The organism is Rheinheimera sp. WS51 (assembly GCF_050936095.1).
Taxonomy (GTDB): domain Bacteria; phylum Pseudomonadota; class Gammaproteobacteria; order Enterobacterales; family Alteromonadaceae; genus Alishewanella.
Genome location: NZ_JBOTRC010000002.1, coordinates 230,686 through 288,356 on the forward strand (window position 1 = coordinate 230,686; position 57,671 = coordinate 288,356).

Sequence of the window (57,671 nt, forward strand, 5' to 3'; positions counted from 1 at the left end):
GAAATTATAATGTCTAAGCGAGGCTTAGTGTTATTTGTTGGTGGTACAGGTACAGGTAAGTCTACGTCATTAGCGGCGCTGTTAGGCTATAGAAATAGAAATACTAAGGGCCACATTTTAACCATTGAAGATCCGATAGAATTTGTTCACGATCATCAAAAAAGCTTAGTGACGCAACGTGAAGTTGGTATTGATACTGAATCTTTTGAAGCTGCCCTTAAAAGCTCATTACGCCAAGCGCCTGATGTTATTTTAATTGGTGAAATTCGTAGCCAAGATACAATGGAATATGCGCTATCTTTTGCTGAAACAGGCCATTTATGTATTGCCACATTGCATGCTAATAATGCCAACCAAGCCATTGATAGGATAATGCACTTAGTGCCCAAAGATATGCACCAAAAGTTGCTGTTTGATTTGTCGTTGAACCTGCGAGCTATTGTTGCTCAGCAGCTAGTTCCAACTGCAGATGGCATTGGCCGAAAAGCGGCAATAGAAGTGTTACTTAACTCACCTTTAGTTGCCGATCTTGTATCGCGTGGTGAGATAGGCGAAATAAAAGCAGTAATGACCAAATCGCGTGAGCTTGGAATGCAAACCTTTGACCAAGCCTTATTCGATCTATATCAAAGTGGCATTATTAGTTACACCGATGCCATTCACCATGCTGACTCGCCAAATGATTTACGCTTAATGATTAAGCTGCGCAGTGGCGATACTAAAGGTGCTGGCTTTTTATCTGGAGTGACTATTGATGGTTTTGAAAAAGAAGATGATTAATTAACCAGCTAGCCACCTGTTTGATAACGCTTATGTAAAATGTTTACCCGTTTTACATAAGCTTCAGTTTCCGCAAAAGGGGGGATACCCTTATACTTTTTAACGTTAGAACTTCCTGCGTTATATGCCGCTAAAGCTAATTCTTTGTCACCATTAAACTGTTGTAATAAAGACGCTAAATACTGTGTGCCAGCGCTGATATTTTGTGCTGGAATGCTGGCATCGGTTACACCTAGTTCTTCAGCTGTTTTTGGCATTAATTGCATTAAACCAACAGCGCCTTTCTTAGAGATAATCGCCGGTCTAAATGCTGATTCTGCATGAATAACTGCCCGAATAAGAGCAGGATCGAGTTTATGGGTCGCAGCTGCAGTTGTAATGAGTTGATTGTATGGCCGAGTAAAAAGTGGTGTTGTAAACCAATTAATACTTGAGCTTGGATCACAAGCAAAGCAGCTATAGCGAAGCACTTTATAACGCATATTAAGAGGCTGTCTATCTGAAAAAAAACCGGTACCGTCAGGTTTTTCTGCACTAAATACCGCGTAATGAGGGCCTTTACTATCTCTTTGTCTTGGTGTTGCAGGTATTGCTGTTGTAGGTATTGTTGATTGCGAAGTCGGTGATAGCTTATGTATAGGTTTTTCTGCTGGATCTGCCTGGAGCAACAGTGGCACAGCACTAAATATAAACCCAGTTAAACAAACAATAGATATATTAGTAAATCGGTAATTTTTCATGGAGTTTAACTTTTAAAATCAACGACTATAGTAAACCACTAACAAAGTTAGAACTCAAGCTAGCTGCGATACAATGAATATCCTTTTTTAATTGTCTAAGCTAAGATTAACACTATCTCCCTGATGCTCTTCTGTAAGTGACTGTGTTATGACCTTAAGAATTAATCGCACTGTTGTTATTGCCTTTGCTGGTGTGTTATTAGCAATGGCGACAATTCAATCTGGTGCTTCGATAGCTAAACAACTTTTTCCCATTGTTGGACCAGAAGGAACAACTGCATTACGGCTTGGTTTTTCCGCTATAGTGCTTTGGCTGGTATTTCGGCCATGGCGCGCTATGCCAGAAGGATCTGACTTACGGGCTATTATATTTTATGGTGTCTGTTTAGGTGGCATGAATATTTTATTTTATTTAGCGATTGAACGTATACCATTAGGCATAGGTGTTGCACTTGAGTTTACTGGCCCATTAGCTGTGGCTTTAATTGGCTCTAGGCGTAAAACCGATCTTATTTGGGTAGGCTTAGCTATAGCGGGTATTTTATTATTACTGCCCGATATGCAAGGTGAAGAATCTTTAGATCCGGTAGGTGTAGCTTTAGCACTAGCAGCTGGCGCCTGTTGGGCCGGTTATATTTTGTTTGGTAAAAAAACGGGTACTCAAGCGTCAGGAGGCATCACTGTAGCCTTAGGCATGACTGTTGCGGCTATTTTTTTAGTTCCTCTAGGCTTTGTAAGCCAAGGCATGGCAATTCTTAGTTGGGAAGTAATTCCACTTGGGCTTGCTGTAGGCATTTTATCGAGTGCTTTGCCTTACTCGTTAGAAATGATTTCTCTGCGTAATATGACACCACAAAGTTTCAGTGTGCTAATGAGCATGGAGCCAGCGGTGGCGGCGCTAGCCGGTTTTTTAATTTTAAGCGAACAACTAACATTATGGCAGTGGCTTGCCATACTGTTAGTGATTTGTGCCTCTTTAGGTAGTGCATTAACAGCAGAGAAACGGCAATAGTATAAGCTAAATTTATTACAAGATAGATTAAGGTAAAAGTTTTGGCTAGCTTTGATCTACATTAATCTAGATAAAGACAAGTTATGGAATAATGATTATCAACCTATTGAAATGGAGACAGTGAATGAAATATGTTGCTGATTTAATGACTGCAGATCCTTTTTGTTTAGAAAGAGGGGCTAACTTAAAAGATGCCCATGACTTAATGCGGGCTAAAAATGTCAGGCATATTCCCGTTATCGACGCTAACGGAGAGCTAGTGGGCATGCTAACGCAAAAAGTGTTAGTGGCTAAAGTTATGTCACTTGTTGCTCAGTTTGGTACGCCTGAATTAGAACGAAAAGAGAAACAACAGCTAGTGACGGATATGATGCTAACAGATTTTGCGAGTGTACAACCTAGTACGACCTTACTTGAGGTTGCGCAATATTTTGTTACTAACAGGCACGGCTGCCTGCCTATAGTTGATGACAATAATAAAATTAAAGGTATTTTAACCTCGTCAGATTTTGTCCGCCTTGCAGCATCATTACTTAAAACCTCATCTTAAGGGTTAGCCTTGTAATTTATATATCAGCTAACATGATAAAGCAGCATAAAAAAGCCCTCATATTTAGTTTGAGGGCTTTTCAACTTAACACTAACGAGTGATAAATTTAATTTTGTTGAATATTTAATTCTTTAAGTAAGTTTGTTGCTTCATCAACTAGCTGCATTTGCCATAGCATAAAGCGCGAGTCCACTTGGATAGAGCGAGTATTAGCGTCACTGTAGTCCCAGTCAGAGATGATTGAGTCTAAGGTGCCGTCGAATGCTAAACCAACCAGCTCACCTTTGCTATTTAGTACTGCTGAACCTGAGTTACCGCCAGTAATATCTAAAGTTGCTAAAAAGTTAACAGGCACAGAATTTAAGTCATCTACTTTATAGTTAGCAAATTGCTTAGCTGCGATGGTGTCTAGCTGTTTTTGTGGCGCATTAAACTCACCTTCACCTGTTGCTTTAGCACTAATACCGCGCAGCGTAGTGAAAGGTGCCCAAGCATTACCATCTTCATTACCATGAGCTCGGCCTTTAACATTACCGTAAGTGACACGAAGGGTACTGTTTGCATCTGGATAAACGGCTTCACCTTTAGATTGCATAAAGGCAATTTTAGCACGCATATAGTTTGCATAGGCTTGTTGAATTTTACCTGCTAGCTCTTCGTCTGCCGCTTCTTGCTTTAAATCTGTTTTGTATAAAGCAATAGCCGCTTTTACAAAAAAGTCATTACTGGCTTTAAAGTCAGCAATTGAACCCCCTAATAGCGCTTGACGATTTTCTAAAGCAGTTAAACCGGTAGCATTATACCAAGAGTCAATTAAGCTTATTAATTGCTGCTGGCTCATATTATCTTTTATGCCCATGACCTTATCAAATTCAGCATTACGCTGCTTTTTGTTTTGGTTGGCATATTTAGTTAAATTATGCAGATCAAAGGCTTTTTCTACATTAACATCAAAGTTACGCTCCATGCCTGCAATATTAGCTTTAAAACGAGGCAGATCACGCTCTTGGAATCCCGCTTTACGATCAGCATTGGCTTTAGTGTTTTCGTGGGTTAAGCGGTGTAAAGCGCGGGCTAAGGTTAGTAAGCGTGGCGTTGCATTATTAAGTAAATACTCGGCTCTATTTTGCTCTTGGCGTTGTTTTAATAGCGTTTCAATTTCGGCTAAATCTTTCGCATAGGCTTTTTTATTGCTACGGCTGCTATTAACCCATTGCGTTAATGCTTGGTGCTCTGCAGTTTTACGCTGTAAAAAATCACTATCAGCAAAGCTATCTAGCATGCCTTGGCGATTTTTCATGTAGTTATTTAAACCAGCTTTTCGGCTGGCATATTTTAACTCAGCATCTTTATTATTAGCGGTTTCGCGGGCAATAATATCTAGCGTGTCTTTAAAGTGCTGTACCGTATTTGGATATGCCCAGGTGAATGTTTCACTCACTTCGCTAGGCAAGCGGTGACGGTTAGTGCGGCCAGGATAGCCTAAGGCCATAACGAAATCGCCATCATTTAATGCGTCGGTGGCAATTTTTAAATGGTAATCAGGTTTGTAGGGCACGTTATCTACACTATAGTCAGCTGACTTGCCTTCAGGACTAACATAAGCACGATAGAAGCTATAATCACCTGTATGACGTGGCCACATCCAGTTATCGGTATCACCACCAAACTTACCTACACCAGAGGGAGGGGCATGGACTAAACGTACGTCTTTAATTTCTAATTGTTTAATTAAATAATATTCTAAACCACCATAATATGACGCCACAGTGCAACGATGACCAGCATCTTGCTCACAGTCGGCAACTAAGCTTTTCTCATTAGCTTCAATAGCATCTAAGCGCTTTTTACCGCTTAGTTTAGCTGTTTTAGCATCAACAACCTTGTCAGTGACATTATCGACTGCTTTTGTAACAAAAATTCTGCTACCAGGTGCTGCAGAGACTTCTTCGTTAAAGCTTTTAGCTAAAAAACCATTAGTTAATAAGTCATTCTCTGGCGTTGAGTTATGGGCAATGCTACCATAAACACAGTGATGGTTAGTCACCACTAAACCCTGATCTGAAACAAAAGATGCAGAGCAACCGCCTAAACTTACGATAGCGCCCATAGGGAACTCGGTTAATTTGGTTAAACTAGCAGGATCTAGCGCTAAACCTGCAGTTTTTAATTTATCAGCAATTTCAGGTAACTGCTGTGGCATCCACATGCCTTCATCGGCAATGGCAAAGCTGCTGGCTAGGGCTAGCATAAGAAGTGTTTTTTTCATGGTTGCTCTTCTAGTTATAATGTTAACGGAATAAAACCTGTAATCAGGCCTATAGTCGATGCCAGAGTAGGGGCTTGTCAATATGCAGACAAACCCTGTTACATTTAATTTAGCCAGATGAGCAATTTTTAACGAGGAACAGCAGGATAAGACAAGGTTTTGCTATGCTTAAGCTGATTTATGCCGCTGCTGTAGTACCTGTATTACCTCATTTAAAGCTAAATCTTGGCTGCGCAGTAACACCAATAAATGGAAAACTAAGTCTGCAGCTTCATTTTTTAATTCTTCTTTATCACCCACAGTAGCTGCTAGTGCGGCTTCTACACCTTCTTCACCCACTTTTTGCGCTATTCTTTTTACGCCACTGGCAAATAAACTGGCGGTATAACTGCTGGTTGCATCAGAGCCTTGAAGAGCTTTAATTACTTGCTCTAATTGGTATAAAAAGCTTAGCTGAGGACTGTTTTGGCTGTTATTAGCCCAGCAGCTTTCATTACCTAAATGACAAGTTGGCCCTTCAGGTAAGGCGAGCACTAATAAGCTATCGGCATCACAATCTGCGGTTACACTAACTAAGTGTAAAAAGTTGCCTGAGCTTTCGCCTTTACACCATAAGCGTTGTTTGCTGCGACTATAAAAGGTGACCTTTTTACTGCTTAAGCTTTGCGTGAGCGCCTCAGGGTTCATATAAGCCTGCATCAACACCTTACCTGAAACAGCGTGCTGAACTATGGCAGGGAGTAGTTGATTTTCAGGCCAGTTAAGCTGACTTATTTGCTGTTGATTCATGCTAAACCTTTATTTTTTAGATTGGACGTATGCTAATGCCATCGGCAATTAACTTGGCTTTTAATTCTGCAATGCTAATTATGCCTTTATGAAAAACGCTAGCCGCAAGGGCAGCATCGACATCGGCTTGCTTAAATACATCTGTAAAGTGCTGCAAGGTGCCGGCACCGCCACTGGCAATTAGGGGCACTTTACAAAGCAGACGTAAACGTTGTAATTGTGCGATATCGTAGCCTTGGCGCACACCATCTTGGTTCATGCAATTTAAAACAATTTCACCAGCGCCGCGTTGCTGTACTTCCAGTAACCAATCGCGAGTAAGCCATTGGGTTTTTTGAGTCCGGCTTTCATCACCGGTAAATTGAAATACCTGATATTGACCAGAGCTTTGATCAAAAAAGCTATCTATACCAATAACAATACATTGGCGGCCAAAGGCTTGGCTTAATTCATTTATTAATTCGGGGTTAGCTAAAGCAGGGCTATTAATTGAAATTTTATCTGCGCCCATTTCTAATATTTTAGCGGCGTCGGCGACGGTTTTAATGCCACCAGCAACACAAAACGGAATATCTATTACCTTAGCAATACGTTGCACCCAGCTTTTATCAACAGTACGGTTATCGCTTGATGCGGTAATATCATAAAACACTAGCTCATCGGCACCGGCTGCTGCATAACGTTCGGCCAGTGGTACTATATCGCCAATAATTTCATGATTACGAAACTGCACGCCTTTTACGACTTTGCCATCGCGAACATCTAAACAAGGGACTATCCGTTTTGCCAGCATTGTATTGCCTCCGTTAGGCTAAATTTGCCCTCTAACAAAGAGCGACCCAAAATAACACCGGCTACGCCACTGCCTATTAAGGCTTTAATATCATCAAGTTGACCAATGCCGCCTGAAGCTTGCCACTGTATTTGTGGATAAACCGCGCTGAGTTCTTTGTATAAGCTAACATTGGAACCGGTTAAGGTGCCGTCTTTACTGATATCAGTGCATAACACATGCTTAGCACCAGCGGTAATATAGTCAGTTAAAACTTGCTCTAAAGTGACAGAAGACTGTTCAATCCAGCCGTGTGATGGCAAGGTTTTCTCGCCTTGCTCATTAATAGCCACATCCAGTGCGAGCACTATTTTGTCCCCGCCGTACTTTTGTAACCATTGCTGAACTAAAGCGGGTTCACGAATAGCTAAACTGCCAATGACCACTCGGCTTGCACCGGCTTGTAATAAGTCGATGACATCTTGCTCAGAGCGAATACCACCGCCCGCTTGAATATAAATAGGCGAAGCGGTCATTAGCTGCTGAAGTAAATTTAGTTGCCGTTGCTGTGCATCTTTAGCGCCAGATAAATCGACTAAGTGCAGCCAAGTGGCGCCTTGCTCTGCATACTGATTGCGCAGGTTTAACGCACTAACATTATATTCAGTGCTATTGTCATAACGGCCTTGGTACAGCCTAACTACATTGCCGTCTATTAAATCTATTGCTGGAATAATCATAATTGCCACTTTAAAAAGTTATCTAATAATTTTGCGCCGGCTTTGCCAGAGCGCTCAGGGTGAAATTGTGCACCTGTAATATTGTCTTTAGCGATTAATGCCGAAAAATCCTCGCCATAATGGCAGCGAGCGATAGTGTGCTCGCTCGGTGCTACAGCAAAACTATGAACAAAATAAAAATAATCTTGCTTAGTTATACCGTTAAGCAAGGGGTGAGGCGCAATATGGCTTAAAGTATTCCAGCCCATATGCGGTAAACGAACCATTTGGCTTGGCATTGCGGCTACTTTGCCGGGAATTAATTTTAAGCAATCAACATTACCTTCATCACTGTACTGAGTGAGTAACTGCATGCCTAAGCAGATCCCTAATACTGGCTGCTGTAATTGTTGCAAACAAGTTATAAGATCCGCTTGTTGCAGTTTTGCCATAGCATTATTGGCCGTGCCGACACCGGGTAAAATAATCCGCTTAGCTTGTTTTATTAACTTAAGATCCCGGCTAACCCTGACTTTAGCCCCTAAACGTTGACAAGCAAAATAGACCGAACTGATATTGGCACAGCCGGTATCAACAATAACTAAATCTGTAGCTAAGCCAGTCATTACAATACACCTTTAGTGCTGGGCAGGGCGTCACCTGATACCTTAATAGCTTGGCCTAAAGCCCGACCAAAAACCTTAAATAAGCCCTCTACCATGTGGTGCTTATTGCCTGGGCTAATGGATAAGTGTAACGACATCATCATGGCGTCACTTAATGAACGAAAAAAGTGCGGCACCATTTCTAAATTTAATCCGCCAACATTGCCTTGACCTAAGTCTGCATTAAATTTAAATAATGGTCGGCCAGATAAATCTAATACACATTCGGCGCGGCATTCATCCATAGGCAGCACAAAGCCAAAACGGTTAATACCGCGCTTATTGCCCAGTGCTTGTTTTAATGCTTGGCCTAATGCTAAAGCAGTATCTTCAACGCTGTGGTGATCATCTATATGTAAGTCGCCAGCGACATTAACCTGCAACGAAAACTCGCCGTGGGCAGCAATTTGCTCAAGCATATGATCAAAAAAGCCAATACCGGTATTAAAAGCGCTGTCACCGGTTTTATCTAAATCAACACTAATTTTGATATCGGTTTCACGGGTAGTGCGACTGATTACGGCTTGGCGCTTACGGCTTAAAATAGCTTGGCTTATTTCAAGCCAGCCTAAGGTTTCGCGCTGATATTGAAATGACTTTAGCCCCATATTGTCAGCAAGTTGAATATCAGTGGCGCGATCACCAATAACATAAGAGTTAGTAAAATCAATTTTGCCTTGCTGTAAGTAGTCTTTAACTAAACCCAAATTAGGCTTACGACAACTGCAATTATCTGACTCAAAGTGAGGGCAAATAAGCACATCGGCAAATTCAATACCTTGTGAATTTAATAGCTGCATCATTTTAGCTTGCGGGGCGTCAAAGTTGGCTTGTGGAAAACTATCAGTGCCCAGGCCATCTTGGTTAGTCACCATCACTAAAAGATACCCTGCAGCTTGTAGCTTTAATAATGCAGGCACTAAATTAGGCTCGTAAACCAGCTTTTCTAAGCTATCAAGTTGTTTATCTAACGCCGGCTCTTCAACCATAGTGCCGTCGCGGTCAATAAATAAAATAGGTTGGCTAGGCATTTATATACTCTCTTGTAAATTAAAATAATTCTGTAACGCTTGTTGTAAGTTTTGCATTTGTTCAGCATTACCCATTGAAACTCTAACTACTTCTGTAAGCCCTAATTGGTTAGACTGGTTACGCACTAAGATCCCTTGCTGATGCAGTGCCTTAATCAAATGTGCGGCATCAGTTACTTGCAATAACACAAAGTTGGCATCACTTGGCCAGACTTTGTTTATACCACTGAGTCCTTTAGCAAAATCAATAAAGCTATTTCGTAGCTGATTAATCACTACAATCTTTTGCTGCATTTCATTAATCGCGTCTGGCTGTAAGGCTTGACAGGCTATTTGAACAACAGGCTCAGCCAGCGGATAAGGCGCAATAATTTGTTTAAGGGCATTGATGACGTCAGCATTGGCCAGGGTAAAACCACAACGTAAACCGGCTAAGGCAAAGGCTTTAGATAAAGTGCGCAGCACTACTAAATTGGGGTGTTGGTTAAGTAAAGAGGCGACCGAGCTTTGGCTGATAAACTCAATGTAAGCTTCATCTACCACCACTAAGGCGTTATTTTTAAAGTGCTCTACCACGGTAATTATTTGCGCTTGGGGAATAATATTACCTGTGGGATTATTGGGGCTACAGATAAAAACCAGCTTTGGTTTAGTTGCCAATATAGCGGGTAAATCTAGCTGGCAATCAGCGGTTAACGGCACAATGTTGGTGTTAACTTGTTGGCTTTGCGCACTAATGGCATACATGCCATAGGTCGGCGGGCAAAGAGTAATGCTATCTTGCTTTGGCTCGCAGAAACTTCGTATTAGTAGCTCTATTGCCTCATCAGCGCCACGGCTAACTAGCACTTGGTTGCTGGTAACACCGGCATAGTTTGCATAGGCTTGAAGCAAAGTTGCAGGTTGGCAATCTGGGTAGCGGTTAAATTCACCCGTGACTTGATACTCAGTAGCAAGCGCATTTTCATTGGCATTAAGCCAAGTAGCCGCCGTAGTACTGCTTATGCTGCGCCTTGCTGAAGCATAAGGCGTGATCGCCTTAACACTGCTGCGTGCTAATTCGCTTATTGCATCGTTAATTACGCCAGTCATTTTTTACTCCTTGGTTGCTCACTAAGTGCTAACACATCTAAACGCTTAATTACCGCTGCGGCATGGCCATCAAGTCTTTCTGCTTGAGCTAGGGTCACTATGGCCGGTCCAATATGTTTAAGGCCAAGCTTGCTGATGGTTTGCACCGTATAACGACGATAAAAATCCACTAGCGATAAACTGGATAAGGTTTTGCTAAAACCATAAGTTGGTAACACATGGTTAGTGCCACTGGCATAGTCACCAGCAGACTCCGGTGACCAAGGGCCAACAAAAATACTGGCTGCGCTGCTAAATTGGCTAACTAGTTGCTCTGGGTTTTCGGTTTGAATAATTAAGTGCTCAGGGGCATAAGCATTAGTGACCGCAACCGCTTGCGCTAAGCTTGGTGTTAAAATGTATCGGCTATGGGCTAAGGCTTGGCTGGCAATAGCTTTGCGCGGTAAAACCGCTAGTTGCTTATCAACTTCAGTTTGCACTTGTTTAATGAGCGCTAGGCTATCGCTGACTAATAGCGCTTGCGAGTCAACGCCGTGCTCGGCTTGAGACAATAAATCGGCTGCAACAAAACAAGCATTAGCTTGGCTGTCGGCAATGACTAACACTTCTGATGGGCCTGCTGGCATATCTATTTGTGCACCTTGCGGATCTTGGCTAACTTGCTGCTTAGCTTCGGTTACATAGCGATTACCAGGACCAAATATTTTATCGACTTTACTTATGCTATTGGTACCATAAGCAAGGGCTGCTATAGCTTGAGCGCCGCCTAGAGTATAAATTTCAGTTATGCCACAGAGTGTTGCTGCATAAACAATTTCTGGTGCAATATTTTCGGCTAGTTTTTTTCCAGGCGGTGTTACTAAAACAATGCGTTTACAACCGGCAAGCTGCGCTGGCACACCCAACATTAAAACCGTTGAGGGCAGAGGCGCTGTGCCACCTGGAATATATAAACCAACGGCATTAATGGCGCTATTTTTTAATTGGCAAAGCACACCTGGGCTAGTTTCAACCTCGATATCTTGAGGTAACTGAGCCGCATGAAAACGACGAATATTAGTATAAGCTAAGTCGATAGCTGCTTTTCTCTCAGCAGCTAAAGCGCTAACTAATTTTTGTTGCTGTTGCGTTGTTAGCACTAGGCTGTTGTTGGCTAAACCATCAAATTGCTGGCTATAAGCCACTAAAGCCGCATCACCTTGCTGGCGCACTTTTTGGATAATTTGCGTCACTGCTTGTTTAATATCTGAACTGTCGGCTAATTTTGGTCGTGCTAATACCTCAGCTTGTTGCTGGGCCGATAAGGTTGACCAGTTAGCAATAGCCATTTTTGGTTTAGCTGTTTTTGCTAGTTCGCTTGTCATGGCTACTCCATCATTTTTTCAATAGGTAGCACTAAAATAGAGCTGGCGCCTAAGGCTTTTAATTGCTCCATCGTTTCCCAAAACAGGGTTTCACTACTAACAACGTGAATAGCAACAACATCATCGTTACTTGCTAATGGCAAAATGGTTGGATTTTCAGCACCGGGTAATAAATCGATAATGGCATCAAGTTGCTTTCGCGGTGCGTGTAACATGATGTACTTACTTTCATGAGCACGCATAACGCCTGAAATTCTTGGCATTAACTTATTAATTAAACTTAACTGGCGTGGCTCGGATAAATTTTTACGCTGAATAAGTACCGCTTTACTGCGATAGATAACTTCGACTTCTTTTAAGCCATTAGCTTCAAGAGTGGCACCTGTTGAAACTAAATCACAAATGGCATCGGCTAAACCGGCTCTTGGTGCAACTTCTACCGAGCCTTTTAAATTAACCACCCGAGCATTAATACCTTGTTGTTTTAAATATCTACCCAACAGTCTAGGGTAGGTAGTCGCAATGGTTTTACCTTGTAAAGAAGTCACTCCGCTGTAGTTTTCTTCTTGTTGAACGGCAATAGATAGCCGACATCCGCCAAAATCTAAACGAGCTAACACGGTATAATCAAAGCTGTCGTCATCTAATTTGCGTTGTAATGACTCTTCTTCTAAAACGTTTTCACCAATAATGCCTAAATCACAAACGCCGTCCATCACTAAGCCTGGAATATCGTCATCACGCACCCGCAAAATATCGATAGGCATATTTTCTACATGCGCAATTAAGCGCTGCTCACGCAAGTTAATTTTCAAACCACAACTGGTTAGTAGTTGTTGTGAGTCAACTGATAAGCGACCAGATTTCTGCATAGCAATGCGTAAACGACTTGGTTCTGCTACTAAATTCATAATCTTTCCTAATATATTTTGCTCAATAAAAAACCCCGAGACTGGGCTCGGGGTTTAATTAACTGTTCCACCGGAGCGCCAGAAATAGCCCTCCGAAAAAGACGGCAGGCTAGTCGCTATGATGATGGTGATGGAATACAGTTTTCATTTTATCTACCTAGATTTGTTTTGATGTATACAAGTTAAAGGTTGTTAGCTTAGTGTGCAAGTTTTATTTTAGTATGAAATTCAACCTTGTATTTATTAAGTCATTGATTTTATTTGAGTGTGTATTTTGTTATGAAATTTAATTTGTAAGTAATTAAATATGAATTATGAAAAATGCTCAATTTTAGTGTATAAATTAATCAGGTTGTATAGTCATTGCTACTATTGGCTAGGTGATAGATAATTTGTTAGCTGTTACTATAGGCTAATGTAAAGAGCTAAGGTTTCGGCTTAGCGATATATTTAATTAGGAGTAATAATGGCGGTCAAAAATAGCGGTATAGGTGGTGTGACTAAACAACAAGCTTTAGCGTCGTTATCAGATATGACAGCAGGGTTGCCTGCGGTTGATGAAAAAGAATATCAGCATCGAATAGCTCGCGCTTGCGGCTTAATGCAGTTGCATAATATTGATGCAGTTTTATTAAATGCGGGTACTAATTTAAGTTATTTTACTGGATTAAATTGGTATGCCAGCGAACGCTTAGTCTGTGCATTATTGCTCGCTAATGGCGATGTTTTATATGTTTTGCCTGAATTTGAAATTGGCTCTATACAGCCTTTAGTTAAAATGTCAGGTTCATTGCATGGTTGGCAAGAGCATGAAAACCCGTATCAACTCTGTGTGCAATTAATTCAACAGAATTTACAGCAACCCAATCACTCAGCGGTAATTGGTATTGATGAAAGTGCAGCTTTCTTTATTGCCGATGGAATTAAAATAGCGTTAGCCGGTAAAGGTGATATTGTTAATGCCCAACCGGTTACTGCCGGTTGTCGAATGCAAAAAAGTGCAACGGAAATTGCTATAATGCAGCGGGCTATGGATATGACCTTAAAAGTACACCAAGCAACGGCCAGTATTTTATATCCGGGCATAACAACCGCTGAAGTAACTGACTTTATTGATCAAGCACACCGTAAGGTTGGGGCTAAGCAGGGCTCTTATTTCTGTATTGTGCTATTTGGGACAGATACAGCCTTTCCGCATGGAGTTGATAAACCAAAAGTATTAGAAGAAAACGAGATGGTATTAATAGATACCGGCTGTAAATTAAATGGCTATTTATCTGATATTACTCGTAGCTATATTTTTGGCGAAGCAACAGAAAAACAGCGTGCTGTTTGGCAGCATGAGAAGCAAGCACAAATTATTGCTTTTAACGCTGCAAAAATAGGTGTGGCTGGGCAAGATGTAGATAAAGCTGCTCGCGATTATTTAACCGAACAAGGCTATGGGCCAGACTATAAACTACCCGGTTTACCGCATCGTACCGGCCACGGTATCGGTATGGATATTCACGAATGGCCCTATTTAGTACAGGGCAATACACTAGCTTTAGCAACGGGTATGTGTTTTAGTAATGAGCCTATGTTAGTGCTACCAGGTGAATTTGGTATTCGCTTAGAAGATCATTTTTATATAACAGAAAATGGGCCACGTTGGTTCACCCAGCCTAGTTATGCAATAGATGCTCCTTTTGCTGATATAGCAGAGTAGCTTTTAGCAGGACTGCTAGGCTAGAAGGTCGAGTGTTAGCTTAAATTTAACGTTAAGCTAAAGTTTAAGCTACACTCGCCGATATAAAGTATTCAAACAATATAAGCTTAAAGCTTAGGAGGCCATTCATGGATGCTTTTATGCCATTTGTGCAACGTGTAGTCGGTGGTCCTGTTGAGCAAGACGCTAAATTAGTCGTGCCAGTGTTCAGAGATGCCCGACTTACATTATTAAAACCCCATGAACAAAAATTTTTAATTTTACGCCGGCCAAGATACGGTAAGGCTATTGAAGATGTACCAGAGGCACCTTATACCACACCCGAAGATGAACAGAAGGTAGGGGATGATGGCCGCTTAGATATTTTTGTCTGATTTCTGCTAGCAAAACAGGCATAATAGCGACTTTATATTTAGCTAAGATGGTATTTGCTGTGCAGCTTATTGTTTTTTCACATTTATCTTCACTTTTTATTGCTCGCCATGCATAACCAAGTTAATGCTGCATTTTCTGCGACCGGTGCCTTAGCTAAGCATATTGACGGCTTTAATGCCCGAGAAGCCCAGCTAGATATGGCCAAAGCCGTGACTGATATTATTGAACAGTCAGGTGCTTTAGTTGTAGAGGCCGGTACGGGTACAGGTAAAACCTATGCTTATTTAGTGCCTGCGTTACTTAGTGGCAAAAAGGTAGTGTTATCTACCGGCACAAAAAACCTACAAGAACAATTGTATTATCGTGATTTACCCACAGTAGTTAAAGCGCTCGCTAGTCCATTACAATTAGCGCTACTAAAAGGGCGCAGTAACTACCTTTGTTTATTTCGTTTAGAGCAGCACTATAATCATGTGCCACTGCAAGATGACAAGCTGATCCAAGATTTAAGCTTAATTAAAAAATGGTCTGCTGAAACCCAAACCGGCGATATAGGCGAACTAGGTTATATTGCTGAAGATTCTAAAGCCTTGCCTTACGTCACTAGTACGACAGATAACTGTTTAGGCAAAGACTGTCCGGTTTATGAAGACTGCCATCTATTAAACGCGCGTAAAAAAGCCCAAGCATCCGACTTAGTGGTTGTTAACCATCATTTATTCTTTGCTGATCTCGCACTTAAAGACACCGGTTTTGGTGAGTTATTACCCGATATGGATGTAATAATATTTGATGAAGCCCACCAGCTGCCGGATATTGCTAGTGACTATTTTGGCGAACATGTTTCCAGTCGGCTATTGCTCGATTTATGCCGTGATATAGATGTCGCCTGTAAAACAGAATTACGCGATCATCCACAGCTAGCTAAAGTTGCAGAAAAACTGGCCTTATTGGTAAAAGATTGGCGGCTACAGTTTTCTGATGATTCAACCCGGGGTAATTGGCGTGAAGCTTATCAGCAACTGCCGATGCAAACGGCCTTAAACCGGGTCAGCGAAAGTATTGAAATGCTGTATTTAGTACTTAAATCCAGCTTAGGCCGTAGTGAGCAAATTGATAATGTGTTTGAGCGCTTAGTGCAAATTAAACTGCGTTTAACCAAACTGACGGATATGCAGCAAGATGGCGTGAGTTTATGGTATGAAACGACTCGTTTGCACGTTAGCTTGCACTTAACGCCGCTTAGCATAGCTGATAAGTTTAACGCTATAGTGGCTGCGGATGAACGTAGTTGGGTTTTTACCTCTGCTACTTTGTCGGTAAATAATGGTTTTAGTCATTACACTGCGCAAATGGGTTTACAACAAGCAAAAACCTTGCTGTTAGAAAGCCCATTTAATTATGCTGAGCAATCTTTATTGTGTGTGCCTCGCTTTATGCCAGAGCCGCATCAGCCAACAATGACTAAAACATTAATCGACATTGCCTGTCAATTAATAGCCGCTAACAATGGCCGCTGTTTCTTTCTCTTTACTAGCCACCGTATGTTACAAATGGTGGCTAAGCAGCTACCCGATTTAATACGTCAGCCGGTGCTAGTGCAAGGCACAACTGGAAAACGTTTGTTGTTAGAACAATTCGTGAAATTAAAAAATGCAGTGCTATTAGGAACAGGCAGTTTTTGGGAAGGCGTCGATGTGCGTGGTGATACTTTAAGCTGTGTTATTATCGACAAGTTGCCTTTTGCTTCACCAGATGAGCCTTTATTACAAGCGCGCAGCGAAAACTGTGTTCGCCAAGGCAAGGATCCTTTTTTCGAAGTACAATTGCCCCAAGCTGTTATCACCCTAAAACAAGGCGTTGGCCGTTTAATTCGTGATGTGACAGATCGCGGGGTTATGGTTATTTGTGACAATAGATTAGTAACAAAACCTTACGGCGAAATATTTTTAACCAGCTTACCAGCAATGAGCCGAACGCGGTCGCTGGATGATGCTATTACATTTTTAAAACAAATAGAGCAGGAAAACGAATCTTGAAACAGCAAGATAATGTAAAACTATTAGCTTTAGATACCTCAACCGAAGCTTGTTCGGTTGCACTTTCTATTAATAATCAGCTGTTAACCTTAGACGAAGTTTGCCCACAGCAGCATAGCAAGCGCATTTTGCCGATGATCCAACAATTGCTTAGTCAGGCCCAATTAAGTCTATCGCAGTTAGATGGCATTGTTTTTGGTAAAGGCCCAGGTAGTTTTACAGGGGTACGAATTGGCGCTGGGGTCTGTCAGGGGCTAGGTTTTGGTGCTAATTTGCCAGTATATGGTGTCTCTACGTTAGCGGCTATGGCACAAGCGGCTTATCGCTTAAAAGGCGCCAAGCAAGTGGTTGCTGCTATTGATGCTCGCATGGCTGAAGTCTATATAGCGGCTTATAAGCTTGATGCTACAACTGAACTTATGCAGCCAATATTGGCAGAAACTGCGGTAAAACCGGGTGTTTTATCTACCCTAGGCTTAGCAGGCGAAGTAGCGGGTGTCGGAACCGGTTGGCAAACTTATGCTCAAGAGCTGCAACTAAAACAGGCTGCAACTTATTATGATGATATTTTGTACCCATCAGCTCAAGATATGCTAGCGCTAGCGCTACCTGCATTGTTAGCCGGTGATTTTATTGCTGCAGAATTAGCAGAGCCCAGTTATGTGCGAGATGAAGTCACATGGCAGAAGTTACCGGGTAAGTGAGTAGAAGCTAAATAATACTTGGTTAAATTTTACCATTGGTTATAATTAAACCAAGTTTGCCAAGCTAGGTTTAAATTGAAGTTGCTAAATCTAGCTGTATCTCAGCGTTTTACTTATAAAGTCTGAACAAGAGCACTGCCATGACGTTAACCGTAAATCAAAGTCTTAATGCACCTGCAAATGTTGCTCCGGTATACACTAACACCGAAGCGCGTAGGCAGTCTGCTGAGCAAAAGATAGCTCCGGTTACACCTCAAGGAACCGGAGTACGCAGCAACGCCAAGGTATTATCTGCCTTAGATGCCGAGCAAGATAAACCTTCTTTTCGTTCTAAACATAATGATGCCCAAGCAGAGCGCGCCTTGTTAGCCTATAAAAGCCTACAAAACCAAGAGCGTCGTAGCGAAATTCAATCTATGCTGGGTGTTGATCTTTACGCTTAATTATTACTTTAAACGTTGAAGTGCCCTTCTTAAGGTAATCGCAAAGAAGGGCAGGCGAGTTAATAACAAACTGCTTTATTTAGTTTGCTCAATATAATGCATAATTTTTTTGGCAATATCAGTGTTGTCTTGAAAACCAATAAAATCATCTTTCCATTTGCCATAGGCTAAAACCGGTATATCAATTGCCGTATGGCCGCTGCTAGTCCAGCCGGTATGGGTTTTTTCATTAATAATTGCTTTAATCTGTTTGGTTAATGCCTTACTGCTTGTGGCTTTAGCCGCTAGCAGTAAAGAGGACTCTTCTTCAGATAATGCCATGCTGGTTAATGTGTGCCATAGTTGCAATGCTTGCTTATCCGTTTCTGCTTTTGACATTTTATCTGCAATAACTAAAGCCGTATTACGAATTTGTTTAATTTTATCAGTGCGCCACTCATAGACACCATTAGCACCTAAAGACAAACCGCCTGTTTCATGATCAGCCGTAATAATGAGTAACGTATCTGGGTTGGCATCAACATAATCTTTAGCAACTTGAATGGCTTTGGCAAAGTCATCCATTTCTGCCATGGCACAAGCGATATCGTTGCTATGACCACACCAATCAATTTGACTGCCTTCTACCATAAGCACAAAGCCTTTTTCCGCGGGTGATAATAACTGTAATGCCTTAGTGGTTAATTGAGCTAACGGTTGTTGCACAGGGTTATCAAGTGCCGAAGGTAGGGCGACATCCGCTAATAGAGCAATAGCAGGTGTGCGTGTTAGCTTGTCTAATTGTTGCCAGTTATCAGCATATTGGTAATCAAGCTGTTTTAACTCATTAATTAAATTGCGATCATCACGGATAAAATACTTTTGGCCGCCACCTAGCATAAGGTCAGCAACAGGCTTACCGTCAATTTTGTAATCAACATACATATCAGCAATTTCAGTGTAATTGCTGCGGCTTTTATTGTGGGCTAAAAAAGAAGCGGGAGTAGCATGGTTAATTTGTGAGCTAGCTACAATACCATTCATTTTGCCACGCTTTTTGGCTTGCATCATCATAGTGCTTAATGGCATATGATTATGATCGACCGAAATAGCACCATTATAGCTTTTAACGCCTGTAGCTAACGCTGTTGCACCTGCTGCAGAGTCGGTAACATAGGTATCATCATCAGGGTAAGAGCTTGCCATACCTAACCAAAGTTGATCATAAATGGTGCTCTGCACTTTCTTAGTATTAGTATCGTTACTAAAGTAGCGGTAGCCTGATAAGTAAGCCGGCCCCATACCATCACCGATCATATAGATGATATTTTTTGGGGCTGCTGCTAATGCAACATTAGAGAATACACTTATAGTTAATAAAGCTACGGGTAAAACGGCGAAAGATAAAAAGGGATGTTGTTTCTGTTTTTTCAGCATAATAAAAATCTCAGCTAAACCTTACTTGATGTTATTGCGTGATAGTGTACGTTATAGAACATAAATGACAAAAATAAGTCGACAAAGCACCGTTAGTATAAGCTGATTGTTTATCTTTACATCGGGCTGCAGCTAGTGCTTAATTAGTAGCAAAGTGTTTTTTAACATAAACGGTTAAAATTTCGATTAAATAATCTATATTAGATTATAAAATAGATTAATCGGTGTTTATCTTTTAGAGGTTGTTAAGATATTAATGATTATAAAAATTAAAAAATTAATCCATACCGTAATTATTCCTCTAGCGATAGTTGTTGCTATGCCAAGTATTGCTGAGGTTTCACAGCAGCAATACTTTAGCCAATTAGATAGCATTGCCAAAGATCCTGCTCGTAGTGAGGAAGATATACAACGCAATACTTATCGTCATCCTACCCAAACGTTAACATTTTTTGGTATTGAGCCACAGATGTCGGTATTAGAGGTTTGGCCAAGTAAAGGCTGGTATACCGAAATTTTAGCTCCGTTTTTACGGGATAAAGGCCAGTTAACTTTAGCCCAGTTTACTCAAGAACCGGAGTACTTTCGTTATGACAGAAATGTATTCTGGGCTAAAATTAGCGCTAAATTAGAGCAACATATAGCAGAAAATGAAGCCAGGTTTGGCCAGGTTGCTACACTAGAGTTAGTGCCGCCGCAATTAATACCTGAAGCCAAAGAGCAATTTGATATGGTATTAAGCTTTCGCAATGCCCACATTTGGAATGAAGATGGTCATTTAAAGGCGACATTAGAAACCTTGTTTAACTCACTTAAACCAGGTGGCATTTTAGGCATGGTTGAGCATCGAGCGTCTAAATTATCAGAAATCTCTAGCTCAGCTAGTGAAGGCTATTTAGATGAGTCTTATGTTATTGAGGCAGCTGAATCAGTGGGTTTTGAGTTAGTCGCTAGTAGTGAAATCAATGCTAATCCATTAGATAGTAAAAATTACCCTAAAGGTGTTTATACCTTACCGCCAACTTTAGCAATGGGTGGACAAGATAAAGAGTACTACTTAGCGATTGGCGAAAGCGATCGCATGACATTAAAGTTTATCAGGCCTAAGCAGTAGAGTATTTGTACCTTGTTGTTAATTGTGGGATGATTATCGGCTAGAGTAAAAACTCGAATCATTAATAGTAGTATCAGCCAGAGCGATTTGTATTTTAAAAGTAATTGCATTAAATGCCGGCTTGATAAAAAAATAATAACCCTAGGAAGGAGAAGGCGGTGGATAGAGTTTGGTTAAAACGTTACCCGTCAGGTGTGCCAGAGCAAATAGATGCGGATCATTACCCATCGTTATTAGATATTTTTAGCCAAAGTATTGAGCTGTATTCAGATAAAGATGCGTTTATTAATATGGGCAAAGCCATTACTTATGCTGAGCTTGATCAAAAAAGTAATGCTTTTGCCGCTTATCTACAAAGTGTAGGCTTAAAAAAAGGCGATGCTGTCGCTATTATGATGCCTAACTTACTGCAATACCCCGTAGTGTTAATGGGCATTTTGCGCGCAGGTTGTGTCGTTGTTAATGTTAACCCGCTTTATACCCCTCGAGAACTAGAGCACCAACTAACCGACTCAAAAGCTAAAGCGATTATTATTGTTGAAAACTTTGCGCATACTTTGAGTGAAATACAAGATAACATTCAACTTGAGCATGTTATTTTAACCAAAATGGGTGACATGTTAGGTTGTGTAAAAGGTAGTATCGTTAACCTAGTAGTTAAGCACGTTAAAAAACTGGTTCCTAGCCATAATTTAAAAGCTGCTGTTCGCTTTAACGACACCCTAAAGCAAGGTGCTAACTTACCCTTAGCAAAGCCTAATTTATCGGGCAGTGACATTGCCTTTTTACAGTACACAGGCGGAACTACCGGTGTGTCTAAAGGCGCTATGTTAACGCATCGCAATATGGTGGGTAACTTAGAGCAAGTAACCGGCTGTTTAGATACCTTTTTTGTTAAAGGCAAAGAAAATGTGGTTACTGCTTTACCGCTCTATCATATCTTCGCTTTAACCGCCAACTTCTTTACCTTCTTTAAATACGGTGGCACTAACTTATTAATTACTAACCCACGCGATATGCCCGGCTTTGTTAAAGAATTAAAAGGCTTTAAATTTACGGCTATCACAGGGGTAAACACCTTATTTAATGGCTTATTAAATACCCCAGGCTTTGCTGATGTTGACTTTAGCACTCTTAAACTGTCTTTAGGTGGTGGTATGGCGGTACAGCGTCCTGTAGCTGAACGCTGGCAAAAAATAACAGGCACACGTTTACTTGAAGGTTATGGTTTAACCGAGTGTTGTCCATTAGTTACCGTAAGTCCGTATGATTTAGACGGCTTTAATGGCAGTATTGGCTTGCCTGCTCCCTCTACCGATATTCGTTTAGTTGATGATGAAGGTAATGATGTGCCTAAAGGTGAAGCGGGTGAGATGCTAGTTAGCGGACCGCAAGTGATGCTAGGTTACCTTAATAGACCTGAAGAAACGGCTAAAGTACTAAAAGATGGCTGGTTATATACCGGCGATGTTGCTCGTATGGACGATGAAGGCTTCTTTTATATTGTTGATCGCAAAAAAGATATGATTTTGGTATCAGGCTTTAATGTCTACCCAAATGAAATTGAAGAAGTGGCAGCAATGAATGAAAAAGTGCTAGAAGTTGCTGCCGTTGGCGTGCCACATGAAGTTTCAGGTGAAGTTGTTAAGCTGTTTGTGGTTAAAAAAGATCAATCATTAACAGAGCAAGAAATGATTGATCACTGTCGCGAGTATTTAACTGGCTATAAAGCACCGAAGCAGGTTGAGTTTAGAAAAGAGCTGCCAAAAACTAACGTAGGTAAAATTCTACGTCGAGAGTTACGTGATGAAGAGCTAAAAAAAGCAAAAACATCATAAAATAAGCGACGTAATATTAGGTTGTAAATGATCCCTTTAATCTTTGATAACGCAGCGCTGGCAAATTATTGCCAGCGTATTGCTGCTAGTACTTTACTTGCTGTTGATACAGAGTTTATTCGTCAAAGCACACTTTTGCCTAAATTAGGTTTAATTCAATTATTTGACGGTGAACATTTAGCCCTAGTCGATCCTTTGACTATTACTGATTGGCAGCCGCTAATAGACGTCTTTGCCAATGAAAATATGGTTAAGATGCTGCACTCATGTCACGAAGATATTGAAGCTTTTGCCACTATTGGCATCACTGACATTACGCCTTTATTTGACAGTCAGTTAGCGGCTCATTTACTGGGTTGGGGCAGCAGTGTAGGTTTTGCTAGCCTGGTTGAGCGTATAACTAATAAGGTGGTTGATAAAAGCGAAACGCGTACCGACTGGCTAGCGCGACCGTTAGCGGATAAGCAGCTTACTTATGCAGCTAATGATGTATTATTTTTATATCCTTTATATCAAACGTTAAAGCAAGAGCTTAACTCTGAGCAATCTGCCCTTTTATTGCAAGAAGGCCAGCAATTAATGCAGCGAAAACATCAAAAGCTGCCGTTTGAGTTTAAGTATTTAGAGATTAAAAATAGCTGGCTACTAACGTCACGTGAACTTGCCGTTTTACGGGAATTAGTTCGTTGGCGCGCTGAATATGCGCAGCAAAAAGACTTAGCTTTAGGCCTAGTGTTTAAAGATGCTCAACTGTTCGAACTTGCTAAGCGTCGTCCTAGCACGCTAGAAAGCTTAATGAATATACCTGATATGCCGCATAGAGAATTACGCCGTCATGGTAAAATGGTGATTGAGTTGATTGAGCGCGCTAAAGCATTGCCTGCTGACGCTTGCCCGCAACGGTTTCACCATCAAGAGCATTTTATTGGCTACAAGCAAGAGGTGGCTGCGGTTAGTGCGGCGGTTAAAAAAGCAGCCACAGAGCAGGGTATTTCAGCTGAGTTTCTGTCTGTAAAACGTCAGCTTAATGAATATATTAACTGGTGTTGGCGGGTGTCAGATCAGCAGCGCTCTACTTTACCTGTGCCTGAATACCTTAAAGGTTGGCGTAGGCAAGTATTGCTGCCTTATTTACCTGTACCTGAGCATATTGCAGTTTAAGCTCAAAGTGACAAATAAAGAAACAAAGCAAAATAAAAAACCTCGCAATGTGCGAGGTTTTTTTAATTAAAATTGAGGTTTTAATTGTTTTTTTCATCAGGGAAAGTAACGTTTAGCTCTAATACGGATAGTTCATTATCGCGTTGCTCTAAAGAAACAGCAATTTGCTCTGGTGAAATATCAACATATTTACGAATAACCTCTAAAATATCGCGCTCAAGCTGCGGTAAATAGTCTGGGCTATTTCGTTTTCTACGCTCGTGGGCAACAATAATTTGTAGTCGCTCTTTTGCTGTACTGGCTGTACGCTTTTTTGATGAACGAAAGTAATCCAGTAATGACATTAATTAGCCTCCAAAAATCCGTTTAAACAAGCCTTTTTTCTCAACATTGATAAAGCGAAAAGGCACGTCTTCACCTAGCAGGCGATTAACCGTATCTAAATAAGCTTGGCCAGCATCGCTTTCTGTATCCAAAATAACGGGTTGGCCAGAGTTAGAAGCATTCAGTACAGCTTGAGACTCAGGTATAACACCTAGTAGTTTAATAGACAGTATATCGGTTACATCTTCAACGCCAAGCATTTCACCTTTCTCAACTCGCTCAGGGTTATAGCGGGTTAATAGCAAATGCTCTTTTATAGAGTCTTGGTTGTTTTCAGCTCGACGAGATTTACTAGAAAGCATACCTAAAATGCGATCTGAGTCACGCACAGATGATACCTCAGGGTTAGTGACAACAATAGCTTCATCAGCAAAATATAACGCCATCATAGCACCAGCCTCAATACCCGCCGGAGAGTCACAAATAATAAAGTCGAAATCTTTGCCTAATTCATCTAAAACACGCTCAACACCCTCTTTTGTTAATGCGTCTTTATCGCGGGTTTGTGATGCGGGTAAAATAAACAAATTATCGCAGCGTTTATCTTTAATCAGTGTTTGCTTTAAATTTGAGTCGCCATTAATTACGTTAACAAAGTCGTAAACAACGCGACGCTCGCAGCCCATAATTAAATCTAAATTACGTAAACCAATGTCAAAATCAACAATGACGGTTTTTTTGCCCTTAAGTGCTAAGCCTGTTCCAATAGCTGCACTAGAGGTTGTTTTGCCAACACCGCCTTTACCTGACGTTACGACTATGATTTTTGCCATAGTTTATTCCTTATCCTAATTCTGCTAATACTAGTTGGTCGTCTTGTAATTTAATACAAGATGCCTTGCCCCAAAACTCGCCTTGCAAACTGTCACTTAACCAATAATTACCTGCTATAGAAATAAGCTCAGCCTGTAAGTTGTAACAAAAAATTCGTTTACTACTATCACCAGAAGCGCCGGCGATAGCTTTACCACGTAAAGTACCATAGATATGAATATTGCCATCAGCTATTACTTCAGCACCAGCACCTACCGTACCTTTAATAATAAGATCGGTGCCTTTAGCGTAAATTTGTTGCCCAGAGCGAACTGTCTGTTCAATTATTTTACTATCCAAAGCGATAGGGGTGATCTCTGACTCTTTTGCCGGTTCAGCCGGTGCTTTTACAGTGGTTTTAGCATCTTTTCCTAATTGTAATGAGGCTAAACCAGCTTGTTGTGCAGCTTGTTTTAACTCTGGATTCGCCCCGCACACACCAACTAATACTAAGTTTAATTCTGTAAAAAGTTGTTTAATGGCATCAAAATCAGGTAACTGCTGACAGTCAGTCAGATTAAGAATAATAGGAGCTTGATAAAAAAAAGCAGGTGCTTGAGCCAGCTTTTGGCTTAACTGTTGTTGTAAAAAAGTAACTGAAAGCTCTTTACACGAGAGTACTGTTAAAGGGAACAAGCTCCCTTTTAATTCCAACAATTGATCTGACATAACTTTTCTTAGCGCACTTTTTATTTAAAAGTATTATTTAAAGGTTTTATTCGCTAAAACCTTAACAATTATTTGTTTTGCCACCGCGTTGCGGCTACGCAATAATGAGGCTTCATGTTATAGTTTAGGCCTTCGTTAAGCAAGGTTCGAACGTGGTTTTATTCTATGTTATGTACGGTATATAAAAGTCCTAGAAAAGAGCAAACTTATCTTTATGTAGAACGGCGTGATGACTTCTCTGCTGTACCAGAAGCTTTATTAAAAAGCTTTGGTACGCCGCAGTTAGTAACGGTGATTAACTTGGCTTCGCGTCAGCATTTAGCCTTGGCAGATTTAGCAAAAGTTAAACAGCAATTAAAAGACCAAGGTTTTTATTTACAAGTACCGCCACCGGTTGAAAACTTACTTGCTGAACATAAAGCCCAGCAGTTAAAACAGAATTAGTTAATAAGGATGGATATGTTTAAAACATTATCAGGAACAGCTACCACTATAGTTAAAACTGTAATTAAAGTTGCCAGCATAACTGCTTTTTTAACCTTACCCGCTTTAGCCGATGAAACAAAAGCCAGTTTTAGTGATTATACGGCAACGTTAAAAGCTGAAGCTCTAGAGAAAGGCTATGATACAGAATTACTTGACCAAGTTTTTAGCTCTCTGACCTTTCATGAACGGGTAGTTTCTGCAGATAAAAGCCAGCCTGAATTTGTAGAAACACTCGACACCTATTTACCGAAGCGAGTAAGCGAAGTACGAATTTCAATGGCGCGTGAGCGTTATAATAAATATTTGCCTGAATTAACAAAGATTGGTAAGAAATACGGTGTTCATCCTCGTTTTATCGTGGCGTTGTGGGGATTAGAAAGTAGCTTTGGCCGCTTAATGGGCAACTATTCAGTGCCATCGGCATTAGCGACTTTGGCTTATGAAGGGCGTCGAGAGACTTTTTTTAAAAAAGAATTTTTTCATGCTTTAGATATTTTAGCCGCAGGCCATATTAGTTTTGCCGACATGAAAGGTTCATGGGCCGGTGCTATGGGACAAAGTCAGTTTATGCCTAGTTCATTTATGGCTTATGCCCAAGATGGTGATGGTGACGGTAAAATGGACATTTGGACTAACCAATTAGATGTGTTTGCCTCTATTGCGAATTATTTAAAGCAACAAGGTTGGGATGATGACAAAACCTGGGGCCGCGAAGTAGTATTACCTGCGGATTTTGATGCTAGCCATGCTATTGCTAGAGGCAGCTTAAAACGCAGTGAATGGTTAGGCCGCTGGCAGCAGTCTGAGCGCAGTTTAGCGCAATGGCAAGCCTTAGGTGTTAGACGATTAAATGGTGCAGATCTACCACAGCGTGATATTAGCGCAGCATTAATATTTCCAGATGGTGAAACAGGCCGTGCTTATTTAGCCTATGACAATTATAAAGTGCTAATGCACTGGAATAAGTCGTATTATTTTGTCACTAGTGTTGGTTATTTAGCTGACTTAATTGTTGCTAAGGTTGAAAACTAATGACAACGGCGGCTGTGTATTATCAGCATGTTGAACATGGGGGTAAAGTTATAGACTTGCCAGTAGGCAAGGTGGTCTGTATTGGCCAGAACTATCAAGATCATATTGCTGAAATGAACAGCCTAACTGCCCCAGAAGCGCCGTTTTTTATAAAGCCAAATACCGCATTATGTGCAATGGCGTCGGCTATTGAGATCCCTAAAAATCAAGGGGCCGTGCATAATGAGCTTGAGATTGCAGTTTTGATTAAGCAACCATTAAAGCAGGCTAACCCAAGCCAGGTTGGCGCTGCCATTTGGGGTTATAGTTTAGCCTTAGACTTAACCCTGCGCGAACAACAAGCGCGGTTAAAACAACTAGGTAGGCCGTGGGAAATTGCTAAAGGTTTCGATAATGCCTGCCCCGTTGCAAGCTTTATTGCTAGCGATAAAATAGCCGATCCGCAGCAGCTTAAATTCTCATTACAGGTTAACGGTATTGCTAGGCAAGCCGGAGATGCCCGCCATATGATCCGTGATATAAACGCATTAATTAGCGAAATGTCGCATCATTTTACCTTGCTGCCAGGGGATATCGTGTTAACTGGCACGCCAGCAGGGGTAGGGCCGTTACAGGCAGCTGATCAACTCCAAGTTCAATTAGCTGATTATTTCACATTACAAACACAGGTAAGTTAAAGATGGCCTTAGCCGAGAAGTATTGGGAACATAAATCGTTGGCAGAAATGAACCGCGAGGAATGGGAAGCCTTATGTGATGGTTGCGGTAAATGTTGTCTTAATAAGTTTATTGAAGATGACGAAGATACGGGCCCAACAGATGTACTGCACCCAGAAGAACAAGTTCATTATACTAATATAGCCTGTCGCTACTTAAACAGCCATGCTTGCGAATGCACCGAGTATGCGCAGCGTACACAATTAGTGCCAGACTGCATTGAGTTAACAAAAGATAATTTGCAAGATATTTTCTTTATGCCAACTAGCTGTGCTTATCGTCGTTTACATGAAGGCAGAGGGTTGCCACATTGGCATCCTTTACTTAATAACGGTAAAAAAAGCTTAATGCATAAAAAACAAATGTCAGTGCGCAATAAAAGTATTAGTGAGTTACAAGTCAATATGGATGACTTTGAAGACTATATAGTACGTTGGCCACTAAACGATTTAGATTAGTCTTACAGCTGAGGTATCCGTGTCTTTTATTGAGTCGTTACAGCAATTTATACAGCAATTTAGTCCGACAACGGTTCAGTTTTTATTTACGCTGTTGTCTATTGGCCTTTATTTTGTGTTTAGCCGTCGCTTATTGCCCGTGTTATATCAGCTGATAGCTCATAGTCGGCTAAAAGATGATATGAATAAACGGGCTGTAGTTGTAATGCATATCTTATTAATGCTAGTGCTTATTGTTGTGCTAAGTATTATTTGGGGCCTTGATATCCGAGGGTTATTGGTACTGGCTTCCTCTGTTATTGCTATTGCAGGTGTTGCTCTATTTGCAAGTTGGTCATTACTTAGCAATATAACGGCTTTCTTTATTTTATTAGGCCATAAAGCCTACTCGCAAGGGGCTGAAATACGTGTTGTCGATGGTGCCAATTATCTTGATGGTCGCATTGTTGAAATTAATTTATTTAGTACCGTATTAAAAACAGTCGAGAATGAATTAGTCGTTTATCCCAACAATTTAATTGTTTCGCGGCCAGTTATTGTGCTGCCGACTAAAAGTCGTAAAATATCTACACAGCATAAAGTGGTAGAAAAAGCGCAGAAATGGCGGCGTAAAGTATTGATAAACCAAAAAAGTGATTAGTTTTACTTATGGTAGTACATTTCGCTATCTGCTACATTCAGCTCTAATGGCAAAATAATAATAAATATAGCTTAAATGCGCTTAAAACATATCAAGCTTTCAGGCTTTAAGTCATTTGTAGACTTAACCACAATCCCTTTTATGCAGCAAATGACCGCTGTAGTTGGGCCCAATGGCTGCGGCAAATCAAATGTTATTGATGCCGTGCGCTGGGTGCTGGGTGAAAGTTCAGCTAAAAACTTACGTGGTGATGCCATGACTGACGTCATATTTAACGGCTCATCGCATCGTAAGCCTGTTTCTCAAGCTTCAGTAGAATTATTATTTGAAAACACCCAAGGCCATATTAGCGGTAATTTAGCTGATCGCAGTGAAATAGCGGTTAAGCGTTTGGTTACTCGGGATGCCCAGTCGACTTACTTTTTAAATGGCACTAAATGCCGTCGTCGCGATATCACCGATATCTTTTTAGGAACAGGGCTTGGTCCGCGCAGCTATGCCATTATTGAACAGGGCATGATCTCGCGTTTAATTGAATCTAAACCCCAAGAACTACGAGTTTTTATTGAAGAAGCCGCAGGCATATCTAAATATAAAGAACGCCGCCGTGATACCGAAAATAGAATTAAACGCACTAGAGAAAACCTAGAGCGCTTAAATGATGTTCGCGAAGAGCTAGGTAAAAATATTGATAAGCTTAAGCGTCAAGCCGCTTCTGCGCAGCGCTATAAAGAGTTAAAAGCGCAAGAGCGTAAGCTAAAAGCGGAGTTAACTAGCATTAAATGGTTAAATTATCATAACCAATTACAGCTACTTGAACAGCAACTGGCTCAGAAAACAACAGAGCTAGAAAAGTATCATGCCGATCAAACGGGTGAGCAACGCCAGCTTGAGGCGTTAAAACAACAAGCTCAAGACGCCAGACAAAAGTTTGATCAGTTACAAGCGAATTTTTATCAGTTAGGTAGTGTTATAACTCGCTTGGAGCAGCAAATACTGCATCATCGACAACAACAGCAGCAGCTTAATCAACAGCTAGCTCAAGCTAAACAAAGCTTAGAGCAAAGTGATAGCTTTATTGCCAGTGAACAGCAGCAATACCAGCAAGTATCAGAGCAGCTTGAACACGATAAGCCAGAAATAGCAATGCTCGATGAGCAACTTGAATTACTCGCACAGCAGCTAGCAGAGTTAGAGCTACAGCAAACCGATGCCCAGCAGGCTTATCAGCAATGGCAACAACAGCAGTTCCAGCTACAAAAGCAGCAACAACAGCTAAGCTTGCAGTTAGAAAACGCGCTGGTGCAGCAACAGCAATTAGAGAACCAGCTACAGCAAATACAACAAGAATTAGCGCAGTTAGCGATAAAACCTCTATCCCAGCAGTGCCAGCAACATCAACAACACATTTCAGTTTTTCAGCAACAATATCAGCAACAACAATTAGCCACAGCAGACACACAGCAACAACATGCACAGCAAGCGCAAAGTTTAGAACAAGCTAAGCAGCAGCTCCAGCGTGAATCAACCGTGCTACATAGCTTAGAGCTAGAGCAGCAACGCTTAACTCAGCGTCAAAAACAGCAACAAGCCCAGCAACAACAATTATTGCAACAATTAAAGGTAAAACCAGGCTGGGCCTTAGCCGTAACGATGGCGCTTGGCAAGTTACAGCATGCCAAGATTGTCGCTAAGTCAGAGCTAGAGGCTAGCCTAGAAAAGAACACAGCGCTTAGCCAAGCCAGTTTTGTTTGGGCCCATTCTGGTCATCGTGGCCAATCTGACAACGGCGATAAGTTCGCTAATCTTGGTGTTAGCAATGCAGCTTGTTTAAGTAGTGTTATTTTAAGTGGTGTCTACCCAAGTAACTTTGATCAGATTTTATTAGCTGAAAATGCAGCACAAGCGTATAAGCTTCAGCCATCGTTAAGCATAGGTCAGTCTATTATAACGGCCGACGGTGTTTGGCTTGGTGCAAACTGGGGGCTTTATGCTGCTGAAGAGCAAGATGGCTACTTACAACTAGTCGAGCGTTTAGCACAGTTGAGCCAACTAATAGCTGCGGCTGAAGATAAAGTAACTCAGCACAATACCCTAGTGGCTGCACAACAGCAGCAGCTAGAAAAGTTAACGGGTGAATTACAGCAGCATCAGCAGCAATTAAGTGGCATAGAACAACAAATACAGCAAGAAAATACGCAATTACTATTAGCTAAGCAAACTTTACAGCAAGCTGAAAAGCTGCAGGCTAAGTTGCAGCAAGACAGTGAAAACCACTCGTTAAGCCAAGCGGTGTTGGCGGAAAAAATAGCAAGCCTGCAAGCAGAATTAGAGCAGTGCGAGCAGCAACTGCGTTTACATGAGCAACAGCAGCAACAGCTCATAGCGCAACAGCAAACAGAACAACAACAGTTTGTGCAGCATAAAGCGCATTACGAACAAAAACGTCATCAGCTGCAACAGTTTGTTATGCAATATAAAATGAGCCAACAGCAGCAAAAAACCTTGGCTTTGAGCATTGAGCGGGCAAAGCAGCAACAGACGCAATTGCATGAGCAAGTTGCAGAGCTTACACTTAAATTACAACAAGATGATGAACCAGAGTTATTACTGCAAGAGCAGCTGCAGCACAGTCTAGTTGAATTAGAACAGGCTGAGCTAAGTATGCAGCAACAGCAAAATAATCTTTCTGAACTTGAACAGCGTATTCGCCAATTAGAACAAGGTCAGTATGGTACTGAGCAGTTATTAACTGAAAAGCGCGCAGCAATAGAAACTATTCGCCTAGAGGCTGAAGGTTATAGAGTTCGAGCGAATAATATGTTAGAACAATTAACGCAACAGCAGGCTAGTATAAAGCAAATTTTACCAGAGTTAGCTGCTGATGCAGATGAAAAACAATGGCAGCGTCAACTAGACTTAACTACTGAGTCTATTCAACGTTTAGGTGCGATAAACTTAGCCGCCATTGAAGAGTATGAACAACAAGCCGAGCGTAAGCATTATCTCGATGTGCAAAACGAAGACTTGCATGCCGCTATGGCAACGTTAGAAACGGCTATTCGCAAAATCGATAAAGAAACTAGGCAAAAATTCAAACATACCTTTGAACAAGTTAATGAGGGTTTAAAAAGTCTGTTTCCTAAGGTGTTTGGCGGTGGTAGCGCCTACTTGGCATTAACAGAAGATGATTTATTGGAGACAGGAGTCAGCATAATGGCTCGGCCTCCGGGCAAAAAAAACAGTACAATACACTTATTATCGGGTGGTGAAAAAGCGCTAACCGCTTTATCATTAGTGTTTTCTATTTTTCGGCTTAATCCCGCGCCGTTTTGTATGTTAGATGAGGTTGATGCCCCATTAGATGATGCTAACGTTGGTCGGTTTTGTAATTTAGTCCGAGAGATGTCAGAAACAGTACAATTTATTTATATTAGCCACAATAAAATTGCTATGGAAATGGCGACACAATTAATGGGCGTGACCATGCAGGAGCCTGGTGTGTCACGAATAGTAGCTGTGGATGTGGACGATGCTGTAAAAATGACAGCAGCTTCTTAATTAAAGGTAACCTTATGGCTAACGAATTACGTTTAGTATTTTTTATTATTGGCGCTTTAGTCTTAATAGCTTTGCTAGTGCATGGCGTGTGGACTGTGCGTAAAAACAATGGTCAACCCAAGCACCGTTATTATGATGAAACCGCTCAGCCAGATGAGCCAGTAACGTCGAAAGCTGAGGGTTTTGACGAACTAGGCATTGGTGAAGTTCGCGTAGTTAAGCAAGGTTCGGCAAGAAATACTGATAGAGCGACTAATCGGTCTAACTTTACTAAGACTGCAGCGTCTGAACCTAATAAATCAGCCCCTAATGTTACTGCTTCTGTAGCAAAGCCTGCAGCCGCTCCAGTAGCAACACGAGCAGAGCAGCAAGGTGAATTGGCTTTTGATGAAAAGGCTGAGCCTGAGTTGAATTTTAACGCTTTAATGGATGACGACCTTGATACGGCAGGTATTGATACGCCAAAAATTGAGGCAGAACAAGTTAATACAGTAGCCAAGCGAGCTGAAAGCTCAGTAAGTAGTAACCAAGAGACTACCTCTACTGCAGCTGAACCCAGTGAAGTGTTAATTTTATACGTTTTGTTGCCGGAAAATAAAGAAATTAAAGGTGATGACTTATTAAGCGCCTTGTTAACGTTGGGCTTTAAATACGGTGATATGGATATTTTTCACCGCCATACCGACAGTTCGGGCTCGGGTGAAGTGCTTTTTAGCTTAGCCAATATGTTTAACCCAGGCACCTTTGATTTAGATAATATGAAACAGTTACAAACCCGTGGTCTTAGCTTGTTTATGACCCTACCAGGCCCAGGGGATGCGCTGCAAAACTTTAACTTAATGCATAATGCGGCTAAAAAGTTGGCGAGTGAATTTTCTGGCCAGGTATTAGACGGCCAGCGAAGTGTGTTAACGGTGCAAACTGTTCGCCACTATGTTGATAAAATTCGCGAGTTCCAGCGTCAGAAGCTAATTCACGGTTAATAAAACAGTAATCATAATAGTAACGGCAGGCTTTTTCCCTGCCGTTTTTGTTAGGCTGGTATCAGCTAGTTTTTTTAAGAGTATCTTCCTACATGACTCAATCTCTTGTGCAACAACTTCAGCAGTTACGTCAAACTTTAGAGCAATATAGCTACCAGTATTATGTGTTAGATCAGCCAACTGTGCCTGATTCAGAATACGACAGGTTATTTAGTCAGTTACAAAAAATTGAAGCTGAGCATCCTGAGCTGATAACGGCTACGTCACCTACGCAGCGAGTAGGCGATAAGCCACTGGCTAAGTTCAGCCAAGTGCAGCATCAATTGCCTATGTTGTCGTTAGATAACGCTTTTGATGATGAATCATTTTTCGCCTTTACTAAGCGCATTGCCGACAGCCTAGACACTAACCGCGATTTTAGTTTTTGTACCGAGCCCAAGCTTGATGGTTTAGCCGTTAGCATTCGCTATGAAAAGGGAGAATTAGTGCAAGCTGCAACTCGGGGCGATGGTAATACTGGGGAAAATATTACCAGTAATGTTAAAACCATCAGAGCCATTCCATTGCGCTTACAAGGTGATGTGCCAGAAGTATTAGAAGTGCGAGGCGAAGTCTTTATGCCCTTAGCGGGTTTTCATGCTATGAATGAAGTTGCTAAGCAGGGCGGACAAAAAATCTTTGCCAATCCTCGTAATGCAGCTGCGGGTAGCTTACGCCAGCTAGACGCTAAAATAACCGCACAGCGGCCTTTAATGTTTTATGCGTATGGCATAGGTCAGGTTGTCGATAGCAATAAGTATTTAGGCACGCAAAGCCATTATCAACAGCTAATGCAATTAAAGCAGTGGGGTTTGCCGGTATGCCCAGAAGTGCGTCAAGTTACAGGTAGCCAAGCAGCGTTAGACTATTACCAGCATATTTTACAACAGCGCGATAATTTGGCTTATGAAATTGATGGTGTGGTTATAAAGGTTGATGCCTTAGCCCAACAACAGGCTTTAGGTTTTGTTGTTCGTGCACCGCGTTGGGCTATTGCCTTTAAGTTTCCAGCTCAAGAAATGCTAACGAAATTATTAGCCGTAGAGTTTCAGGTTGGCAGAACAGGGGCTATTACTCCTGTTGCGCGTTTAGAGCCGGTTAATGTTGGCGGCGTGACTGTGAGCAATGCCACCTTACATAACCAAGATGAAATAGCGCGACTTGGCATTAAAGTTGGCGATCAGGTGATAGTACGCCGAGCGGGTGATGTGATCCCACAAATTGTCTCAGTGGTCTTAGCACAGCGTCCAGATGACGCGACGGATATTGTATTTCCAAGCCAATGCCCAGTGTGTAACTCCCATATAGAGCGAATTGAAGGTGAAGCTGCTGCGCGCTGTAGTGGTGGTTTATTTTGCGCTGCGCAATTAAAGGAATCCATCAAACACTTTGTCTCGCGTAAGGCAATGGATATAGATGGCTTTGGCGATAAGCTAGCGGAACAATTAGTTGAGCAAGAGCTTATTAAAACACCTGCAGATATTTATACGTTAGATATGCCAAGTCTGCTTGGCTTAGAGCGTATGGCTGAAAAGTCAGCCATGAATTTATTACACGCTATAGCGAATTCGAAGCAGACGACGCTAGCTAGATTTATTTATGCCCTAGGTATTCGCGATGTAGGTGAAGCCACAGCCATGAATTTAGCAAACCATTTCACAACCTTAGCCGCTATTATGCAAGCGACAACAGAGCAGTTACAGCAAGTACCTGATGTCGGCACTGTTGTCGCCGAGCGGGTGCATAGCTTCTTTGCTGAAGGCCACAATCAAAACGTGATTGAGCAATTATGCCAAGCCGATATTCACTGGCCAGATATTGCTAAAGTAGAGCAAACCGAGCAGCCTCTTGCTGGGCAAACTTTAGTATTAACCGGTACCTTAACCAGTATGGGCCGTGATGAAGCTAAAACAAAATTACAGCGCTTAGGCGCTAAAGTGTCTGGCTCTGTTTCGGCTAAAACCCATGCAGTTATTGCGGGTGATAATGCTGGCTCTAAGTTAGTTAAAGCCAATGAGCTGAATGTAGATGTTTGGACAGAGCAGAAAATGCTCGAGCTGTTTAATCAGTATGGGGTAAATTAATTGGCCGATTTATTGTGGTCTTTATTAAACGAATGGGGCGCTTTATTTCGCCCTTACGTTAGAGACACCGCTTTGGCAATGGTAGCAACCTGCTTAGTTGTGTTTGGCGACGATATCAATCGTATGGTCAGGCGGCAAATAAGTCATTTGCACTTTGTCTGGCGAACCAGCATTTTTATTTTGCTATGTGCTTTTGGCTATGGTGCCTTAACCATTTTGTTAACTCCGGTGTTGGCTAAGCAGCTAGCTAAGTTAAGCAATATTTGGTTACCTTGGGTTTGCTTAGCTATTTTTATTATTTTAGGCAGTTTTGCCCAGCGTAAGCGGCAACTATGAAACAGTATCCTGTATTTCCAGTGTTAGATGATCATGGCCTACATAAAGTGCCAATGCGCTTATATTGGTTATTGCTTATCTTATTGCGCCCCTATATTAGTTGGGTGCTCGTTTTAACCTTACCGCAAGAGCAGCGAGACTTATTAGCCGTTGTTTACCCCTTGCAAAGCGACTTTATTATCGCTTGTATTGTCGCCTGTCCGTTGTTGTTGATTATCGCGGCAATTAGCCAGCGTAAGCCAAAAGGCCAAGCATTTTGGTTTAAAATATGGCGACATAGCCGGCTTATCCTATTAAGTGTCGCTATTATTGATTTTGTTTTAACCATTAAACATTTACCCGAACAGGTAATGCTAGATGCGCCTTGGCGTATTATTGTGCCCTTGGCTATTTTTATTGGTATTGTTTGGTTATTACGTTCGCGCACCTTAGGTATGGTGTTTGCCGAGTGGCCCGATGCTCCTACAAAAAAAAACTGATGCTAACAAGTCAGCAGATATATAAGTTTAGTCATTGGATGACGAGGGCTCTAAATGAAACTTGTGCAGTAGTCGATGTAATATAGGGGCAATAATAATCGTTGTTGTCGCTATGTAGATATAGTTTGATAAAATGCCATAAAAGCTAGCAAAAAGCTGACAAGCCGTTGTTTCTGGCATAATAGACAAACCTAGGCCACTGGTTAATGTTATAGACGCAATTAATGCCGAGCTAAAGTGCATACCATCGAAGTAAATATGGCCAGCTACGCCAATGACTAATGTGATCAATACCAGTAAAAAGGCCACTAAAACATGGCAAAGCATCCGCTTACGAAACGCATGGCGCGAAACTAAAGGTTTACTTTTATTCTCATACATGGCTATTCTCAACTGGGCTTAATACAATTTAAATGCTAACAAGCTAAATATTGTTCAGTAAACCCGTTATCTGGGTTACCTAGTTTTGAATTTACAGCTTTGTGTTATTAAATCAATAAGATTAGGTGTTTTAACTAGTCTTTCTGCTTATAACGGATTAAACCATCCATGATTATTATTGTTGTCTGCCATTTCCTGTTAGTGCTTACCTTTACCGCTCGGATCCTATTACGCGACGATTTATCACCCCCAGCCAGGTTAGCTTGGTTTATTGTTTTAAATGCGCTGCCTTACTTTGGTGTTATTACCTATTTTTTATTTGGCGAAATTGATATTGGTAAGCGGGCAATAAAGCGCCATGATAAAATTTTTGCTGAAATTAAAAGCAAAGCGAGCCGCTTTATGGGAGATAAAGCCAAAGTAGATGACTTAATTAACCCTATTTATCGAGCAAGCTTTCATTATGCCGGCTCAATAAATGGTTTTTATACTGTTGCCGGCAATAAAGCCGAATTAATGGCCGATGGTGATGAAACCTTAGCACGCATGGTGCAAGACATTGATGCTGCTGTCGATCATGTGCATGTTCTTTATTATATTTGGCTTGACGATTATACCGGTAGTAGCCTTGCTAAGGCGTTAATAAGAGCAGCTAAACGCGGTGTAACTTGCCGAGCAATGGCCGACGGCTTAGGCTCGCGTGCTTTTATTAAATCAAAGCGTTGGCAAAGTATGCAACAAGCTGGGGTTAAACTCGCCGTTGCATTACCATTTAACAACCTAGTACGCACTATGTTGCTTAGTCGATTAGACTTAAGAAACCATCGTAAAATTACCGTTATTGACTCAAAAATTACTTATTGTGGTAGCCGCAACTCAGCCGATCCAGAGTTTTTACCTAAAGCAAAATACGGCCCCTGGGTGGATATTATGCTGCGCTTTCAGGGCCCAGTCGTGGCACAAAATCAGTTGCTATTTGCCAGTGACTGGATGCAAGCAACAGGCGAAAGCTTAGATAATTTTACGCTGGATTCTGAGCAGTTAGCTACCGGCTTTGCCGCACAAGTGATGGGAGTTGGGCCTACAGAGCGCCGAGGAGCGGCACCGCAATTATTTGCCAACTTAATTGCCAGTGCCCAAACAGAATTAATCATCACTACCCCTTACTTTGTTCCAGATACGACACTGCTTGAGTCGTTATCGGCAGCAGCCTATCGTGGTGTTGCAGTGACTTTAATATTTCCTAAAGTTAACGACAGCTGGATTGTATCAGCAGCGAGTCGCAGTTATTACCAGCAACTACTAGAAGCAGGCTGTATTATTAAAGAGTTTAAAGGCGGCTTATTACATTCTAAAACAATGACCATTGATGGCTGTGTTAGCTTAATAGGCTCATCGAATATCGACTTGCGCAGTTTTGATTTAAATTATGAAAATAATATTTTATTGCAAGACCAAGCCATTACTCAGGCTATCCGTGAGCGCCAGCAAGAATATATTGCTAGTGCCAAAATGGTTGAGCAGGAAACAGTATTAAAATGGCCATTTTATCGACGAATTTGGAAAAATGTTATCGCCACAATAGGGCCTGTACTATAAATTCTCTATTTAAGTGTATTGCTGTTTAGTTAAGTCAGGAAAACACTAGCCTAGCTTAATAATATCAGTATAATCTGCGCCTCGTAATGCTAGCAATAGCAATGGTTCCCTCGCCCCATTCAAAAAGGTTATACAATGAAAGCTGTAATTGCGCTTATTGCGTTCCACATTTTAATCATCATCTCTAGTAATTATCTTGTACAATTTCCTATAACGCTGTTTGGCTATCAAACTACTTGGGGAGCTTTTAGCTTTCCATTTATATTTCTAGCCTCAGATCTTACTGTGCGCTTATTAGGCAAACAGTCTGCTCAACGAGTTATTGGTTATGTAATGATACCCGCCTTATTAGCGTCTTATATTATTTCCACCTTGTTTCACCAAGGCGACTTTCATGGCTGGGCTGCACTTTTAGCCTTTAATAGCTTTGTATTTCGGATCTCAATAGCAAGCTTTGCCGCTTATGTTGTTGGCCAGTTAATTGATGTTCATATATTCGCCCACCTTAGAAAACATCGTCTTTGGTGGATAGCCCCGAGTACCTCAACCATATTTGGCAATCTAGTTGATACCTTTGTCTTTTTCTCTATCGCGTTCTGGCATAGCAGTAATACGTTTATGGCTGAAAATTGGCCAGAAATAGCCGCTGTCGATTATGTGATAAAGCTACTAATCAGCTTGATTATCTTTGTGCCCTTATACGGTGTATTACTCAATATTTTAATCAGTAAATTACAACCGCAAGCACGGGGGAAGGCTGGTTAGTTTTTAGTGCTGAATGCTTAATGTGAGTTTTGAATGTTGAGTGTTGAATGTTGAGTGTTGAATGCTGAGTGTTAACCAGAGGCAACCGTGTCTTAGTAAAAAGTAGGGCGGTGTTTTGCTATGATTATTAAAATAAATGGTGGATTGTACTGGGTTCGAACCAGTGACCCCCGCCTTGTAAGGGCGGTGCTCTCCCAGCTGAGCTAACAATCCATGGGAAGTGCTACTTTTGCAATTGTGTTAAATAGTAAATGGTGGATTGTACTGAGTTTAACCAGTGGCAACCGTTTTGTCATGAGGAGCGGGCGGTGCTCTCTCTTGATATAACCAAAAACTTGGTGGATTGTACTGGGTTCGAACCAGTGACCCCCGCCTTGTAAGGGCGGTGCTCTCCCAGCTGAGCTAACAATCCATGGGAGCTTACTATATCACATCAATTTTAATCTTGCTTACCAAATATGGTGGATTGTACTGGGTTTAATCAGCGACAACCGTTTTGTCATAAGGAGCGGGCGGTGCTCTCTTATCACATAACCAAATATGGTGGATTGTACTGGGTTTAATCAGCGACAACCGTTTTGTCATAAGGAGCGGGCGGTGCTCTCTTATCACATAACCAAATATGGTGGATTGTACTGGGTTCGAACCAGTGACCCCCGCCTTGTAAGGGCGGTGCTCTCCCAGCTGAGCTAACAATCCACGCTGTTTGATGGCGCTCATTATAGGGAGCAGAGAAAAGCTGTCAACATTATTTTTATAAATATGTGCTGCTTGCTGCAAAAGTAAGCATTCTGGTTAATGTTCAGCTGGTTTAAAGTCTAAAAAGTGCCAAGTTAAAAAGTACTGCAATCAATACAGTATAGCGGGTGCATCAAATCTTTGTCGTTGGTACAATAGCGCCAATTTCATAGCGCATTGGATATATTATGTCTTTAGTAACTCGTTTCGCTCCTAGCCCTACTGGCTATTTGCATGTTGGCGGTGCTCGTACGGCACTTTTTAGCTGGCTTTATGCTCGTAAAAATCAAGGAAAGTTTGTATTACGAATTGAAGATACTGATTTAGAGCGTTCTACTCAGGCTTCGGTTGATGCTATTTTAGAAGGCATGAGCTGGTTAGGCCTAGATCACGATGCTGGCCCTTATTATCAAACCCAACGTTTTGACTTATACAAAGAAGTAGTGGCACAGCTATTAGCGTCAGGCCATGCCTATAAGTGTTTTTGTACCGTTGAAGAAGTTGATGCGATGCGTGAAGCGCAAACTGCAGCGGGTGAAAAGCCACGTTATAACGGCATGTGGCGCGATAGAACTGATCATCCAACTGATAAACCTTATGTTATACGATTTAAAAACCCGCAACAGGGCGTTGTGGTTATCGATGATATGATTAAAGGTAAAATTGAAATAGCCAATGCCGAGCTAGACGATTTAATTATCGCCCGTAGTGATGGCACACCCACCTATAACTTAACCGTAGTGGTTGATGATTGGAAGATGGGGATTACCCATGTAATTCGTGGCGATGATCATGTTAATAATACGCCAAGACAAATGAATATTTTAGCGGCATTAGGTGCTGAAATACCTAAATATGCGCATGTCCCTATGATTTTAGGTGATGACGGCAAACGTTTATCTAAGCGTCATGGCGCTGTAGGTGTGATGCAATACCGCGATTATGGCTTTTTACCGGAAGCTCTTTTAAACTACTTAGTTCGCTTAGGCTGGTCACACGGCGATCAAGAGATCTTCAGCAAAGAAGAGCTTATTGAAATGTTTGATTTAAGTGACTGTAACAGAGCACCTTCAGCTTTTAATACTGAAAAGCTAATTTGGTTAAATCAACATTATATGAAAACCATGCCTGCAGAGCAGGTTGTAGAGCATTTGCAATGGCATATTGCTCAACAGCAACTAGATACGAGCAAGGGGCCTGCATTAACTGATCTTGTTGCAGCCCAAGCCGAGCGGGTGAAAACGTTAAAAGAAATGGTTGAAGTAAGTCGTTATTTTTATGAAGACTTTGAGCAGTTTGATGCTGATGCAGCGAAAAAACATTTGCGTCCCGTTGCATTAGAGCCATTACAAGCGGTTGCAGCAAAACTGGCTGAATTAACCGATTGGAATCAAGAAGCGCTGCATCAAGCTATTAATGCAACCGCTGAAGCCTTAGGCGTGGGCATGGGTAAAATTGGTATGCCGTTACGCGTCGCGGTAACTGGCGGTGGTAACTCGCCTGCACTTGATCTAACCTTAAGCTTAATAGGTAAAGACCGCTGCTTAGCACGTTTGCAAAATGCCATCGCTTTTGTTGAACAACGTATAGCAGAAGCGTAATTTTAGTAAAGGATTGCTAAAGTCACGCTAGCTGTTTACTGTAATTAAGCGGTAAAGCGTTAAGATGTTCAGCTCAATTAACTTGGGTTGAACATCAAAAGTGCTAGAATAGAACAAGTTTAATCCGCTTTTTTTAAGTTTAACTCCGTAAACTAACAGGATGTTTTTGACCCTATAATGTCTTTTCTAAAGTCTGCGCTCAGTTTACTCATCAGTTTTAGTTTTTTAAGTGCTCAGGCTGCAGAAACTGACATCTTGCCTGATGGTGAAGGGCCGTTACAGCCTTTTGAATTTTTTGGCACTGTTACAGGTGATATTGAGCTGGGCTATTTATACACTACAGGTAACACGGACTCCTTCGCTATTAGGCTTAATAGCGAACTGGTTCATGATTTAGAATACTTTAGAAATCGATATCAGCTGCAAGGCCTTATTCAAAAGAATAATATTTTAGATCAAGATACAGGCGATAAAGAACGTAAAACAACCGCGAATCGTTATGGTATTACAGGGCAGAGTAACTATAAGTTAGTTACAGGGCGACAAACTATATTTGGTCGTGGTGCCTATGTTCACGATAAGTTTGGTGCTTACACTGAACAAGCGTCTATTGTAGTTGGTTACGGTAATCGATTATACGAAAAACAAACAAGTTATTTTGATCTAGAAACGGGGCCTGGTTTTGGCCACCAGTTGTCATCAAAAGGTGTACAAAACACGGGTGCTATTTGGTATTTATCTGCCAATTTAGATTATGCCTTAAACGAAAACAGTAAGTTTAGGCAAACGCTAGAAAGCACTATGTCTTTAAGAGGACAAAACTCGGTATTTTTAAGTCGAAGTAGTATTACCACTAAACTAATAGATAAACTTTCCATGCGTTTTAATTACACGGTTAAGTATAACTCTAGACCAGAGCAAAATTTAGAAGGTTTAGAAACAGAAACTTCCGCATCCTTTGTTTATACCTTTTAAATGACTGAACTAGAATTAATAAATAAAAAAGCGGCTTACTATAAGCCGCTTTTTTATTTGTAAAGCTAGTTGGCTACTGTAAAGCCTGCCGGTTAATGTAAAACCCGAGCCTTTAATGTGCCAGGAATATTACGCAGTTCACTTAAGGCTAATTCAACATCAGTAGAGTCGATATCAATAACGACATAGCCAATTTCGGCGTTAGTCTGTAAATATTGACCAGCAATATTAATATTATGATTAGCAAAAGCTTCATTGATCTTAGTTAGTACACCCGGTTGGTTTTTATGAATATGCAGCAAACGTGACCGACCTTGATGCTCGGGTAGTGATACTTCCGGAAAGTTAACCGCAGATAAGGTTGAGCCATTATCACTGTATTTTATTAATTTACCCGCTACTTCTAAGCCTATGTTTTCTTGTGCTTCTTGGGTAGAACCACCAATGTGAGGTGTTAAAATAACATTATCAAATTGGCGTAATGGAGACACGAATTCTTCATCGTTACCTTTTGGCTCAACTGGGAACACATCGACAGCAGCCCCTGCTATTTTTTTGTTGCTAAGCGCATCGGCTAAGGCATCAATATCAACAACAGTGCCACGTGAAGCATTAATAAGTACACTGCCTGGTTTCATTAAACCCAACTCAGCGGTGCCAATCATATTTTTTGTTTGAGCTGTTTCTGGCACATGCAAGGTAACTACATCAGAAGTTTTTAATAGCTCGCTTAAACTTACTTGATGGGCATTACCCAAAACCAGCTTGGCTTCAATATCGTAGAACTGCACGCGCATACCAATGTTTTCGGCCATAATGCTTAATTGAGTACCAATATGGCCATAGCCAATAATACCTAAGGTTTTGCCACGGGCTTCAAATGAGCCGTTAGCTGTTTTTAGCCACTCGCCACGGTGGGCCGCAGCATTACGTTGTGGAATACCCCGTAGCAACATAATAATTTGACCAAGCACTAATTCGGCGACTGAGCGAGTGTTTGAAAAAGGGGCATTAAAAACTGGGATAGCTCGCAACAGAGCCGATTGTAAATCAACCTGATTAGTACCAATACAAAAACAACCGATGGCAATCAGTTTATTAGCGGCTTCTAACACCTTATCGGTTAGCTGGGTACGCGAACGTATGCCAATAAAATGAACATCTTTAATCCGCTCAATTAACTCGTCTTCTGGCAATGAGGTTTTTAGATATTCAATATTGCTATAGCCTAAACTTTTAAAGCTTTGCACTGCACTTTGATGAAGCCCTTCAAGAAGTAAAATCTTTATTTTATCTTTGGCCAGTGAGAATTTTTTCATTTTGCTCTCTTATGTCGCGTTTAAAATTAGAATTTTTATAGCGTTAGCGCCTAATTAATAATGACGGTACCTGTAGCTGAACCCACTAGTACAGTGTCGGCGGCTCTATGGGCAAAAATACCGTTGCATACAACACCAACAATATTATTAATGCTGCTTTCTAATGCTTTTGGATCGGTAATTTTTAAATTGTGCACATCTAAAATAAGGTTGCCGTTGTCAGTGATCACATTCTCACGTAAGCGAGCGTCACCGCCTAATTCATTTAACTGACGTTGGACATAAGCCATAGCCATGGGGATAACTTCTACTGGAAGCGGGAACTTGCCTAAAGTGTCTACTTGTTTACTACTATCAACAATACAGATAAAGCGCTCAGCAACAGCAGCAACAATTTTCTCGCGAGTTAGGGCTGCACCACCGCCTTTAATCATATGCTTTAGTGGGTTTATTTCATCGGCGCCGTCTACATAAACACTAAAGCTGTCGATGTCGTTTAGCTCTAATACTGGAATACCTAGTGCTTTTAACTTTTCGGTTGACTGTACAGAGCTAGAAACTGCACCTTTAATATGTTGTTTAATGCTCGCTAGCGCATCAATAAAATGATTGACGGTAGAGCCTGTACCTACACCTACAACCGTATTATGCGGAATAAACTCTAATGCTGCCCAAGCAGCTTGTTTTTTCATTTCATCTTGCGTCATTGTTTCACCCACTTAACTTTACCTATTTAACTGCACCCACTTAGCTTTGCTCGCGTCATTTAACCCACAGAGCTTCTATTCAATCAGCTTTACAGCCAATAAGGCGAGCATTATAACCCAAGGGGGTAGAGACAAAATAAAAAAAGTAAAAATAAACACCTAGCGTGTATTTTTTGTTAGTTTTTAAAGCTGATTTTTAAGGAATATCTAAAATGGTTTTAAGAGAACTGCCATATTTTATCAGGCGTAATAATCGTATTAAGAGGGATATCCCAGCTTTCTGTAGGTAAGGCAGCTACTTGCTGGCAACTATGGGCTAGGCCAACAAGCTCAGTGGCATGCTTATTAGGTAATTGGCTTAAGGTGCGATCATAAAAGCCGCCACCCATGCCTAAGCGGTTACCCTTATTATCAAAAGCCACCAGTGGCGTAAACACGATATCTAGCTTGGCCAGCGGAATAATATGTTGGCATTCAGGGTAGGGCTCTAAAATGCCGAATTTATTGGCTTGTAAAAGGGTGTTTTTGTTATAAGCAACAAACAGCAAATAACCAGGGGCAAAAGGATGCATAACAGGTAAGTAGACTTGCTTATTTAATTGCCATAATGCTTGAATAAGTAAGCTAGTATCAAGCTCGCCATCATTAGTAAGGTATAAAGCAATATGCTGACTAGTGTTGAATTGCGGCAATAAAAGCACCTGTTCAACCAGTTTTTCAGCGGCAACCTGTTGTTGCTGTAATGAGAGTTGTTGACGGCTTAAGCGAATATGCTTTCTTATTTCGGCACGTGTTTGCATATTAGAATACGGCTATTACTAAGCTGCCGGTTAAAGGCTGTAAAAGGAATGGGAGTTCTCCAAATTGCCGTGTCGAATTGTTGCCCTTGAACCATAGGTTCAAGGCGGGTGTTAAAGTAGTTGCTTTAGGCTTCCCAGTACAAGCTGGGCCTGCACACTGACAACACATATAAAACCCTTTGTATAAACAATTATCGGCTCAGGGACGTCAGTCCAATCACTAACAACTCAGAGAACACCTTAAGTATAACAGCTTGCTTGAAAGAGTCTAAGCCAAAACCGGTTTATAGTAGGTTTTGCTGTTTAGTTGCATGATTTTTAAACGTTTATAGTCTTTATCTACAGCAATAAAGCCTTGAACAATAAAAGCCGCTTGGCAAACTTGGCGCTTTGCCCTTGCAGTGGTAGCATAAGCACTAAGTTAGCCAGCAAGAATCTTATTATGAGCGAACAATCAGAATTGACTTATGATCAATGGTCCCACCTGTTAGATCAAGCCGGTGTTATGGCCGCAATGGCAGAAGTGCATGGGTTAATTTCGGGGCTATTAAGTGCCGGCGTTAAAGCAGAGCCAGAACATATTTTGCCTATCTTAAATGACTTTTTAAACGACGGCCAAGCCTTACCCATTGCTTTACAAAAGCAAGTTGGACAGTTAATTGCTGACACAGCAGCGGCTTTTAATAAAGCCGATTTTAGCTATCGTTTATTATTACCATCAGATGATGACAGTTTATCAGAGCGCTTAGAAGCCATGGTAGAATGGACTCAAGCCTTCTTAGTTGGTTTTGCGGTTCAGCAAACTGACTTGTCATTATTGCCAGACGATATTCGTGAAGCCGTACAGCAACTATCTGAAGTCACTCGGATTGACATTCATGGCACTGACGATAGCACTGATGAAGAAAATGAAGAGTCATACTTTCTAGTGTTAGAGCATATTCGGATTATGGTACTTAATTGTCATGCCGAAGTAGGCCAAAAATTTAGCAGTTATGCTGCCAGTAATAAAACCGTGCACTAAATGATGGCTACTGATATGTCAGCTGATATAGACGAGAAAAATATCTTAGCCGAGTTTGATCTCGTTATTGCCGGTGGCGGCATGGCAGGCAGCACCTTAGCTTGGGCGTTAAGCCAAGCTAATCCCAGCTTAACTATCGCTGTAATAGAGCAACAAGCTAAAGTTGAACCTGGCCAAGTAAACCAAGCAAGTTTTGACAGCCGCAGCATCGCTTTAGCCGCAGCTAGTGTCGATTTATTACAACAATGGCATTTATGGCCAACTTTAGTGGCAAATGCTTGTGCTATTAAACACGTTAAAGTGTCTGATCGCGGTCATTTTGGCAAGGTAAGTTTACAGCAAAAAGATTATGCTAAAGATGCCCTAGGCTATGTACTTGAAGTAGAGCATTTAGGCAATTTATTGCGTGCTAAGTTAGCAAATTGCCCCCAAATTACTTGGTTTGCGCCTACTACTATTAGCAGCCTAACACCCGAGCAGCACTGGCAACTCGTGCAATTAGATAACGGCCAGCAATTACGCTGTAAATTACTCGTTATTGCCGAAGGGGGCGCCTCAGCGAGTCGCAAACTCGCTGGCATTAATATGACACAGCAACACTATGGCCAAAGTGCTGTTATTACAAACTTAGCCCTAGAGAGTAAACACGACTTTATCGCGTTTGAACGTTTTACTCAGCATGGCCCCATTGCATTATTACCTTTGACCAAACAGCGCTATTCCTTGGTTTATACCACAACAGATACCCATGCAAAGCAGTTAATGCAGTTGTCTGAGCCTGAATTTGTTGAACATATGCAGCAAGCTTTTGGTTATAGAGCGGGTGTGTTTTCAGCTTGCGGTCAGCGTGCTATGTATCCTCTTAGTTTAGGAATGGCCGATGCCATAGTGCAGCATAGAGTCGCTTTGCTTGGCAATAGCTTACATAATTTGCACCCTATTGCTGGCCAAGGTTTTAATTTAGCTATGCGTGATATTGCCAAATTAGTGCAGTTGTTAAGTCAAACTGACGATCCGGGCAGCTATAAACTACTGCGCGCATATGAAATGGCTCGCCAAGAAGATATTAAACAGGTTGCCACAGCAACAGATGCACTAGTTAGGTTGTTTTCTAATCAGTCGCGTATATGCGCTCTGGCCCGTAATTTGGGCCTATTAGCCTTATTATTATGTAAGCCGCTAAAGCACCCTTTGGCTAAACACGCTATGGGCTATCGGAGTTAAGATGCAAAACACAGATATTACTATTGTCGGTGCGGGCAGTGCCGGGCTGACGTTAGCATTATTATTAGCCCCACTTGATCTGAATATCGTGCTACTAGAGCAAGGCGCAGCGCCAGAGCAAACTGCAGCCCAATATCAACGAGTAAGCGCCTTAAACTTAGCCTCTAAACGGCTGTTAAGTCATTTAGGTGCTTGGCCTGATATAGCGAAAAGTGCAGCGGCTTATCAAGATATGCAAGTTTGGGATAGCGATAGCTTTGCCAAAATAGCCTTTAACGCCCAAACCGAACAAGTAGAAGCGCTAGGTTGGATTTGCGATAATGAACAAATTCGCCAAGCGTTATACCAGCAACTTAAACAGCATAGCAATGTAAGTTGCCAGTTTAATTGCGTTATTAATAGCCTAGTGCAAAGCAATCGCGAAGTGCTAATTAACATTAATCAACAGCAGTTAATATTAAGCCGTTTAGTTGTCGGGGCAGATGGTATAAATTCTTTAGTGCGAAAGGCGGCACAATTACCGCAAATGCATAGTCATTATAATCAACATGCGTTAGTAGCCACAATTAAAACCCAGTTGCCGCATCAAGCAACGGCACGCCAAGTATTCTTACCCGGTGGCCCTTTAGCTTTATTGCCTTTAGCTGATCCGCATTTATGCTCTATTGTTTGGTCAGTTCCCTCAGCTGAAGTGCCCGCTAAGCTGGCGTTAGCTGAAAATGAATTTAACCAAGCGCTCACTGCGGCAAGCCAGTTGGTGCTTGGCTTATTAAGTATACAAAGCCCGGTGCGTAATTTTGAATTGCAAATGCGTTATGCTAGCCAATGGTTGGAACAGCGCATTGTATTAGTGGCCGATGCTGCCCACAGCGTTCACCCTTTAGCAGGCCAGGGCATGAACTTAGGTTTAATGGACGTTGCCGCATTAGCCCAATTAATTGAACAGCAATTACAAGCTGGTAAAGATATCACAGAGCTGCGTATGCTGCGTCAATATGAGCGCTGGCGTAAAGCTGAGGCAGTAAATTTAATTGCCGCCATGGAAGCGTTTAATCGCACCTTTAGCAATAATAACCCTTTGCTTAAATTAGCCAGAGCCCTCGGTATGAATGCGGTTGATAAAGCGCCTTGGTTAAAAAAACAAATAATGGCAGCGGCACTTGGCAATAGTGGTGACTTACCCGAGCTGGCAAAAGCCTAATTAGCATTTTGTTTGGAAATTGTACAAAAAATAACTAAAACTGAATTAGTGTCAAGCTATCGCAACAGTCGCATTATAAAATCTAATTTAAATGGGGCTGTTTGCCGGTTCGCGCTTAGGCTATAATCCGGCCACCTTTATATCCATTACTAGGTTTAATACCCTAGTAATAGCCCTGAAATATGGGAACTGGGCTAACTAGAATCAGGAAAATAATAATGGCGAATACAACCGCGTTACATGCTAAGCATATTGAAGCTGGTGCAAAAATGGTCGACTTTTTTGGCTGGGATATGCCAATTAATTACGGCTCACAAATAGAAGAACACCACGCTGTACGTACTGATGCGGGTATGTTTGATGTGTCACACATGACAACAATCGATATTAATGGTGCTGATAGCCGTCCTTTCTTACGCTATTTATTAGCAAATGACGTAGCAAAATTAACGGTACCTGGTCGTGCTTTATATAGCGGTATGCTAAATGAAGCCGGTGGTGTTATTGACGATATTATTGTTTACTTCTTACAAGAAGATTTTTTCCGTATGGTGGTTAACTCGGGCACCCGAGAAAAAGACTTAGCCTGGATCACCAAACAAGCCGCTAAATTTAATGTCACAGTAACAGAGCGCCGTGAGTTCTCTATTATTGCTGTGCAAGGCCCAAATGCCAAAGCGAAAGTGGCTACCTTATTAACTGATGCGCAAAAAGCCGATGTTGAAGGCATGAAGCCATTCTTTGGTAAGCAATCTGGCGATTTATTTATTGCTACTACAGGTTACACAGGTGAAGATGGCTATGAAATTGCTTTACCAAACGAACAAGCCGCAGATTTTTGGCAAAAACTGATTGAAGCTGGTGTTAAGCCCGCTGGCTTAGGTGCCCGTGATACTTTACGTTTAGAGGCCGGTATGAACTTATACGGCCAAGACATGGACGACGACGTATCACCTTTAGCCGCGAACATGGGCTGGACTATTGCTTGGCAACCTGAAGATCGTGACTTTATTGGCCGTGCAGCGCTTGAAAAACAAAAAGCAGCCGGTACCGATAAAATGGTTGGTTTAGTTATGGAGCAAAAAGGCGTTTTACGTCATGGTCAACGCGTAGTTGTTGACGGTAAAGACGGTATTATTACCTCTGGTACTTTCTCACCAACTCTAGGTTTTAGTATTGCGTTAGCACGCGTACCAGCAACGACTAGCGAAACAGCAGAAGTTGATATTCGTGGTAAAATGGTGCCAGTAAAAGTAGTTAAACCTGGTTTTGTTCGTATGGGTAAAAAATTAGTTTAAACCCAGTTTAAGATAAAAATTGGCCTGAGCTAAGCTTAGGCCAAAAATAATAGTGACATCAGCTAAGGAACTAAGAAAATGAGCTCAATCCCAACAGAATTAAAGTATGCAGCCAGCCATGAATGGGTACGTGATGATGGCAACGGTGTTTTCACTGTAGGTATCTCTGAACATGCCCAAGACTTATTAGGCGATATGGTATTTGTTGAATTACCAGAAGTAGGCGCAACCTACGGCCAAGGCGATGACTGTGCTGTATGTGAGTCTGTAAAAGCCGCTTCAGATATTTATGCACCTATCGCAGGTGAAATTGTTGAAGTAAATGAAGCATTAGCTGACGAGCCAGAGCTAGTAAATAGCAGCCCGTACCAAGAAGGCTGGTTATTTAAAATTAAAGCTTCAAACGAAGCAGACTTAGCTTCTTTATTAGATGCGGCTGGCTACCAAAGCTCAATCGACGAGTAAGCTAGACCCTCCGTTTAACCCCTAAGCACGTAAGTGCTATGTTTAAGCGTACTTAATAGTGCGCTTATTCATTTTACTTAAACTGTAATTTATAGGGGTTAATTTTAGTAACTGACACATTTATTCAGGACATTCAAGGCATGACAAACTCCGCTGTGAAAACCCTGTCGCAACTTGCGAACCACGAAGAATTTATTCAGCGCCATATAGGCCCTGACGCCGCTGAGACGGCAGCCATGCTTAACGAGCTTGGCGTTGACAGCATGGAAGCGTTAATCGCGCAAACCGTTCCTGCCGACATTCGCTTACCAGCGCCTTTAGCCACTGGTCCAGCTCGCTCTGAAGTAGACGCTTTAGCTTATTTAAAGCAAGCGGCAAGCAAAAATAAAATGTTTAAATCTTACATCGGTATGGGGTATCACCCAACATTAACGCCGAATGTAATCCTGCGTAATGTGTTAGAAAATCCAGGTTGGTATACCGCTTACACGCCATACCAGCCAGAGATTGCTCAAGGTCGTTTAGAAGCCTTATTAAACTTCCAACAAGTGACTCTAGACATCACCGGTATGGAATTAGCCAGTGCCTCATTATTAGATGAAGCAACTGCAGCAGCAGAAGCAATGGCATTAGCTAAGCGCGTAGGTAAAAATAAATCTAACCAATACTTTATTGCCGACGACGTACATCCGCAAACAATAGACGTGGTGAAAACACGTGCTGAAATGTTTGGTTTTGATATCGTTGTAGGTAAAGCCAGCGACGCCGCTGAGCATGATGTATTTGGTGCCTTAATTCAGTACCCAACCACCAATGGCGATATTCGTGACGACAGCGCATTAATTGCTGCTTTACAAGCTAAAAAAGCCGTTGTTGCCGTAGCAACAGATCCTATGGCATTAATGCTATTAAAATCGCCAGGCCAATTAGGCGCCGACGTTGTACTAGGTTCAGCGCAACGCTTTGGTGTACCTATGGCATATGGTGGCCCACATGCGGCTTTCTTTGCTACGCGTGATAGCTACAAGCGCTCTATGCCTGGCCGTATTATCGGTGTGTCAAAAGATCGCCGTGGTAACCCAGGCTTACGTATGGCTATGCAAACGCGCGAGCAGCATATCCGTCGTGAAAAAGCCAACTCAAACATTTGTACGGCTCAAGTACTATTAGCCAATATGGCCTCGTTCTACGCGGTTTATCATGGTCCTGAAGGCCTTAAAAATATTGCCCAGCGTATCCATCGCCATGCCGATATTTTTGCAGCAGGCTTAGCAGCTAAAGGCGTTAATATTGTTAATAAACATTGGTTCGACACTGTTACCTTTACGGTAAGTGATCGCGCCGCTGTTATTAAGCGCGCTTTAGACGCAGGTGTTAACCTACGCACCGACGTAGCAGACTCGTTATCTGTAAGCTTCCACGAAGCGAGCACAGCTGCAGACTTAGCTCAGTTATTTACTATTGTTTTAGGCGACAACCATGGCCTAGACGTAGAAAAACTTGATGCCGCTATTGTTGCCAAAGGTTCTGACTCTATTCCTAGCGACTTACTGCGTACCGACTCTATCTTAGGTCACCCAGTATTTAACCAGTATCACAGTGAAACTGAAATGCTGCGTTATATCAAAAAGTTAGAAAACAAAGATTTAGCCTTAAATCACTCTATGATTTCGTTAGGTTCATGTACCATGAAACTTAACGCAACCTCAGAAATGATCCCAATTACTTGGCCTGAATTTGCGTCATTGCACCCGTTTGTGCCAGCAGATCAAGCTCAAGGCTATCAGCAAATGTTAACTGAACTAGGCGACTGGTTAGTTAATATCACCGGCTACGACAATATTTCTTTGCAACCTAACTCAGGTGCGCAAGGTGAATATGCCGGTATGATTGCTATTCGTAAATATCACGAAAGCCGTGGTGAAGGGCACCGTAATATCTGCTTAATTCCAGTATCTGCCCATGGTACTAACCCTGCTACCGCTGCAATGGCAAGCTATGACATTGTATTAGTTGACTGTGATAAGTCAGGTAATATCGACATGGCAGATTTAAAAGCGAAAGCGGCAGAAGTCGGCGATCGTTTAGCCGCCATCATGGTTACTTACCCATCAACCCATGGTGTATTTGAAGAAAGTATTCGTGAGTTATGCGACATTGTTCACTCTCATGGTGGCCAAGTGTATATGGATGGCGCCAACATGAACGCCCAAGTAGGTGTTACATCACCTGGCTTTATCGGCTCTGATGTATCGCACTTAAACTTACACAAAACCTTCTGTATTCCACACGGCGGTGGCGGCCCAGGTATGGGACCTATAGGTGTGAAAAGCCATTTAGCCCCGTTTTTACCTAACCACTCAGTTGTTAAGGTAGAAGGCACAGGCGCAGATAACGGCGCAGTAGCAGCCGCACCATTTGGTAGCGCAGGTATTTTACCTATCAGCTGGATGTACATTGCTATGATGGGTGCAAAAGGGTTAAAACAAGCCACTGAGTTTGCAATTTTAAATGCTAACTACATGGCGAATAAACTTAACCCAATTTTCCCGGTATTATATCGCGGTACTAATGGCCGAGTAGGGCACGAATGTATTATCGATATTCGTCCATTAAAAGAAGCCAGTGGCATTTCAGAAATGGATATCGCTAAGCGTTTAATGGACTTTGGTTATCACTCACCCACAATGAGCTTCCCTGTAGCGGGCACCTTAATGATTGAACCTACAGAATCAGAAAGTAAAGCCGAGCTAGATAAGTTTATTGAAGCAATGACAACCATCCATGCTGAAATTGGTAAAGTCGTCAGCGGCGAGTGGACAGTAGACAACAACCCATTAGTTTACGCACCACACAGCATGCAAGACGTATTCGACCCAGCATGGGACCGTGCATACAGCCAACAATACGCCGCCTTCCCAGCAGCTTACATAGCCGAGAATAAATTCTGGCCAACAGTAAGCCGCATAGACGACGTATACGGCGACCGTAACTTAATGTGCGCATGCCCAAGCCCAGAAGCCTATCGTTAATAGGCGGTAGCAAGCTGCATAATTTACATGCAGCATAATAAAAAAAGGTGAGCTTAATAGCTCACCTTTTTTTGTTCTAACAATTCAATTCTAAATTATGATATTAATTGTTAAAGTTTATGGAGATATTTCCACAAACAATATAATTTTTGTCTATAACTTACTTATTGAAAGTGTTATGTTATTGAAATTTATTTTAAATTTTATATTTGTATGTTTTTTCGGGAAAGGAGAATGCTATTAAAATCGATTCCAGACAAGTTGGTTGTCTGTGCTGAAATAACGAAGTGGTTACTTCGAAAAAGGATGAACTTTTAAAGGATATTTCAATGATTCCAGAAGTAAAACATATATCACCTCAGCTAGAATTATATGTTTATGATTTGCCAATTTTGTGTCCAGATACTATTGGCTTAATAGATGAGAATTTAGTGGAAATATGTGAAGGAGAGAGTGCCACTTTACTTAGCGAAGCCAAACTAACGTTTTTAGACTTTTTAAGTAATAAAGATGATACAACTAAAATAGGCGCTGTTGCGGAATTTTTTATTCACTTGTTCTTAAGAGAGCTAGGCTACAAGCAAGAGTTTCTATTTTACAATCTAGAAGAAAGATCAATCAAAAAAGGCTTTGATGGCTATTTTTCGCAAGGTGACACTCAGTTCATTGTGGAGAGTAAATCTGGCTTTGAATCCTCTAAGAACATTTCTCATAAAGTTAAGATTAAAAAAGCCTATAATGACATTGTATCAACAATAGGTGGCGCAAGTAAAAAAAGTGCAAAAGGTCAAAATAACCCGTGGCGAAATGCATATAATCATGCGAGTCATATTGATGTAGGTACAAAAAAAAGCATACGAAAAAACTTGAAAGAATTGTCTGATCTATTCGATCAAGGGATCTATCAAAATATAGAAAATTTCAATGTCATACCATGTTCTACTATTTTTCTTGACGATGAGTGGTCGGCACACTTTTCTAAATCAATTTTAGCCGAAGAAGATGCGTTTTTTCTTGCGTTAAAAGCCAAAACCTTAAAAGTAGTATGTATTACAAATAAAACTATTTCGGCTCTCATAGATTATTTGGAGGGACGTAATGAGTAGTATTCAAACACTCACTTGGCTAAAGGATGATGAAAGGCTCACTGAGATAATAAGAAAGCTCTCATTAGGTACTGATTTGAGTGATGATGAATCAGTATATTGTCTAGCCGTTGCTATATTTTTTATTAAAACATATCAGTCAGATAAACGAAGGGGATCTTACTTAGAGTTTGGATACTTTCTAATTTTAAGTTATAGCCTGCTAATGGAGGACTTTGAACCTTTGTATGATATGGCAACTAACCTTGGTTTTTATCCCATTACAAAAAGCCTTATTAATTATGGAATGGTTGATTCATCAACGTTAAACAGTCACTTCATAGAAAAAAAATTAGAAAGATTTTCGTACAACGAAATAACAGAAACGCTAGAACAACAAGTAAATCGCATTGATATTTTGCATACTGAAGCAATAGATTGTTGCTATGTTGCACCAACATCGTTCGGAAAAAGTTCACTTATGGTCGATTTAATTAATGAATTAGATCTGGCTAAAGTAGCGATTATCGTACCTACAAAGTCACTTTTGACACAAACCTATCGTTTGATTAATGATGCATTTAAGCAGAGAAAAGTTATTTTCCATGATGAAATGTATAATGGTGAAAGTAACTTTATTGTTGTATTCACTCAAGAGAGAGCTTTGAGACTAATGAAGAGTGAATCAAAATTAGCTTTTGATGTGCTTTTAATAGATGAAGCTCACAATTTATTTGAAAAGGATAGCAGGAGTATACTGCTTAGTCGCTTAATTAGAAGGAATAGAAAAAGAGCAAGAAGGTCTAGAATATTTTATTTTTCTCCGCTGATTAATGATTTTGATAGCTTAAAATTTGAAGAACAGCAGAATATAGAAGGTAAAAAAATTCATTTCAATATTAAAGAAGCCAAGCTTTTCGAATACAAATTAAATAATCAAAGCTACATATATAATAGGTTTCTCGATAAGCAGTTTGAAGTTAGTGATAACACTGATTTTATGCAGTACATACTTTCTGAAAGTAAGCAGAATAACTTTCTTTATTTGAGAAGACCAAGGAAAGTTGAGAGTTTTGCTAGTCTGTTAGCTCAAGGTCTTCCGAATGTTGCCAATGAAGTTTTGACTGAGCTTGCAGATGTTATCGCTCGAAATGTTCATGAAGACTTCTATTGTGTCGAACTTGTGAAGAAAGGTGTTTTATATATTCATGGCAAACTACCAGATTTGATCAAAGAGTATTTAGAGTTCAAGTTTCGCCAAATACCTGAATTGAAATACTTAGTAGCAAACTCAGTGATTTTAGAAGGAGTTAATCTACCAATTGATAATTTATATATATTAAATACCCATGACTTAGATACTAAAAGGCTAATCAATCTTATCGGGCGAGTAAATCGGTTGAATGAGATTTTTAACGGAGTAGCTTCTAATTTGAACAAGCTCGAACCAACGATTCACTTTGTTAATTCTGAAGAGTTTAACCGTCAGCGAAGTAATATGCTAAATAAGATTAAGCTCTTAAAGTCGAATACTTTTAAAGATGTAATTAAAAACCCCACTTTACTTGAATTTGACATATTACAGTTTGATGAAACGATTGAACATTCCACAGATTTGGATAAAAAAACAGAGGCCATCAATAAAAAAAATACAGTGATGGCAATTAGGGAAAGGGAAGCTTTTTTAATTTCTGAGCCGGAAGGTGAGTTAGATAAACTAAAAGCCTCATTTATTGAAGCAGGCCTTCATTTTACATATTTCGATGCTGACTCATTAACTGATGAGTTGTATGAGAGGCTCTTACATCTCAAGGCTGATGGAGAGTGGATGGAATTAGAACCGATTGAGAAAGTTTATACAGTTTTTATTGAGGGACTTGAAGAAGCCTTAAAAGACAAAGTATTAGCACGGCTTAAAAATGTAAAAGCACGCAATTATTATCGAATGTACGTTAAAAATATACATTCTTTAACTTTAAAAGAGCATATAAATGCAACTGTTAAATATTTCTACAGTAATGCTGAAGAAACTAAAAATAATATATTTTATATTGGTGAGTCTTATGGTGAGTTAGCCAAAGACGGCACACTTTTCGGTGCGACAACATATATAGATTTGGCTTCCAAATCACATAAAGAGCTAGTGAATTTGGCACTAGTAAAATTAAAAATGGAAAGTAATTTTGTATCGTATAAGTTGAACGAGTTTGTTTCTCTCTTGAAAGAGTTTGACGCAATTTCTGAAGACGACTACAACGTGTTTATATATGGTACTGCTAAGAAAAGAAATACTGACTTGACCAAACTTGGGTTGAGTGGCGCATTAATTCAAAAATTAGAGTTTGATAAGCAACTTGATAACATTGAAGTAGATGATTTTGGGCATGTCAAAGCTAATGATGAGTTTAGACGTTATTTGCGCAGTCAAGATGATTTAATGCAGTTTGAAATAAATAAATACCTACCTGTAACCTAGTTGGAAGCATTTTTATTTGCACATAAAGCCAGATTAATTGTTAACTAGATGCTTACGCTCCACCTAATTAATAAACTAAGTACAATCTTAGTAAGTGGCTAAAAATAATATAAATAGTTATAGGCGTTAGTCTATGCAAGGATAAAGCAGTAATGTTTGAACAAACTTTTAAAAACATCGACGACATTTTCCATAAAGACGCAGGCTGCTCTAGCGAATTAGACTACACCGAGCAATCATCGTGGATGTTATTTTTGAAATACCTTGATGACTTAGAATACACTAAATCGCTTGAAGCCGAATTACTTGGCGAAGATTATCAATATATTATTGATGAAAAATACCGCTGGGGCTCGTGGGCTGCACCTAAAACTGCTGACGGTAAGTTTGACCACGACAATGCCCTAACCGGCAGTGATTTAATGGATTTTGTTGACGGTGAGTTATTTCCCTACCTTAAAGGCTTTAAGCAACGCGCCGAGCGACCAGATACCATTGAATATAAAATAGGTGAGATCTTTAGTGAGATCAAAAATAAAATTCAAAGCGGTTATTCACTGCGAGATGCGTTAGAGAAAGTAGATGAACTGCGCTTTCGCTCACAAGAAGAAAAGCACGAGCTTTCACATTTATACGAAACCAAAATTAAAAATATGGGCAACGCTGGCCGTAACGGCGGCGAATACTATACACCACGGCCATTGATTCGCGCGATGATCGATGTATTACAGCCGCAAATTGGTGAAACCATATACGACGGTGCTGCAGGGTCGGCGGGTTTCTTATGTGAAGCCTACGAGCACTTGCGT

Annotated in this window: 52 protein-coding genes, 3 tRNA genes and 1 other RNA gene (2 of these 56 only partly in view); 34 read left to right on the plus strand and 22 right to left on the minus strand. The window is 41.1% G+C overall.

The annotated features are described in order from the left end of the window. Window positions 1-780, plus strand: partial view of a PilT/PilU family type 4a pilus ATPase gene (locus tag ACRCA4_RS04890; protein ID WP_433184977.1) — the 3' portion only. The gene continues 345 nt to the left of window position 1, outside the view; 780 of the gene's 1,125 nt are visible here — the last part of the coding sequence; its start codon lies beyond the left edge, outside the window; the stop codon is at window positions 778-780. A gap of 8 nt (window positions 781-788) precedes the next feature. On the opposite strand, the gene ACRCA4_RS04895 is transcribed toward ACRCA4_RS04890, so the two are convergent. Further along, the gene (locus ACRCA4_RS04895; RefSeq protein WP_433184980.1) at window positions 789-1,520 is read right to left on the minus strand and encodes a lytic transglycosylase domain-containing protein; all 732 of its coding nucleotides are present in this window, start codon (window positions 1,518-1,520) and stop codon (window positions 789-791) included. A gap of 148 nt (window positions 1,521-1,668) precedes the next feature. Here ACRCA4_RS04895 and ACRCA4_RS04900 point away from each other — a divergent pair, with 148 nt between their 5' ends. Both ACRCA4_RS04900 and ACRCA4_RS04905 read left to right on the plus strand, forming a co-directional pair. Next, window positions 1,669-2,532: an EamA family transporter gene (locus ACRCA4_RS04900; protein ID WP_433184983.1), complete on the plus strand. Its 864-nt coding sequence runs from the start codon at window positions 1,669-1,671 to the stop codon at window positions 2,530-2,532. A 124-nt stretch (window positions 2,533-2,656) separates the two neighbouring features. Further along, entirely contained in the window at window positions 2,657-3,082 is a 426-nt protein-coding gene (locus ACRCA4_RS04905; protein WP_433184986.1) for a CBS domain-containing protein, read from the plus strand. Between the two features lie 106 nt (window positions 3,083-3,188). Here the strand turns inward: ACRCA4_RS04905 and ACRCA4_RS04910 are convergent, their stop codons facing one another. From ACRCA4_RS04910 to hisG, 9 genes are all read right to left on the minus strand, one after another. Further along, a complete protein-coding gene (locus tag ACRCA4_RS04910; protein WP_433184989.1) occupies window positions 3,189-5,351 on the minus strand; it encodes a S46 family peptidase in 2,163 nt (720 codons plus the stop codon). A 168-nt stretch (window positions 5,352-5,519) separates the two neighbouring features. Next, on the minus strand, window positions 5,520-6,140 hold the full coding sequence (gene hisIE / locus ACRCA4_RS04915; RefSeq protein WP_433184992.1) for a bifunctional phosphoribosyl-AMP cyclohydrolase/phosphoribosyl-ATP diphosphatase HisIE: 621 nt from the start codon (window positions 6,138-6,140) through the stop codon (window positions 5,520-5,522). A gap of 16 nt (window positions 6,141-6,156) precedes the next feature. Beyond that, window positions 6,157-6,933 carry an imidazole glycerol phosphate synthase subunit HisF gene (hisF, locus tag ACRCA4_RS04920; RefSeq protein ID WP_433184995.1) on the minus strand — a complete coding sequence of 259 codons (777 nt, stop codon included), beginning with the start codon at window positions 6,931-6,933 and terminating at the stop codon, window positions 6,157-6,159. Then, window positions 6,915-7,652, minus strand: a complete 738-nt coding sequence (gene hisA / locus ACRCA4_RS04925; protein ID WP_433184998.1) for a 1-(5-phosphoribosyl)-5-[(5-phosphoribosylamino)methylideneamino]imidazole-4-carboxamide isomerase — start codon at window positions 7,650-7,652, stop codon at window positions 6,915-6,917. Before hisA ends, hisF begins: the two co-directional genes overlap by 19 nt. Beyond that, window positions 7,649-8,257 carry an imidazole glycerol phosphate synthase subunit HisH gene (hisH, locus tag ACRCA4_RS04930; protein WP_433185001.1) on the minus strand — a complete coding sequence of 203 codons (609 nt, stop codon included), beginning with the start codon at window positions 8,255-8,257 and terminating at the stop codon, window positions 7,649-7,651. The genes hisA and hisH overlap by 4 nt, the downstream gene beginning before the upstream one ends. Further along, window positions 8,257-9,327, minus strand: a complete 1,071-nt coding sequence (gene hisB, locus ACRCA4_RS04935; protein ID WP_433185004.1) for a bifunctional histidinol-phosphatase/imidazoleglycerol-phosphate dehydratase HisB — start codon at window positions 9,325-9,327, stop codon at window positions 8,257-8,259. The genes hisH and hisB overlap by 1 nt, the downstream gene beginning before the upstream one ends. Next, window positions 9,328-10,419 (minus strand): histidinol-phosphate transaminase, encoded by a 1,092-nt coding sequence (gene hisC, locus ACRCA4_RS04940; RefSeq protein ID WP_433185007.1) that lies wholly within the window; start codon window positions 10,417-10,419, stop codon window positions 9,328-9,330. After that, window positions 10,416-11,783, minus strand: a complete 1,368-nt coding sequence (gene hisD, locus ACRCA4_RS04945; protein WP_433185010.1) for a histidinol dehydrogenase — start codon at window positions 11,781-11,783, stop codon at window positions 10,416-10,418. The genes hisC and hisD overlap by 4 nt, the downstream gene beginning before the upstream one ends. Before the next feature lie 2 nt (window positions 11,784-11,785). Beyond that, on the minus strand, window positions 11,786-12,694 hold the full coding sequence (gene hisG / locus ACRCA4_RS04950; RefSeq protein WP_433185012.1) for an ATP phosphoribosyltransferase: 909 nt from the start codon (window positions 12,692-12,694) through the stop codon (window positions 11,786-11,788). 466 nt (window positions 12,695-13,160) lie between these two features. Between hisG and ACRCA4_RS04955 the strand changes: the two genes are divergently transcribed. The 5 genes from ACRCA4_RS04955 to ACRCA4_RS04975 all read left to right on the plus strand — a co-directional run bounded on the left by ACRCA4_RS04955 (window position 13,161) and on the right by ACRCA4_RS04975 (window position 17,963). Next, entirely contained in the window at window positions 13,161-14,402 is a 1,242-nt protein-coding gene (locus tag ACRCA4_RS04955; RefSeq protein WP_433185015.1) for a M24 family metallopeptidase, read from the plus strand. A 128-nt stretch (window positions 14,403-14,530) separates the two neighbouring features. Further along, entirely contained in the window at window positions 14,531-14,776 is a 246-nt protein-coding gene (locus ACRCA4_RS04960; protein ID WP_433185017.1) for a hypothetical protein, read from the plus strand. Window positions 14,777-14,884: 108 nt separating this feature from the next. Beyond that, window positions 14,885-16,816 (plus strand): ATP-dependent DNA helicase, encoded by a 1,932-nt coding sequence (locus ACRCA4_RS04965; protein WP_433185020.1) that lies wholly within the window; start codon window positions 14,885-14,887, stop codon window positions 16,814-16,816. Then, window positions 16,813-17,520, plus strand: coding sequence for a tRNA (adenosine(37)-N6)-threonylcarbamoyltransferase complex dimerization subunit type 1 TsaB (tsaB, locus tag ACRCA4_RS04970; RefSeq protein ID WP_433185023.1), 708 nt, complete (start codon window positions 16,813-16,815; stop codon window positions 17,518-17,520). The genes ACRCA4_RS04965 and tsaB overlap by 4 nt, the downstream gene beginning before the upstream one ends. A gap of 140 nt (window positions 17,521-17,660) precedes the next feature. Next, the gene (locus ACRCA4_RS04975; protein WP_433185026.1) at window positions 17,661-17,963 is read left to right on the plus strand and encodes a hypothetical protein; all 303 of its coding nucleotides are present in this window, start codon (window positions 17,661-17,663) and stop codon (window positions 17,961-17,963) included. Between the two features lie 75 nt (window positions 17,964-18,038). On the opposite strand, the gene ACRCA4_RS04980 is transcribed toward ACRCA4_RS04975, so the two are convergent. Next, the gene (locus ACRCA4_RS04980; protein ID WP_433185028.1) at window positions 18,039-19,379 is read right to left on the minus strand and encodes an alkaline phosphatase; all 1,341 of its coding nucleotides are present in this window, start codon (window positions 19,377-19,379) and stop codon (window positions 18,039-18,041) included. A 256-nt stretch (window positions 19,380-19,635) separates the two neighbouring features. Here ACRCA4_RS04980 and ACRCA4_RS04985 point away from each other — a divergent pair, with 256 nt between their 5' ends. From ACRCA4_RS04985 to rnd, 3 genes are all read left to right on the plus strand, one after another. Next, window positions 19,636-20,493 (plus strand): class I SAM-dependent methyltransferase, encoded by an 858-nt coding sequence (locus tag ACRCA4_RS04985; protein WP_433185031.1) that lies wholly within the window; start codon window positions 19,636-19,638, stop codon window positions 20,491-20,493. A gap of 158 nt (window positions 20,494-20,651) precedes the next feature. Beyond that, window positions 20,652-22,331 (plus strand): long-chain-fatty-acid--CoA ligase FadD, encoded by a 1,680-nt coding sequence (gene fadD / locus ACRCA4_RS04990; protein ID WP_433185034.1) that lies wholly within the window; start codon window positions 20,652-20,654, stop codon window positions 22,329-22,331. A 27-nt stretch (window positions 22,332-22,358) separates the two neighbouring features. Further along, window positions 22,359-23,492, plus strand: coding sequence for a ribonuclease D (gene rnd, locus ACRCA4_RS04995; RefSeq protein ID WP_433185036.1), 1,134 nt, complete (start codon window positions 22,359-22,361; stop codon window positions 23,490-23,492). Between the two features lie 80 nt (window positions 23,493-23,572). Here the strand turns inward: rnd and minE are convergent, their stop codons facing one another. The 3 genes from minE to minC are packed head-to-tail and all read right to left on the minus strand — an operon-like array spanning window position 23,573 to window position 25,358. Next, the gene (gene minE / locus ACRCA4_RS05000) at window positions 23,573-23,836 is read right to left on the minus strand and encodes a cell division topological specificity factor MinE (protein WP_433185039.1); all 264 of its coding nucleotides are present in this window, start codon (window positions 23,834-23,836) and stop codon (window positions 23,573-23,575) included. A gap of 3 nt (window positions 23,837-23,839) precedes the next feature. Continuing rightward, complete coding sequence (gene minD / locus ACRCA4_RS05005) at window positions 23,840-24,649, minus strand: septum site-determining protein MinD (RefSeq protein WP_433185042.1); 810 nt, start codon at window positions 24,647-24,649, stop codon at window positions 23,840-23,842. Window positions 24,650-24,659: 10 nt separating this feature from the next. After that, a complete protein-coding gene (gene minC, locus ACRCA4_RS05010; RefSeq protein ID WP_433185045.1) occupies window positions 24,660-25,358 on the minus strand; it encodes a septum site-determining protein MinC in 699 nt (232 codons plus the stop codon). Window positions 25,359-25,523: 165 nt separating this feature from the next. Here minC and ACRCA4_RS05015 point away from each other — a divergent pair, with 165 nt between their 5' ends. The 10 genes from ACRCA4_RS05015 (at window position 25,524) to ACRCA4_RS05060 (ending at window position 36,172) form a co-directional block, all read left to right on the plus strand. After that, entirely contained in the window at window positions 25,524-25,802 is a 279-nt protein-coding gene (locus ACRCA4_RS05015) for a YcgL domain-containing protein (protein WP_433185048.1), read from the plus strand. Between the two features lie 15 nt (window positions 25,803-25,817). Next, window positions 25,818-26,876: a lytic murein transglycosylase gene (locus tag ACRCA4_RS05020; RefSeq protein WP_433185051.1), complete on the plus strand. Its 1,059-nt coding sequence runs from the start codon at window positions 25,818-25,820 to the stop codon at window positions 26,874-26,876. Next, on the plus strand, window positions 26,876-27,553 hold the full coding sequence (locus tag ACRCA4_RS05025) for a fumarylacetoacetate hydrolase family protein (protein WP_433185054.1): 678 nt from the start codon (window positions 26,876-26,878) through the stop codon (window positions 27,551-27,553). The genes ACRCA4_RS05020 and ACRCA4_RS05025 overlap by 1 nt, the downstream gene beginning before the upstream one ends. A gap of 2 nt (window positions 27,554-27,555) precedes the next feature. After that, window positions 27,556-28,050: a YcgN family cysteine cluster protein gene (locus tag ACRCA4_RS05030; protein WP_433185057.1), complete on the plus strand. Its 495-nt coding sequence runs from the start codon at window positions 27,556-27,558 to the stop codon at window positions 28,048-28,050. Window positions 28,051-28,069: 19 nt separating this feature from the next. Continuing rightward, window positions 28,070-28,690, plus strand: a complete 621-nt coding sequence (locus ACRCA4_RS05035) for a mechanosensitive ion channel domain-containing protein (RefSeq protein WP_433185060.1) — start codon at window positions 28,070-28,072, stop codon at window positions 28,688-28,690. Window positions 28,691-28,765: 75 nt separating this feature from the next. Further along, the gene (smc, locus tag ACRCA4_RS05040; protein WP_433185063.1) at window positions 28,766-32,251 is read left to right on the plus strand and encodes a chromosome segregation protein SMC; all 3,486 of its coding nucleotides are present in this window, start codon (window positions 28,766-28,768) and stop codon (window positions 32,249-32,251) included. A gap of 14 nt (window positions 32,252-32,265) precedes the next feature. Beyond that, window positions 32,266-33,234: a cell division protein ZipA gene (zipA, locus tag ACRCA4_RS05045; protein ID WP_433185066.1), complete on the plus strand. Its 969-nt coding sequence runs from the start codon at window positions 32,266-32,268 to the stop codon at window positions 33,232-33,234. 92 nt (window positions 33,235-33,326) lie between these two features. Then, entirely contained in the window at window positions 33,327-35,357 is a 2,031-nt protein-coding gene (ligA, locus tag ACRCA4_RS05050; protein WP_433185069.1) for an NAD-dependent DNA ligase LigA, read from the plus strand. Next, window positions 35,358-35,693 (plus strand): DUF3392 domain-containing protein, encoded by a 336-nt coding sequence (locus ACRCA4_RS05055; RefSeq protein ID WP_433185072.1) that lies wholly within the window; start codon window positions 35,358-35,360, stop codon window positions 35,691-35,693. Beyond that, entirely contained in the window at window positions 35,690-36,172 is a 483-nt protein-coding gene (locus ACRCA4_RS05060) for a DUF2919 family protein (RefSeq protein WP_433185075.1), read from the plus strand. The genes ACRCA4_RS05055 and ACRCA4_RS05060 overlap by 4 nt, the downstream gene beginning before the upstream one ends. A gap of 27 nt (window positions 36,173-36,199) precedes the next feature. Here ACRCA4_RS05060 and ACRCA4_RS05065 read toward each other — a convergent pair whose 3' ends face one another. Beyond that, the gene (locus ACRCA4_RS05065) at window positions 36,200-36,553 is read right to left on the minus strand and encodes a hypothetical protein (protein WP_433185078.1); all 354 of its coding nucleotides are present in this window, start codon (window positions 36,551-36,553) and stop codon (window positions 36,200-36,202) included. 168 nt (window positions 36,554-36,721) lie between these two features. Here ACRCA4_RS05065 and cls point away from each other — a divergent pair, with 168 nt between their 5' ends. Both cls and ACRCA4_RS05075 read left to right on the plus strand, forming a co-directional pair. Then, the gene (gene cls, locus ACRCA4_RS05070; RefSeq protein ID WP_433185081.1) at window positions 36,722-38,152 is read left to right on the plus strand and encodes a cardiolipin synthase; all 1,431 of its coding nucleotides are present in this window, start codon (window positions 36,722-36,724) and stop codon (window positions 38,150-38,152) included. Between the two features lie 135 nt (window positions 38,153-38,287). After that, window positions 38,288-38,917, plus strand: coding sequence for a 7-cyano-7-deazaguanine/7-aminomethyl-7-deazaguanine transporter (locus tag ACRCA4_RS05075; protein ID WP_433185084.1), 630 nt, complete (start codon window positions 38,288-38,290; stop codon window positions 38,915-38,917). 137 nt (window positions 38,918-39,054) lie between these two features. Here ACRCA4_RS05075 and ACRCA4_RS05080 read toward each other — a convergent pair. The 3 genes from ACRCA4_RS05080 to ACRCA4_RS05090 all read right to left on the minus strand — a co-directional run bounded on the left by ACRCA4_RS05080 (window position 39,055) and on the right by ACRCA4_RS05090 (window position 39,616). Then, window positions 39,055-39,130: transfer RNA gene (locus ACRCA4_RS05080), tRNA-Val, on the minus strand. A gap of 123 nt (window positions 39,131-39,253) precedes the next feature. Then, window positions 39,254-39,329, minus strand: a tRNA-Val gene (locus ACRCA4_RS05085). A gap of 211 nt (window positions 39,330-39,540) precedes the next feature. Next, window positions 39,541-39,616 (minus strand) — tRNA-Val (locus ACRCA4_RS05090). Between the two features lie 227 nt (window positions 39,617-39,843). On the opposite strand from ACRCA4_RS05090, the gene gltX reads away from it, so the two are divergent. After that, window positions 39,844-41,256, plus strand: coding sequence for a glutamate--tRNA ligase (gene gltX / locus ACRCA4_RS05095; RefSeq protein ID WP_433185087.1), 1,413 nt, complete (start codon window positions 39,844-39,846; stop codon window positions 41,254-41,256). A 177-nt stretch (window positions 41,257-41,433) separates the two neighbouring features. Beyond that, window positions 41,434-42,231: a DUF481 domain-containing protein gene (locus tag ACRCA4_RS05100; protein ID WP_433185090.1), complete on the plus strand. Its 798-nt coding sequence runs from the start codon at window positions 41,434-41,436 to the stop codon at window positions 42,229-42,231. A 92-nt stretch (window positions 42,232-42,323) separates the two neighbouring features. On the opposite strand, the gene serA is transcribed toward ACRCA4_RS05100, so the two are convergent. The 4 genes from serA to ssrS form a co-directional block, all read right to left on the minus strand. Beyond that, on the minus strand, window positions 42,324-43,550 hold the full coding sequence (serA, locus tag ACRCA4_RS05105; protein ID WP_433185093.1) for a phosphoglycerate dehydrogenase: 1,227 nt from the start codon (window positions 43,548-43,550) through the stop codon (window positions 42,324-42,326). A 50-nt stretch (window positions 43,551-43,600) separates the two neighbouring features. Continuing rightward, a complete protein-coding gene (gene rpiA, locus ACRCA4_RS05110; RefSeq protein ID WP_433185096.1) occupies window positions 43,601-44,257 on the minus strand; it encodes a ribose-5-phosphate isomerase RpiA in 657 nt (218 codons plus the stop codon). Window positions 44,258-44,475: 218 nt separating this feature from the next. Next, complete coding sequence (locus ACRCA4_RS05115) at window positions 44,476-45,057, minus strand: 5-formyltetrahydrofolate cyclo-ligase (RefSeq protein WP_433185099.1); 582 nt, start codon at window positions 45,055-45,057, stop codon at window positions 44,476-44,478. Window positions 45,058-45,109: 52 nt separating this feature from the next. Further along, window positions 45,110-45,295: non-coding RNA, 6S RNA (gene ssrS / locus ACRCA4_RS05120), on the minus strand. 204 nt (window positions 45,296-45,499) lie between these two features. Here ssrS and ACRCA4_RS05125 point away from each other — a divergent pair. From ACRCA4_RS05125 to ACRCA4_RS05165, 9 genes are all read left to right on the plus strand, one after another. Beyond that, window positions 45,500-46,081: a UPF0149 family protein gene (locus ACRCA4_RS05125; protein ID WP_433185101.1), complete on the plus strand. Its 582-nt coding sequence runs from the start codon at window positions 45,500-45,502 to the stop codon at window positions 46,079-46,081. A 15-nt stretch (window positions 46,082-46,096) separates the two neighbouring features. Then, complete coding sequence (gene ubiH / locus ACRCA4_RS05130; protein WP_433185104.1) at window positions 46,097-47,305, plus strand: 2-octaprenyl-6-methoxyphenyl hydroxylase; 1,209 nt, start codon at window positions 46,097-46,099, stop codon at window positions 47,303-47,305. Window position 47,306: 1 nt separating this feature from the next. After that, window positions 47,307-48,506: an FAD-dependent monooxygenase gene (locus tag ACRCA4_RS05135; protein ID WP_433185107.1), complete on the plus strand. Its 1,200-nt coding sequence runs from the start codon at window positions 47,307-47,309 to the stop codon at window positions 48,504-48,506. Window positions 48,507-48,724: 218 nt separating this feature from the next. Further along, window positions 48,725-49,804: a glycine cleavage system aminomethyltransferase GcvT gene (gene gcvT, locus ACRCA4_RS05140; RefSeq protein WP_433185110.1), complete on the plus strand. Its 1,080-nt coding sequence runs from the start codon at window positions 48,725-48,727 to the stop codon at window positions 49,802-49,804. Window positions 49,805-49,882: 78 nt separating this feature from the next. Continuing rightward, the gene (gene gcvH, locus ACRCA4_RS05145) at window positions 49,883-50,269 is read left to right on the plus strand and encodes a glycine cleavage system protein GcvH (protein ID WP_433185113.1); all 387 of its coding nucleotides are present in this window, start codon (window positions 49,883-49,885) and stop codon (window positions 50,267-50,269) included. A gap of 140 nt (window positions 50,270-50,409) precedes the next feature. After that, window positions 50,410-53,301 (plus strand): aminomethyl-transferring glycine dehydrogenase, encoded by a 2,892-nt coding sequence (gene gcvP, locus ACRCA4_RS05150; RefSeq protein WP_433185116.1) that lies wholly within the window; start codon window positions 50,410-50,412, stop codon window positions 53,299-53,301. Between the two features lie 329 nt (window positions 53,302-53,630). Next, a complete protein-coding gene (locus ACRCA4_RS05155) occupies window positions 53,631-54,407 on the plus strand; it encodes a hypothetical protein (RefSeq protein ID WP_433185119.1) in 777 nt (258 codons plus the stop codon). Then, window positions 54,400-56,862 (plus strand): DEAD/DEAH box helicase family protein, encoded by a 2,463-nt coding sequence (locus ACRCA4_RS05160; RefSeq protein ID WP_433185122.1) that lies wholly within the window; start codon window positions 54,400-54,402, stop codon window positions 56,860-56,862. Before ACRCA4_RS05155 ends, ACRCA4_RS05160 begins: the two co-directional genes overlap by 8 nt. A 152-nt stretch (window positions 56,863-57,014) precedes the next feature. After that, window positions 57,015-57,671, plus strand: partial view of an N-6 DNA methylase gene (locus ACRCA4_RS05165; protein ID WP_433185125.1) — the 5' end (the start) only. Its footprint extends 837 nt past the window's final position; 657 of the gene's 1,494 nt are visible here — the first part of the coding sequence; its start codon is at window positions 57,015-57,017; its stop codon lies off the right edge, out of view.

Bases quoted from the DNA above. Each gene is read 5' to 3' on its own strand.
- hisA (WP_433184998.1), bottom strand. From the start codon at position 7,652: ATGATTATTCCAGCAATAGATTTAATAGACGGCAATGTAGTTAGGCTG.
- ACRCA4_RS05030 (WP_433185057.1), top strand. From the start codon at position 27,556: ATGGCCTTAGCCGAGAAGTATTGGGAACATAAATCGTTGGCAGAAATG.
- ACRCA4_RS05075 (WP_433185084.1), top strand. From the start codon at position 38,288: ATGAAAGCTGTAATTGCGCTTATTGCGTTCCACATTTTAATCATCATC.
- ACRCA4_RS05060 (WP_433185075.1), top strand. From the start codon at position 35,690: ATGAAACAGTATCCTGTATTTCCAGTGTTAGATGATCATGGCCTACAT.
- ACRCA4_RS05135 (WP_433185107.1), top strand. From the start codon at position 47,307: ATGCAAAACACAGATATTACTATTGTCGGTGCGGGCAGTGCCGGGCTG.
- zipA (WP_433185066.1), top strand. From the start codon at position 32,266: ATGGCTAACGAATTACGTTTAGTATTTTTTATTATTGGCGCTTTAGTC.
- minD (WP_433185042.1), bottom strand. From the start codon at position 24,649: ATGGCAAAAATCATAGTCGTAACGTCAGGTAAAGGCGGTGTTGGCAAA.
- ACRCA4_RS04965 (WP_433185020.1), top strand. From the start codon at position 14,885: ATGCATAACCAAGTTAATGCTGCATTTTCTGCGACCGGTGCCTTAGCT.
- hisD (WP_433185010.1), bottom strand. From the start codon at position 11,783: ATGACAAGCGAACTAGCAAAAACAGCTAAACCAAAAATGGCTATTGCT.
- ACRCA4_RS04895 (WP_433184980.1), bottom strand. From the start codon at position 1,520: ATGAAAAATTACCGATTTACTAATATATCTATTGTTTGTTTAACTGGG.
- cls (WP_433185081.1), top strand. From the start codon at position 36,722: ATGATTATTATTGTTGTCTGCCATTTCCTGTTAGTGCTTACCTTTACC.
- ACRCA4_RS04975 (WP_433185026.1), top strand. From the start codon at position 17,661: ATGACGTTAACCGTAAATCAAAGTCTTAATGCACCTGCAAATGTTGCT.
- rpiA (WP_433185096.1), bottom strand. From the start codon at position 44,257: ATGACGCAAGATGAAATGAAAAAACAAGCTGCTTGGGCAGCATTAGAG.
- ACRCA4_RS05025 (WP_433185054.1), top strand. From the start codon at position 26,876: ATGACAACGGCGGCTGTGTATTATCAGCATGTTGAACATGGGGGTAAA.
- hisB (WP_433185004.1), bottom strand. From the start codon at position 9,327: ATGCCTAGCCAACCTATTTTATTTATTGACCGCGACGGCACTATGGTT.
- gcvH (WP_433185113.1), top strand. From the start codon at position 49,883: ATGAGCTCAATCCCAACAGAATTAAAGTATGCAGCCAGCCATGAATGG.
- ACRCA4_RS04900 (WP_433184983.1), top strand. From the start codon at position 1,669: ATGACCTTAAGAATTAATCGCACTGTTGTTATTGCCTTTGCTGGTGTG.
- ACRCA4_RS05065 (WP_433185078.1), bottom strand. From the start codon at position 36,553: ATGTATGAGAATAAAAGTAAACCTTTAGTTTCGCGCCATGCGTTTCGT.
- ACRCA4_RS05155 (WP_433185119.1), top strand. From the start codon at position 53,631: ATGATTCCAGAAGTAAAACATATATCACCTCAGCTAGAATTATATGTT.
- ACRCA4_RS04955 (WP_433185015.1), top strand. From the start codon at position 13,161: ATGGCGGTCAAAAATAGCGGTATAGGTGGTGTGACTAAACAACAAGCT.
- ACRCA4_RS05020 (WP_433185051.1), top strand. From the start codon at position 25,818: ATGTTTAAAACATTATCAGGAACAGCTACCACTATAGTTAAAACTGTA.
- hisH (WP_433185001.1), bottom strand. From the start codon at position 8,257: ATGACTGGCTTAGCTACAGATTTAGTTATTGTTGATACCGGCTGTGCC.
- hisC (WP_433185007.1), bottom strand. From the start codon at position 10,419: ATGACTGGCGTAATTAACGATGCAATAAGCGAATTAGCACGCAGCAGT.
- gcvT (WP_433185110.1), top strand. From the start codon at position 48,725: ATGGCGAATACAACCGCGTTACATGCTAAGCATATTGAAGCTGGTGCA.
- serA (WP_433185093.1), bottom strand. From the start codon at position 43,550: ATGAAAAAATTCTCACTGGCCAAAGATAAAATAAAGATTTTACTTCTT.
- ACRCA4_RS04905 (WP_433184986.1), top strand. From the start codon at position 2,657: ATGAAATATGTTGCTGATTTAATGACTGCAGATCCTTTTTGTTTAGAA.
- ACRCA4_RS04960 (WP_433185017.1), top strand. From the start codon at position 14,531: ATGGATGCTTTTATGCCATTTGTGCAACGTGTAGTCGGTGGTCCTGTT.
- ACRCA4_RS05115 (WP_433185099.1), bottom strand. From the start codon at position 45,057: ATGCAAACACGTGCCGAAATAAGAAAGCATATTCGCTTAAGCCGTCAA.
- hisG (WP_433185012.1), bottom strand. From the start codon at position 12,694: ATGAATTTAGTAGCAGAACCAAGTCGTTTACGCATTGCTATGCAGAAA.
- smc (WP_433185063.1), top strand. From the start codon at position 28,766: ATGCGCTTAAAACATATCAAGCTTTCAGGCTTTAAGTCATTTGTAGAC.
- ACRCA4_RS04985 (WP_433185031.1), top strand. From the start codon at position 19,636: ATGATTATAAAAATTAAAAAATTAATCCATACCGTAATTATTCCTCTA.
- gltX (WP_433185087.1), top strand. From the start codon at position 39,844: ATGTCTTTAGTAACTCGTTTCGCTCCTAGCCCTACTGGCTATTTGCAT.
- ACRCA4_RS05015 (WP_433185048.1), top strand. From the start codon at position 25,524: ATGTTATGTACGGTATATAAAAGTCCTAGAAAAGAGCAAACTTATCTT.
- ACRCA4_RS04910 (WP_433184989.1), bottom strand. From the start codon at position 5,351: ATGAAAAAAACACTTCTTATGCTAGCCCTAGCCAGCAGCTTTGCCATT.
- hisF (WP_433184995.1), bottom strand. From the start codon at position 6,933: ATGCTGGCAAAACGGATAGTCCCTTGTTTAGATGTTCGCGATGGCAAA.
- ubiH (WP_433185104.1), top strand. From the start codon at position 46,097: ATGTCAGCTGATATAGACGAGAAAAATATCTTAGCCGAGTTTGATCTC.
- ACRCA4_RS05125 (WP_433185101.1), top strand. From the start codon at position 45,500: ATGAGCGAACAATCAGAATTGACTTATGATCAATGGTCCCACCTGTTA.
- ACRCA4_RS04980 (WP_433185028.1), bottom strand. From the start codon at position 19,379: ATGCTGAAAAAACAGAAACAACATCCCTTTTTATCTTTCGCCGTTTTA.
- ACRCA4_RS05100 (WP_433185090.1), top strand. From the start codon at position 41,434: ATGTCTTTTCTAAAGTCTGCGCTCAGTTTACTCATCAGTTTTAGTTTT.
- ACRCA4_RS05160 (WP_433185122.1), top strand. From the start codon at position 54,400: ATGAGTAGTATTCAAACACTCACTTGGCTAAAGGATGATGAAAGGCTC.
- hisIE (WP_433184992.1), bottom strand. From the start codon at position 6,140: ATGAATCAACAGCAAATAAGTCAGCTTAACTGGCCTGAAAATCAACTA.
- ligA (WP_433185069.1), top strand. From the start codon at position 33,327: ATGACTCAATCTCTTGTGCAACAACTTCAGCAGTTACGTCAAACTTTA.
- rnd (WP_433185036.1), top strand. From the start codon at position 22,359: ATGATCCCTTTAATCTTTGATAACGCAGCGCTGGCAAATTATTGCCAG.
- gcvP (WP_433185116.1), top strand. From the start codon at position 50,410: ATGACAAACTCCGCTGTGAAAACCCTGTCGCAACTTGCGAACCACGAA.
- minC (WP_433185045.1), bottom strand. From the start codon at position 25,358: ATGTCAGATCAATTGTTGGAATTAAAAGGGAGCTTGTTCCCTTTAACA.
- minE (WP_433185039.1), bottom strand. From the start codon at position 23,836: ATGTCATTACTGGATTACTTTCGTTCATCAAAAAAGCGTACAGCCAGT.